Raw genomic sequence first — 40,421 nt, 5'->3', positions numbered from 1 at the left:
TAACCGAAAGTAATTTTTGTAAGTTTTTTAAAAAAGCAACAGGTAAAACGTATTCCGATTATTTGAATGAATTACGAATCAATGAAGCTTGCCGATTATTGGTTCAATCAGATAAATCAATTAACCAAATATCTTTTGAGTGTGGTTTTGAAACATTGAGTTATTTCAATAGGGTTTTTTTAAATAAAAAAGGAGTGACACCATCAAAATATAGAAACTCAAAAACAATTTAGTTTATTTATTCTACTTCAGGAAAATCTCTATACGCATAATAGTGTATTACTTCTTCTAAAGCCATTTGTAACGCTTTGTTTATGTGAACATATGTATTTCCAAGACGAAAATCTATTTGCGATAAATTCATATAATAATCTGTAAAAACAGGAACATATAATCCGTTATTTATGGCTTCGTTTGCTGCGTTATAATTATTAGTTTGTTCGTCTTTTATGATAGAACAAGTCGCCAAACGTAGTTGTGCAAATTTATTTCTGGTAGCTCCATATCCAAATAATCTGCAAACTAAACCTCGGTATTTATAAGTACTACAACTTCCTAAATGTAAATTTATTTCTGAAGTTTGATTATAATTATAACAAATAGGGTTGGAGTGATTGTTTAGTTTTTCAAGTGTGTTTTCTGCTTCACCAATTTTAAACAAATGAAATGCCCAAGGTAAAAATTCTAACGGAGAAGCTTCCATAGTAGGATTTGTACAGCATTTTCCACAACCGTTATTGCAAAATAATTGGGTTGTAGCTGTAAAATTGTTTAATTCGATTTCTAATGTATCGAACAACAATTCAATATCCTGCACCATTTTTTGAATTGACATTCTTTTTTTCGGCCAATTTAAGGTTTAAAAAAGAATTGTCAAATCAATTTATAGGAATAATGAAATGAATGCTAAGCAATATTTTTAAATCCATTCGGCAAAGGTCGATATGCATAATACTGCAATACTTCTTCAAGGGCATATTTTAATGCTTTATTAATTGGTAAAATAATATTTCCTAATTGGTAATCAATTTGAGATAAATTCATATAGTAATCCGTAAATATAGGCACAGGAAGACCATTCTGAATCAGATTGGAAGCATTTTTGAAATTCTCGACTTGTTCCGTTTTAATTATTTTACAAGTGGCTAATCTCAACTGTCCGTATTTGTCTTTGGTTGCTGCATAACCAAACAACCTACAAATTAATCCGCGATAGGAATAATTACTACAACTTCCGTTTACTTTGTCTAATAGGGTTAAAGGATTGTATATATGGCAAATTGTGGAAGTTTTTATTTCTAATTCGGCGAGAATTTTTTCTGCTTCACCATTTAAAAAAATATGAAACGCCCAAGGTAAAAATTCTAATGGAGAGGCTTCAATGTCTAATTTCGTGCAACATTTTCCACAACCCACATTACAATGTAACTTAGTTTCATTTTGAAAGGTGTTTATTTCAACATCTAATTGACTAAACAAATGTTCAACAGCAGCAACCTTTATTTCAATGGACATATTTTTTTACGAATGTACGCTTTAATATGACTAAACTTGATTTAAGTTGGGTTTATTTCAAAAAGAAAAAAATTCCTAACTACAAAGTAATTAGGGATTTGATATAAAAAATTTAAAACTAAATTAATTGACAATAATTTTTTTAGTCAGAATTCCTTTTTCAGCGTTAATTTGTAAAAAATAAAATCCTTGTGGTAAATCATTTATTTTGTATGTGTTTTGATTCAAAATAGGATTAACAATTTCTTTAATAATTTGACCATTAATACTTACTAAAGTTAATTTAGTAATTACTTCTTCTGTAGCAATTTCAATTTCATTAGAATTTGTCGGGTTTGGATAGACGCTTACTGCATTTTCTGCTAAAAAACTTTGAGATGATAAAAATATTGTTGGCCATCTGTTTTCAGCCGCAGGTCCTCCCCAAATAACAGTTGCTAAATAAGGATTATCAATAAATGGATTTCTATTTCCTTGTGCATACGTGTTTGAAGTATTTCCATGATATGTATTTCTATCATCTTCGTAAGCAGAAACTGGATCTTCTGCATTCCATTGTAAAAATAATTGAATCATATTTGTATCTGTTGAAACAGTTGCTCCAGTTCCAACGTTAATTGGTAAGCATTGTGTAGGATATCTTAAATACATATACATCATCATTCTTGCTACATCACCTTTCCACTCATTTCCAGGATACCAACCGCCTGTTACAGTTCCTGAATTACCAGAACCAGTTGCGAATTTTAAATTTCCTCTATTACCATTTCTATCTACATCACAAGATCTTAAATTATGTGCATCTTCACCTGCGTCACTTAAACCACTATCATCAAGTGCCGGAGTACCTAGTGCTTTTGCATAAACATGTTCTCGGTTCCATTCACAAGAATTCCCTCCACCATTTGAATTAACATCTCTTTTTCGATGATCATTGCCATCTGAAATACTAGTTGGACAAGTAGTAGTACTAAAACCATAAATTAGCAATACATTATTTGAATCTGAAGGATCTAGGTCTGTAGCTTGTGTGGCATTCCAAACATAAGGAAGCAGATTCGTGTGTTTGTTTATGGTTAGTGTTGATAAAGACGTTTTTAAAGGCATGCCTGTTTGCGTCCAATTCATTCCATTGTAATAAGGATTTGCAGGTGCTCCAGCTTGCCCAAAGCTTAACTGAGCAACTAAAAGTAAAAGTAGGTATTTCTTCATATTATGGGGTTTAATTGTTTCTTGTTAATAAAGCCATATAAAATCCGTCATATCCAGATTCGTGAGCTAATACTTTTTTATCTTGTACAAATGTAAAATTCTTACCTATTTCTGTAGTTAAGAATTTTTTTACTTGTTCTTGGTTTTCAGATGGTAACACACTACAAGTAGCATATACTAATTTTCCTCCAGGTTTTACAATAGGAGCGTAGCTTTCTAAAACTTCTGCTTGAACTTTACGAATGTTGTCTATAAACTCTGGTTTTAGTTTCCATTTTGCATCTGGATTTCTTTTTAATACGCCCAAGCCACTGCAAGGGGCATCTATTAGCACTCTATCGGCTTGACCGTGAAGTTTCTTTATCACTTTAGTAGTGTCAATTACGCGGTATTCAATATTATGAATTCCATTTCTTTTGGCACGAATTTTTAATTGCTTTAACTTACTTTCATACAAATCCATTGCAATAATTTGCCCTTTGTTTTGCATTAAACAAGCCATATGTAATGTTTTTCCACCGGCACCTGCGCAAGTATCAACCACACGCATTCCAGGTTGAATATCTAACATATGAGCCACCATTTGAGAAGAAGCATCTTGTACTTCGAACAAACCATTTTTAAAAATGTCTGTTATAAATACGTTTGCTCTTTCCTCTAATTCTAAAGCTTCAGGATAATCAGGAAGTACTTTTGTATGAATATCTAATTGAAGTAATTCTTGTTTTAAAGCTTCTTTTGTTGTTCTGATGGTATTGGTACGTAAAATAACTTTCGCAGGTTCATTTTGAGCAGTAATTTCTTTAGACCAAATTGTTTCGCCTAATTCTTTAACACCTATTTCGTCCATCCAATCAGGAATAGATTCTTTAAACTTTCTATCTTTAGATAATTCATCAAATTTTCCTTTGATTCTTCTTACTGGTGTACCTTCAAAATACTTCCAATCTGGTAATGTATATCCTTTTAAAGTAGCCCAAACTGCAAACATTCTCCAAATACTATCTCTATCAAATGGTTCTTTTTTAATTTCAGCTATTTCAGCATAAAGTCGTTTCCATCTTACTATATCGTAAATGGTTTCGGCTACGAATTTTCTGTCGCTGCTTCCCCATCTTTTATCTAATTTTAATGCTCTGGCAACCACTTTGTCGGCATATTCGCCTTCATTAAAAATTGCCATTAAGGCATCTATTACTGCAAAACTAATGTTTCTGTGAAATCTCATGTATTATATATAAAAATGCCTGCAAAGATAGTAATTAAAAACAAAAAAACCTTTGATTCACGCTATAAATAGCTCGTTTTAAACTAATAAAATTTTAAAAATATAGATATTTAAAGATTTTCATTTTTTGAATAATTGTATATTCGCCTAAAATAAGTAGTTTATGAAATATTTATCCTTGTTAGTGTTTTTTGTTTTTTTATCCTGTAAATCAACATTTAAAGTTTTAGAAAGAAAAGATATTATTTTAGATTCTCTTTCTATTCGAGCTATTTACCCTACGATTAACGGAGTTTGGTTTGGAGGTACAAATAGTAAAGCAGGATTTATAAGTTTCCAAAACGAAGCAGAAACTAAAATCGTAAAATTACAGAAAGAAATTACAGATTTTAGAAGTATTGCATTTGCAAATAATAATATATATGTTTTAAATGCAGGAACTCCAGCAAATATGTACGCATTAAATACTTTTGGAAATAGTTGTGCGTCAAATTTAATTTATACTGAAACTGGAGAAAAAGTATTTTATGACAGTATGTTTATAGATGCTAAAACAGGATTAGGAATAGTTATTGGAGATCCAACTGAAGATTGCTTATCAATTCTTTTGACTGAGAATTCAGGAAAAAATTGGAAGAAAATACCGTGTAATAAATTACCAAAAACAGTTGATGGAGAAGCGGCTTTTGCGGCAAGTGATACGAATGTAAAAATTGTTGATGGCGTTATTTATATTATTTCTGGAGGAACAAAATCTAGGTTATTTACAAGTGAAGACAAAGGAATTACTTGGCAGGTTTTTGAAACACCAATTATACAAGGTGAAGCAATGACAGGTGCTTTTTCTATGGATTTTTATAACAAAAGAAAAGGAATTATTGTGGGTGGAAATTACGAAAACCAAAAAGATAATTCTATCAATAAAGCGATAACTAAAGATGGCGGAAAAACTTGGGAAATAGTATCAAAAGATAAAGCTTTTGGATATGCATCTTGTGTGCAATTTATGCCAAAAAGTCGTGGTAAAGTGCTATATACTTGTGGCATTTCAGGTGTTTATTATTCTACTAATTTTGGAGAAAAGTGGACAAAAATTTTAGAAGATACCGATTTTTATACGCTACGTTTCAGTGGGGAAAATAATATATATTTAGCAGGTAAATACAAAGTAACTAAAATAAAAATAAGCCATTAAAAATGGCTTATTAATTATGAATCTATCGTCTTGGAGGAGGTGGTGGGTGATTGCCCTTACGTCCTTTTAGTTTTTCTAAAATTTTTCTATGAAATTCGTGCTCTAAACGCTCAAGTGCTACAACTTTTTCGGCTGTTATAATTGGAATTAATTCTGCGCGCATTTTCTTTTTCAATAGCATTACCTCAGATTCAATGGCTTCGGCTTCTTCAATTTTTTTTAATGCTTCTTCATCTGAACTATTTCTTTTACCAACTCGAAGTTTCATTTGCGCTTCTTTTAAAGCCATTATTTTTTCGTCATATTTGTTATAAACAGGCCAAAATTTTTCTGCTTCTTCTGAAGTAAGTGCTAATTTTTGAGAAATGAAAGCAATTTTTAATGATTTAATTTTATCCTTTTTTTCTTGTAGCATTTCTTTTCTATTGGCAATTAATTCTTCTCTTTTTTCAATTAATTGCGCTCTACGTTTTTCTATTTCTGCTTTTTTTTGCTCTGAATTTTCTTGTGCTTGATTGTTCAAACTAAAAATAAATGCAAGTAGTATTACTAATTTTTTCATTTCATTATTTAATTAATATTATTTAAATTATTGTAAATCAGTTCATTTTCTAATTCTATTATTTCTTTATCATCTAACATAGAACCTACTTCGTATACACTTAATTCGTTGGAATGTAATTCTAAATAACTCATTTCTACTAGTTCATTATTTTTTGTTTCTGTTGAAAGGTATAACATGGGAGAAACAATAGTTAGTAATAAAACTGCTGCAATTCCGCTTACTTTATAAATTGTAGATTTTAAATTAATTATTTTTGATTGATTTGATTGAATTGTTTTTAAAACTACAGCTTCATTTGTTTCAAAATAATCTTCAGGCACAATAAAACCTGTAGATTTAGGAAGCGATTGCGTAATTACTTCACCATTTATTATTTCGAATAATTCATTTGAAAATGTTTCGAAATAGTTAGATGGAATAGTAAATCCGTTAGTAATTTTATTATTTTCTAATTCTGTTTTCATTATTTATTTAGACTACTTTTATTATAAATGGTTTAATTGTTTTTTAAATATTCTTCAATTTTTTTTACAGCGTGATGATAGTTGGCTTTTAAGCCTCCTACAGAAGTATCTAAAATTTCACTAATATTTTCATATTTCATATCTTCAAAATACTTCATTTTAAAAACGAGCTGTTGTTTTTCAGGCAAATTAGCAATAGCTTTTTGAAGTTTTATTTGAATTTCATTTCCTTCAAAATATACATCTGATTCTAAATTTAATATTGCCTTTTGCTGTAATTCTAAATTTGAAATTCCTTGTTTTTTTGCTCGCTGCTCAATAAAAGTAAGCGATTCATTTGTGGCAATTCGATACATCCAAGAATACAATTTACTTTCGCCTTTAAAATTACCAATATTTGAAAACACTTTTATGAACGTATTTTGAAGCACGTCATCCGCATCATCGTGATTTAAAACGATATTTCGAATATGATAATATAAAGGTTTTTGATAGCATTGCACCAATTCTTTAAACGCTTCGTTTTGCGTTTTGGTTTGAATTAATCGTGCTATAAAATTTTTTTCGTCTTGCAATGAAATCTAATTTAATATTTGACTAAAGTTACGCAAAAAGGTTTAATTACCATTTAATTTTTTAATTTCGCAAGAAAACAAAAAAGATGTTACAAACTGTGATTTTTGATATGGATGGTGTAATTGTGGATACAGAGCCCGTACATAATTATGCGTATTATGAGCATTTTAAGTTGTTAGGTATTGAGGTGTCTGCAGAAATGTATGCTTCTTTTACAGGAAATTCAACAAAAAATGTGTTTCAAAAAATTAAAGATCATTTTGAAGTAACTGAAGATATTCACACTTTAGTAGAAAAAAAACGAAGTTTATTTAATGATGCTTTCGATACCAAAGCAGACTTGTTTTTATTAGAAGGGGTGGAGGAATTAATTAAACAATTACATCAAAATGGTATTCAGTTAATTTTAGCATCTTCCTCATCTAAAGTAACAATAAATCGCGTTTTTAATCGTTTTAAATTACATTCCTATTTCTCGCACATTGTTTCTGGTGAAGATTTTCCTCAATCTAAACCCAATCCAGCAATTTTTTTAGAAGCCGTTAGACTATCGCAATCAAAAAAAGAAAATTGTATTGTAATTGAAGACAGTACTAACGGAATAAAAGCCGCTTATGCAGCTGGAATTTTTTGTGTAGGATATAGAAGTGTAAATTCCAAAAAACAAGATTACAGCTTGGCTAATTTAGTTATTGATCGATTTGAAGAATTAGATTTCAACACCATTTTGAAATAAATTACCCAACGGCTTCCTTATACACGCGTAAGCATTTTTCTCTTGCTTCTTTATGATCAACAATTGGATTTGGATATTGAAGCGTTTCCAAATCAGGAACCCATTTTTTGATATATTTTAGTTCTTTATCAAATTTTTTAATTTGCTCGGTTGGATTAAATATTCTAAAATACGGTGCGGCATCAACTCCTGAACCTGCTGCCCATTGCCAATTCCCAACATTACTGGCTTGTTCATAATCTAATAATTTAGAAGCAAAATAGGTTTCGCCCCAACGCCAATCAATTAATAAATGTTTGCATAAAAAACTAGCTACCACCATTCGTACGCGATTGTGCATATGCCCAGTAGCATTTAACTCTCTCATACCTGCATCCACCATTGGATAACCGGTTTGTCCATCACACCACTTTTTAAATAATTTCTCATCATTTACCCATTTTATTTCATCGTATTTGGGTTTGAAACTTTTGGTTTGAGTATGAGGAAAATGCCATAAAATTTGCATAAAAAATTCGCGCCAAATTAATTCTTTTAAAAACGTCTCATTTTCAAATTTTAAAGCGTGTTGCACTAATTTTCTAATGCTAATAGTTCCAAATCTTAAATGAATACCGACTAATGAAGTTCCGTTTTTTAAAGCTGGGAAATTTCTTGTAGCTTCATATTCAGAAATTAATTTTTCAGAAATTGTATACTCGGGAAGTGCAATTTTAGTTGTCTCAAAACCAATATCTGCTAAGGATAAAAAAGGGTAGGAATGCGAAGTAATATTTTTTATTAACGTTTCTGAAGGATAATTTACAAGTTTAGTTTCCTTTAATTTTGCTTTCCACTTATTTGAAAACGGAGTATACACTACATACGGCAAACCATCATCCTTGGTGATTTCAGACTTTTCGAAAATTACTTGATCTTTACAGGTTTTAAATTCAATTTTATTTTCTTTGAATACTTCATTTAATGCGACGTCTCTTTTTCGAGCATATGGCTCATAATCGTGATTGGTATAAACCGATTTTATTTGGTTTTCTTTAATAAGTTTTTCAAATACATCAATTGGTTTTCCATAAAAAACAGCAAGTGACTTGTTAATCTTTCCAAGTTCTATATTTATTTTTTCCAGCTGATTATGAATGAAAGTTACACGCGCATCATTTTTTTCAAGATGTTGCAAAATGGTTTCGTCAAAAATAAAAATAGGCAAAACGGTTTCATTGTCTTGTAAAGCATAAAACAATGCGGTATTGTCTTCTAAACGTAAATCTCTTCTAAACCAAAAAAGTGTCATATTATTTAAATTCGCCAAAAAGTTCAATTAATTTTTTTCTTCTGTATTCAAAAATCTCATCTAATTTAGGTTTTACAATAAAAGGATGTACCAATTGCCCAAGAATTCCCATTGGAACTTTATAATCGATAATGTCTTCCATTTCCACGCCACCTGGTATTTCTTTAATAAAATGTTTATGATGCCATAGAGCATAAGGTCCAAATCTTTGCTCATCTACAAAATATTCTCCTTCAACTACATGTGTAATTTCGGTAACCCAAGTCGTTTTAATTCCTAATAAAGGCGTAACAATATATTGAATGATTTGTCCAGCAAACATCGGTCTATCTGCACCGCTCAAAATATCAAAACTCATATATTCTGGTGTGATTGTTTTTAAATTCTTTGGGCTTGATAAAAATTCCCAAGCTTCTTTTTTAGAAATTGGTAAGTTTTGTTTTGATGCTAATCTGTATATTTTCATTTTTTAGAATTTAATTATGCAAATATACATTTGTTTAACATTATAAATAAAATATTGAACAAAATATTTAGATTTATTATTTCATTAACTTTGAAAGACAAAATAAAATAGTATTTTAGCAAAAAAATATTTGAATTATGAAAAAATATATCTTATTTAGTTTATTCCTTATTTCAGGAGTAATAAGTGCACAGATTGCAACACCACAAGCAAGTCCAGTATCTAAAGTTGACCAAACTGTTGGTTTGACACAAATTAGTGTGGAATATCATAGACCAAGTGCAAAAGGAAGAGCTGTATATGGCGAATTAGTACCTTACGGAAAAAATTGGCGAACTGGAGCAAATAAAAACACAACTATTACTTTTTCGCAAGATGTTACAATTAATGGGAAGTCTTTATCAAAAGGAACATATGCATTATTTACTACGCCAAAAGCAGATTCTTGGGATATTATATTTTACAAAGATACCGATAATTGGGGTTTACCAGAAGAATGGATGGATGATAAAGTTGCGTTAAAAACATCAGCGAAACCAGAAAGTTTAAACCGACTTGTAGAAACATTTACTATTTCTTTTAACAATGTAACAACTGATGCAGCTAATTTGGAATTGTCTTGGGAAAAAACTTTAGTATCAGTAAAAATTGAAGTGCCTACTCAAAAAACCGTTTTAAAATCTATTGAAGACGTTATGAATGGTCCTTCTGCAAAAGACTATTATGCAAGTGCACAATACTATTATCAATCTAATACTGATTTAAATAAAGCATTACTTTGGATGAATCAAGCAATTTCTTTATCAGGTGAGAAAGTTCCGTTTTGGTATTACAGATTAAAATCGTTAATTCAATTTAAATTAGGCGATAAAAAAGGTGCTATTGAAACTGCAAAATTATCATTAGCAGGTGCTACAGCAGAAAAAAACGAAGATTATATTAAACAAAATAAAGACAGTATTGAATTGTGGTCTAAATAAATTCCACATTACTTAAGCATAAAAAAGCCATTCAATTTGAATGGCTTTTTTTTATATGGTTTTTAGAATTTCAATTAAAAGATCAATTTCTTCTTTTGTGTTATAATGACTAAATGATATTCGTAAAGAAGGCTTTTTAATATCATCTGAGGATAAAAATTCAGCCAAAACGTGTGAGGGTTTTACGCTACCACTTTGGCAAGCACTTCCTCTGGAAACCGCAATGCCTTTCATATCTAAATTGAATAAAATTAGCGCGGTTTTTTCTTCTGAAAAAGGCAATAATACATTTAAAATATTATAAAATGTATTTTCTCCATTAATTATGATTTCTTCAAAATTAGATTGTAATTTAGAAATACAATATGATTTTAAATCTGAAATTGATTTGGTTTCTTCAGTCATATGTTCGTTAGCCAACTCAAATGCTTTTGCCAAACCCGCAATTTGATGTACAGCCTCTGTACCAGCGCGTAATCCTTTTTCTTGCTCACCACCATAAAACATAGGTTGCATAGATTGGTTTTTTCTAATAAAAGTAAAACCAATTCCTTTTGGTCCGTGAAATTTATGTGCACTTGCTACTAAAAAATCTAAAGGCGTCTTTTGTAAATCTATTGTTGTTTTGCCTATTGATTGTACGGTATCACAATGAAAAACAGCTTTATATTTTTGACAAATAGAAGAAACAGTATCAATGTTTAGTTGCGTTCCTATTTCATTATTTACGTGCATTAAGGTAACTAAAGTTGGAATTTCTTCGTTTAATTTGCGTTCAAAATCAAACAAATCTAAATTTCCATTTGGTAATACTTTAATATATTCCACTTCAATTCCAAATTCCTTTTGTAAATTTAAAACGGTATATAATGTGGCGTGATGTTCAATTTTACTAGTAATAATTTTTTTGACACCATTATTTTTTACCATTTCTCTTAAAATCCAATTTGTAGCTTCTGTAGCACTTGAAGTAAAAATAATTTCTTGAGCAGAACAGTTTAAATATTTCGCAATTGTTTTTCTTGAGGTTTCAATTATTGATTTCGAGCTTCTACCAAAACTATGCGTAGAAGATGGGTTTCCAAAATCGTTTTGCAAAACATCCATCATCGTTTGAATTACTTCTAGTCTTAAAGGCGTTGTAGCGGCGTTATCTAAATATATTTTCTTCATTAAATTAATTTTGCTTAATGTAAACTTCCATAGCACCCAATCCGTATTTTCCATAATTGGCTTCTTGAATTACTATGTTTTCATATCTTCTTAATAAATATTCTAACTCACTTTTTAAAACGCCATCACCAACTCCGTGGATCAAAACTACACGATTGTATCGTTTAGAAATTGCAAAATCCATAGCTCGCTTAGCTTCTTCAAGTTGAATGTTTAATTTATCGAAGTTAGTTAAATTTTGGTTTTTTCCCGTAATTATTTTTTCTAAATGCAAATCCACTTCAAAAACCATTGGATCTTTTTTGCTCAATTTGGTTAAAACCGAACCTGGTTTTTTAGGAATTTCTTTTTCTGCTAATACTTTAGAAAGGTTGCCCTCAAAATTAATTTTAGGCGCATCACTTGCGATTTTTATAACTTCTTTTTTATTGTATATAAGCTCAAAACCGTCTTTAGTTTCAATAACAATTGAATTATCCGTTTGAAATCGTAAAATCACACCTTCTAAATTATCATCTAAAACCTGAACAACATCACCAATTTTCATTGCGCTTTCCATAAAAAAATTATATTTTTACAAAAGTAAAATAATAACTTTAAAAAACATTCAAATTTGAAAATAGTTGTCATAGATAATTACGATAGTTTTACCTACAATTTAGTCCACTATTTAGAAGATTTAGGAGCAACAGTTACTGTTTTTAGAAATGATGAATTTGAATTAAAAGAGTTAGAAGTTTTTGATAAAATAGTTTTGTCGCCAGGACCTGGAATTCCTAGCGAAGCGGGTTTGTTAAAAGAAGTCATACAAACGTATGCCAAAACAAAAAGTATATTGGGGATTTGTTTGGGTTTACAAGCTATAGGTGAAGTTTTCGGTGGAACGTTAATCAATTTAGAAAAGGTGTATCACGGCGTAGCTTCAAAAATTACGATTATTGAAAACGATGCTATTTTTACTAATTTGCCTAATGAAATTGAAGTAGGTCGATATCATTCTTGGGTAATTTCAAATGACAATTTTCCACAAAATTTGATTATAACTTCACTTGACGAAAATAAGCAAATTATGTCAGTAAAACATAGCGTTTACGATGTTCGAGGCGTGCAATTTCATCCAGAAAGTATCTTGACTCCTGATGGAAAAAAGATATTAGAAAATTGGTTGAATAATTAATTATCGTGTAAAAACCAATTTATTTCCTTCTGATAAATTACTATCAAATGCATACCCTTCATAGTTGAAACCTTTTAAATCATCAACAGTTTCTGCATTTGTATCTATAATGTATCGTACCATTAAACCTCTGGCTTTTTTTGCGAAAAACGAAATCATTTTAAGTTTTCCGTCTTTATAATCTTTAAATTCTGGAGTGATTACAGCTACTTTTAATTTTTTAGCATCAACAGCAGAAAAATATTCGTTACTGGCTAAATTCACAAATAACTCCTCTTTATTTAATTCTGAATTTAAATAATCTGTCACTGATTTTTTCCAAAATTCGTATAGATTTTTTTTAGTACCAATTTGTATCGAAGTACCCATTTCTAAACGGTAGGCTTGCATTAAATCTAAAGGTTTCAAAACGCCATATAATCCAGATAAAATACGCAATTTATCTTGTAAAACGGTAACTTTCTCAACAGGTAACGAATATACATCTAAACCTGTGTACACTTCGCCATCAAAGGTGTAAATTGCTGGTCGTGCATTTTCTAGCGTAAAAGGAAGTTGCCAATCTTGATTTCTTTGCCAATTTAATTCTGCTAATTTTTCAGAAATATCCATTAATTCCATTAATTGTTTTGGCTTTTTCTTTTTTAAGGTTTTCTGAATGGTTTCAGCTTGTTTTAAAAACGATCCTTCAGAAACTAATGAAGTAGGAAGTTCTTTATCTAAATTTAAAGATTTTGCTGGAGAAATAACAATTTTCATTTTACAGATTTTTTTCAAAATTAGTCATTACCATTATTTTTTACAACACAGATTTGAGAAATTATATTAATTTTTTAAAATCCGTACCAAACTAAGTTTTAATTATATTGACTATTTGCAATCAGATTTTAAAATTATAATAATCCGTAAAATTTCTTAAATCTGTGTTTTTAAAAAATTGAAATTTGATATTGTTATTGCGATTGTTTATCTTCGCAACATGATAAAAGTAATTCTTTTAGGTTCAGGAAACGTGACTACTCATTTATTTCAAGCTTTTTCGAAAGTTGATGAAATAGAAGTAGTTCAGGTTTTTTCAAGAACAATATCAAAAGATTTTCCTGAAACACTTCAAACATCTGATTTTTCAAAAATTACTGAAGCGGATGTTTATATTATTTGTGTTTCAGATAGCGCTATTTCAAGTGTTTCATCTCAATTACTTTTTGAAAATAGGTTAGTGGTTCATACTTCGGGAAGTTCTGATTTAAATCTACTTGATAGTAAAAATAATAAAGGTGTTTTTTATCCGTTACAAACCTTTACAAAAAACAAAGCAGTTGATTTTTCTGAAATTCCAATTTGTTTAGAAGCAGAAAATGTTTCAGATTATAACTTTTTAGAAAAAGTTGCGAAATCTATATCAAAAAATGTATACGCTATATCAAGTGAGCAACGTAAAGCACTTCACGTTTCTGCCGTTTTTGTTTGTAATTTCACAAATCATTTGTACACTATTGGCAATACCATTTGTATTGAAAACAACATTCCGTTTGAAATTTTACATCCTTTAATTAAAGAAACGGCTGAAAAGATAAAATCACTCTCACCAAGTGAAGCACAAACGGGACCCGCTGTAAGAAATGACCAAAAAACCATTGAAAAACATATCGATTTTCTTACGAACGAAAATCAAAAAGAAATATATAAAATTTTGACAAAATCTATTCAAAATGGCGAAAAGTTATAAAGAAATAATGAATGATATTAAAGCGTTTATCTTTGATATCGATGGCGTATTAACTGATGGCACAGTTCATATTTCAGAAGACGGACAATTGCTTCGTCAAATGAATATTAAAGATGGCTATGCTATGAAAGCTGCTATTGACAAAGGATATCCTGTTTGTATTATCTCAGGTGGAAGTAACGAAGGTGTTCGTGTTAGATTGCAAAATTTAGGAATAAAAGATATCTATTTGGCAGCACCAAATAAAGTTGAAAAGTTCTACGAAATTTGCGATGCCTATCAATTGAAACCTGAAGAAATTCTATATATGGGCGATGATATTCCTGATTATTTAGTGATGCAAAAAGTAGGTTTACCCACGTGTCCACAAGATGCCGTTCAAGAAATAAAAGGCGTAAGCAAATATATTTCTCACGCAAATGGCGGAAAAGGCGCAGTGCGAGATGTAATTGAACAGGTAATGAAAGTTCAAGGAAAATGGATGGACGATTTTGATGCTAAGTTTTTTTAGATTTATTATGAAACATTTTTTTAAATTAATTAGATTAGAAAATTTAGTACTGTTTGCTTTTATGCAACTGGTAATTAAATACGGATTTTTGAATCACATTCATTTTAAAGATGCCTTGGGCGCACCACAATCGTTAGTGCTTTGGCAATCGTTATCTAATTTTCAGTATGTGTTATTAATTTTTGCAACGCTATTAATTTTAGCAGGTGGTTATATAATTAATGCCATATTTGATTTAGATACAGACAACATCAATAAACCAAACGAAGTAGTTATAGGTACTCATATTTCTGAAAAAACAGCCTATAATTTGTATTTTATTTTTACTTGTTTGGGTGTTGGAATTGGATTTTATTTAAGTCGTGTTATCAATAAACCGGCTTTTGCTACGATATTTGTCATTTGCGCGGCTTTATTATATATTTATTCGAATGGATTAAAGCAAATTCCAATTTTAGGAAATGCAATTGTGGCATTTGTAGCCGCATTATCTATTGTTATCATTAGTTTTTTCAATATTTTTCCTGCTATTTATGCGGGTAATGAATTTTTCATGAAAACGTTAGTTTCTATTCTTACAGATTATGCGATTTTTATTTTCCTATTACAATTTGCTATAGAAATTATCAAAACAATTACAAATGAAAAAGGCGATGCTACCTTTGGAATTTCAACTGTTGCGACATCTTTCGGAATTAAAAATGCAAAAATTATAGGTACGGCTTCGTTAGTCCTTTTTATTAGTTATCTAACTTATTATTTGGTTGAAAATTTAGCACATAATCTGTATGCTGTAGGATATTTAATACTATTTATTATTGCGCCTTTGTTATTTGTTGCAATCAAATTATTTCAATACGAATTAAACAAAGAGTACCTTTTGGTAATTAGAATTTTGAGAATGGTTCAAATTACTACTATGTTGTCTTTGCTAATCATCTTAATTTCTATGCAATATGCTTAACGATAAATTTAAAAATCATAAAATTATTTTAGCATCAGGTTCGCCAAGAAGACAACAATTTTTAAAAGAATTAGAGATTGATTTTGAAATAAGGTTAAAAGAAATTGAAGAGATTTACCCCGATCATTTAAAAGCCGAAGAAATAACTAATTTTTTAGCCAAATTGAAAGCCAGTGCTTTTGAAAATGAATTACAAGATAACGAAGTTTTAATTACTTCAGATACTATTGTTTGGTTGGATAATAAGGCATTAGGAAAACCTAGCGACGCTACGCATGCATTAAGAATGTTAACAGAAATGTCTGGTAAAACACATAAAGTGATTACTTCTGTATGCATAAAATCGACTAAAAAAGAAGTGGTTTTTCACGACGAAACCTTGGTTACTTTTACGGATTTATCTCTTGATGAAATTGAATTTTATTTAAAAAATTACAAACCCTTTGATAAAGCAGGTTCTTATGGCATTCAAGAATGGATTGGATTGGTAGCCATTGAGAAAATTGAAGGAAGTTATGCCAATGTAGTGGGCTTGCCAACTCACAAATTGTATAAAGAATTAATGAAATTTTAATTTTTGAACTAGATTTTATTTTTAAAACACAGATTGTGGAAATTATATAAATTTTTAAAATCCGTGTTTAAAAAAAATGATTTTTTGCATTTGCTTTTGATTAAGAATTAATGAAATTTTAAGTAATCAAATAGATTTAACTTTTAAAACACAGATTTAAATAATTATATAAATATTTAAAATTTCTTAAATCCGTGTTTAAAAACAATGATTTTTGGAATTGATTTTGATAATGTAATTGAAATATCTTACATTTGTAGCCACAACACACACAATATGAGTCAAAAAACATTGCTCAATTCAAAAGAAGTCAACATTATACTACATCGATTGGCCTGTCAATTAATCGAAAAACACCTTGATTTCACTACTACTATTCTTATTGGAATTCAGCCCAGAGGTTCATTTTTAGCCAAAAGATTATCACAAATTTTAAAAGACGACTATCAAATATCTGATTTAAAATTAGGGTTTTTAGACATTACTTTCTTTAGAGATGATTTTCGTAGAAATGAAAAACCATTTGAAGCCAATCAAACGCAAATTGATTTTTTAGTGGAAGATAAAAATGTCGTTTTTATAGATGATGTATTATATACCGGTAGAAGTATTCGTGCAGCTTTGACTGCAATACAATCTTTCGGAAGACCAAAATCAATAGAACTTTTAACCCTTATAGATAGACGATTTAGTCGTGATTTACCCATTCAACCCGATTATAGAGGACGACAAGTAGATGCTATTAATAACGAGAAAGTGTTAGTTAAGTGGGCTGAAAATGATGGTGAAGACGCCGTTTTTATTGAGGTAAAAAATTAATAATTAAGTGACTTCGAGATCCTCAGTCACAATTGCTTGAGGCTCTCGAAAGCAACACAAAATATAGTTTAAAACAACACATTTAAAATGAAAGAATTAAGCGTCAATCATTTATTAGGAATAAAGTACATCAATACCAATGATATTAATTTAATTCTTGAAACCGCTGATCAGTTTAAAGAAGTAATCAATCGTCCTATAAAAAAAGTACCTTCTTTACAAGACATTACTATTGCTAACATCTTTTTCGAAAACAGTACACGAACTAAATTATCTTTCGAATTAGCTCAAAAACGACTTTCAGCTGATGTAGTGAGTTTTTCTTCAGGACAATCTTCAGTTAAAAAAGGAGAAACGCTAATTGATACCGTAAATAATATTTTAGCTATGAAAGTGGATATGGTGGTTATGCGTCATAGTTCGCCAGGAGCGGCACATTTTTTAGCACAACACGTGAAAGCAAGTATTGTAAATGCTGGTGATGGCGCACACGAACACCCCACACAAGCTTTATTAGATAGTTATACCATTCGTGAAAAATTAGGCGAAGTAGCTGGTAAAAAAATAGTTATTGTTGGTGATATATTACACAGTAGAGTAGCGCTTTCCAATATTTTTGCCTTACAAATGCAAGGGGCTGAAGTAAAAGTATGCGGACCCAAAACATTGATTCCTCAATATATCAATTCTTTAGGAGTTACTTACGAACCCAATTTAATAAAAGCCTTAGAATGGTGCGATGTAGCGAATATGTTACGTGTACAGAATGAAAGACTGGATGTAAGTTATTTTCCAAATACACGAGAATATACACAGCAATTTGGACTAACAAATGAAATATTAAATAACCTGAATAAAGAAATTGTAGTTATGCATCCAGGACCTATAAACCGTGGGGTAGAAATTACTTCTGATGTAGCTGATGGAAATCATTCCGTTATTTTAGATCAAGTAGAAAATGGGGTAGCGGTGCGAATGGCAGTTATTTATTTATTAGCGAGTAAGATTAAAAATTAATTTAAAGTTGGGAGTAGGGAGATTGAAGTAGGAAGAATCAAATTCACACAAAACCTTTTAACCTTTTAACCATTTAAACTCATAAACTTTTCAAATATGAAAGTAGAACAGAAAGGTCATACTACCATAATTAAAGATACTGAAAGTAGTTTTGAAGTGTTTTTAAAAAAATTAACTACACAATACAACTCGTTTATATCAGTTAATTTAATAATTGATATCACACACGATAAGTCATTTGAAATAAGCAACTTAAAGCAATTTTTAGATTTAGCAAAAGCACATAAAAAAAACAAAAAATCTTTTGTAGTTGTTGCTACAGATATTGATTTTAATAAAGTTCCAACTTCAATTACTACAGTTCCATCGTTACTTGAAGCGCACGATATTATTGAAATGGAAGAAATTGAACGCGACTTAGGATTCTAAAAAACAGTTTAAATGTTTAAGAGGTTAAATGTTTAAAAGATTTTGAAGCAATAAAAAACGCTTTAAGAGTAAAAAATATATATTATGAAACTTTCCAATCAAACTAAAATATACATTTTAACGGGCTTATTGTTTGGATTTACCTTTATGAGCGCAATGCTTATATTTTCTGGATTAAAAACCAATGAATATAATCTTTTGGCAATTTCTGCAAATGTATTATTAGCATTTAGTATGATTCTGCAAATCATCAAATTAAGTAAAATAGAAAACAATAAATAATGACAACTAGAGCCAAATTTAATTTGTTTTTTCTACTATTAGCCATTATTTTATTGGTGTTAAATATTATTATTTCTTACCAAGAAAATAAAGTAGAATGGTTTAGATTAATTTCAAATGTACTTTTGATTTTTCTTTTTTCTATGAATATTTACAACGAAAACAAAAAACAAAAACAACACTAATTTCGTTTTGAAAATAAAAATATTGGGCTGTTATGCCGCAACTCCAAGAACTATAACCAATCCTACATCGCAAGTTTTAGAGATTAAAAACCATATGTTCTTAATAGATTGCGGTGAAGGCACACAAGTACAATTGCGTAAACACAAAATTAAGTTTTCGCAAATTGAACATATTTTCATTTCCCATTTACATGGCGACCATTTTTTTGGTTTAATCGGCTTAATTTCTACTTTTATGTTATTGGGTAGAGAAAAAGAGTTGCACATTTATGGTCCAAAAGGTATTAAAGAGGCTATTTTATTGCTGTTGAAATTAGGTAACGCTTACACTTCCTATAATTTATTTTTTCACGAATTAACTTCCAAAGAAAGTGAAGTTATTTACGAAGATGAAAAAGTAAAAGTCACTACAATACCTCTAAAACATAGAGTGTACACCAATGGTTATTTATTTGAAGAAAAAAATACAGAGCGAAAATTGAATATTGATGCCATCTTAAATTACAATGTTGAAAAATTATATTACAATAAAATAAAATTAGGCGGTGATATTACTTTAGATGATGGAAGAATTATACCCAATTCAGAATTATCTTTTGATCCTGAAGAAGCTAAAAGTTATGCGTTTTGTTCAGATACTTTGTATAATGAAGATCTAATTCCGTTAATTAAAAATACAACGGTTTTGTATCACGAAAGTACGTTTTTAGAAAGCGAATCTCATTTAGCTGAAAAAACTATGCATACTACTGCGAAACAAGCTGCAAAAATTGCTAAATTAGCAGACGTAAAACATTTATTACTAGGACATTATTCAACTCGATATGGAAATATTGAATTATTCAGAACAGAAGCTAATGAAATTTTTGAAAACGTATTACTTGCAGATGATGGATTGGAATTTGAATTTTAAGATATATTACACAGAGATTCACAAAAATTGACAGAGAAACACAAAAATTAAAACAAAAGTGTTGTATTAAGAATATTTAACCCAAAACAATAAACAATAAACAATAAACAATAAACAATAAACAATAAACAATAAACAATAAACAATAAACAATAAACAATAAACCATTAACCTAAAACCCTTCACCTTTTACCTATAAAAAATGAAAGATTTATCCGATTATAGAAAATCATACGAAAAGAGCGAGTTATTAGAAAACACCATTCCTGATGATGCGATTCAATTGTTTCATAACTGGTTTTATGAAGCGGAAGAACAAGAAAATGGAGAAGTTAATGCGATGACGGTTTCTTCTATAGGTGTGGATGGTTTTCCAAAAAGTAGGGTAGTACTACTAAAAAAATTCAATGAAGAAGGTTTTATATTTTACACCAATTATAATTCAGAAAAAGGAAAAGCCATTTTACAACATCCAAATGTTTGTATTTCTTTCTTTTGGCCGATATTAGAACGCCAAGTAATCATTAAAGGAATAGCTGAAAAAACAACGGCACAAGTTTCAGATACTTATTTTGATTCTCGTCCAGAAGGCAGTAAGTTGGGAGCAATTGTTTCGAATCAAAGTGAAGTAATTCCATCAAGAACTTTTTTAGATGAAAAATTAAAAAACTTAGAAACAGAAGTTTCAGGTTCTGAAATAAAACGACCAGAAAATTGGGGTGGATTTTTAGTAAAACCTGTAGAAGTAGAATTTTGGCAAGGAAGAGCCAATCGTTTACACGATAGAATTCGTTATAAATTAGAAGCTGATTTCAGTTGGAAAATAGATCGTTTATCGCCTTAATAATACTTATTCGGATTCGTCATTTTCGTCATCTTCAGTAACTGCGTCCAATTCGTCTTCGTCACTTACCAATTCAAAAAAGCTAAAAGTGGTTCCTCCATAGGTTCTTGCAAACGAAAAATTATCCAAATGTTCTAATTTCGCATCTTTAGAATGTTCAATAATTAGCATGCCTTCTTCGTCTAAAATATCATTTTCAAAAATCAAAACGGGAATTTTTTCAAAATCTTTTTGATCTATATGGTAAGGTGGGTCTGCAAAAATAATGTCGTAACTTCCTTTGTGTTTTTGTAAAAATGCAAAAACATCACTTTTAATAGGCGTGATATCAAAGTCAAATTCAGTAGCGATTTTTCGTATGTAATTTACACAACCCATATCTGCATCTACTGCTACAAGCGGCGTGGCACCACGAGAAGCAAATTCATAAGCAATATTACCTGTGCCAGAAAACAAGTCCAATATTTTTAATTCTCCAAAATTAAAATGGTTATTTAAAATATTAAATAAAGCTTCTTTGGCCATATCGGTAGTAGGACGAACGGGCAAATTCTTTGGTGCTTGTAATCGTCTACCTTTATATTTTCCTGATATTATTCTCATGAGTGAAATAAAATAAAATGCTTTAATAGGTCGCTTTCAGGAACATCTAAAACGGATTTTAAATGAGAAACATCTAATAAACTACAGTTTCTTATATATTTATATGCAATTTTAAACGCATCACTTTCTTCTGAAATATCGCCTAAAAACTGAACAGGAATTGTTTCAGGATTTAGTTGTAATTGCTCGTAAGTGAACAATAAAAAATAAATAAAATCTTCTAACGAGTTATAAGTAAAGGTATTAAACAATAACAAATTTGTGTTTTTGGTTACCGTAATTTCAAATCTATCGTGTTGAAAATGTACCCAAACTTGTTTAGTATCCTTGTTTTTAGAAAAATCTAATGCTTTTTTTACAAAAATGGAGTTGCAATTTTTATAATCAAACGTATCGTAATGGTCTAATAAATAATTGTTTATATTCGTGTACGGAATAAAAACATTATTTAAATCGTACGTATCTAAATAATCAAAAGCAAAATAATCGGTTTCAAAAACTTTCGAATTGTATTGTAAATAACTTCCTAAATAATTGGGGTCAAACAAAGAAGAAGGTACCAAGGTGTTTAAATTAGAATTGTGCAACACCACAACATCATCATATTTATCATCTAAAATAGGATTCTCTACAAATATTTTCCACAATTCTTCTTCTAAAACATTGTTTTTGTTAATAGAATACGATTTGTAAGTAACTATTTTATTCGAAATCAAATCAATAACACAAAAAGAAAGGTCACTATATGACACCTCAAAGCAAAGCTTTTTATATGTTTTTTGAGTAATATCCTGATTCATATTTTTTATTTGAAATACAAATTTACATTTTTTACGAGAATTAAAAACCCTCAAATGAAATTATATTTAAAATCCTTGCTATATTTGAAGTTCGTAAACTAAAAATGAATGTCGCCAACGCAATTTTATAAAATTTTAATAGATCATTTTCCTTTTCAGCCCACTGCAAATCAGGATATTTTCTTCCAAAAAATGGCGGCGTTTGTGCTTCATTCTAATGATGCGCTTTTTGTTTTAAAAGGTTATGCCGGAACGGGTAAAACTACCGTGATTTCAACTTTAGTAAATCAATTACAAACAGCCAATAAAAAATCGGTGATGCTGGCGCCGACAGGTAGAGCGGCTAAAGTGATGTCAGCCTATTCTGAAAAACCCGCTTTTACCATTCATAAACGTATTTATTTTCCTAAAAAGAATAAAAATGGCGGTTTAGGTTTTGTGATGCAAGCCAATAAATTTAAAGATACGATATTTATTGTTGATGAAGCCTCAATGATTTCGGATCAATCAAACGAAACGAGTTTGTATGAAAATGGTTCTTTGTTAGACGATTTATTGTTTTATGTAGATGCAGGGCAAAATTGTAAGCTTATTTTAGTCGGTGATACGGCTCAGTTACCACCGGTGAATTCAGATATTAGTCCGGCTTTGGATATTCATTCTTTACAAGTGAATTACGATAAAGAAATTATCCATATTGAATTAGATGAAGTAATGCGTCAAGCCGAAAATTCAGGAATATTAAGCAATGCTACCGAATTACGAGCGCTTTTAAAATCGCATTTTATTGATGATTTCAAGTTTAATTTAAAGTCGTTTAAAGACATTATTCGATTGGATGATGGATTTGATATAGAAGACGCCATTCACCAATCGTATCGAAATTATAGTACGGAAGATACAGCATTCATCGTGCGTTCTAATAAACGTGCTAATCAGTACAACCAGCAAATTAGACAACGTATTTTAGATAAAGAAAGTGATTTATCGGCTGGCGATTTGTTAATGGTATTAAAAAACAACTATTTTTGGCTAAATGAAACTTCACAAGCTGGTTTTATTGCCAATGGCGATATTGTTGAAGTCTTAAAAATAAGAAATATTCAGGAATTATATGGTTTTAAATTTGCCAATGTTACCATCCGAATGATTGATTATCCGAATGAAGCACCATTTGAAACCGTATTGCTTTTAAATACCATTGAAAGTGAAGCGGCATCGCTAACGTATGAAGAATCGAATTTATTGTATCAAGAAGTTTCTAAAGATTATGAAGACGAAATTCACAAATACAAGAAACTTTTAAAAGTAAAAAGCAATCCGTATTTTAATGCTTTACAGGTAAAATTTTCCTATGCCATTACGTGTCATAAATCGCAAGGAGGGCAGTGGAGTAGTGTGTTTGTAGAAAAACCCTATTTGCCCAATGGTGTGGATAGAGATTATATTCGTTGGCTGTACACGGCAATAACAAGAGCTAAAGAAAAGTTGTATTTAATTGGGTTTAAAGATGAAAATTTTGAGTAATTTTGAAAACACATAGAAACATAGATAAATTTTTAAATATATATTTGGTGTTTAACGTTAATTTTAGAAATAAAACTAAACCTTTAACCCAAAACCTTTAACCCATTTACAATGAAAATAATTGCTGTCATCCCTGCGCGTTATGCTTCTACACGATTTCCTGCTAAATTAATGCAAGATTTAGGTGGAAAAACGGTTATTTTAAGAACATATGAAGCAGCTGTGGCTACTAATTTGTTTGACGATGTATTTGTGGTAACCGATTCAGATTTAATTTATAACGAAATTATTTCGCATAATGGAAAGGCAATAATGAGCATAAAAGAACACGAAAGTGGTAGCGACCGAATTGCTGAAGCTGTTGAATATATTGATGCAGACATTATTATAAATGTGCAAGGTGACGAACCATTTATCAATAAACCACCATTAGAACAAATTATTGAAGCCTTCAAACAAGATACAGCTAAGAAAATAGATTTAGCTTCGTTGATGTTTGAAATTAAAGATAAATCAGAAATTGAAAACCCAAATAATGTAAAGGTTATAACAGATCAAGACGGATTTGCTTTGTATTTTTCGCGTTCGGTAATTCCGTTTCCACGTGAGGAAAATGTGGGTGTACGATATATGAAGCATATTGGCATTTATGCATTTAGAAAACAAGCGTTATTAGACTTTGCTAAATTACCGATGTTGTCTTTAGAAGCCTCAGAAAAACTAGAACAATTACGTTATTTGGAATACGGAAAACGCATTAAAATGATTGAAACGTCTCACGGAAGTATAGGAATTGACACACCTGAAGATTTAGAAAAAGCGAGACGTTTAGTATAATATTCTGCCAGTTTCAAAAAAATTTCAACACAGATTACACAAATTACCACAAATTTAATCCGTGTTAATCCTAAAATCCGTGGCTAAGAATTTCAACACAGATTACACAAATTTTCACAAATTTATTCGTGCTAATTTGTGAAATTTGTGTCAAATAAATTAAATTATTTCACCACAATCTCAGCTTCCTTTTTAACAATAATTTCTGGTTTGCCTTTATACATTATTACGGTTCCCGTAATGCAAATGGTTTTTGAATCTAACGTCAGTGGATCGTAAGAAAATGCTTCTCTGTCTAATTTAAAAACTACTACAGAAAACGCATTGTCTGGAAAAGGTTTTCCAAAATTCAACAGTGCATTTCCGCCTTTTGTTTCATAAACACTGGTTACCTTTTCGCAAATTGTTATTGTTTTTCCTTCAAAAGAAGCTATATTTTCTAAAGTAGGTGTGCTTTCTTGAGCAGCAACCAATAGCGTTCCGAATAAAAATAAAACTAAAAATACTTTTTTCATATCTATAAATTAATTGCTTTTAGTAGCTAATTTATAATTTTCACTTACTTCGTTCCAGTTAATCACGTTCCAAATAGAGGTTAAATAATCGGCACGCTTGTTTTGGTATTTTAAATAATACGCGTGTTCCCAAACATCAATTCCTAAAATAGGTGTGCCTTTGGTTTCTGCAACATCCATTAACGGATTGTCTTGATTAGGCGTAGAAGACACCACCAATTTATTGTTTTTATCAACAGAAAGCCAAGCCCATCCTGAACCAAAACGAGAAGTAGCAGCTGCATTAATTTTTTCTTTTAAAGCATCTAAACTTCCAAACGTGTCAGTAATAGCTTTTTCTAATTCTGTAGATGGTTTCGTGTTTTTTATTGGTGTTAGTAGTGACCAAAATAATTCGTGATTATAATGTCCGCCTGCATTGTTTCTAATGGCAGGACTCAACTTTGATACATTCGAGAAAATCTCTGTGATTGACATTTTAGCGGCTCCAGTACCTATAATAGCAGCATTTAAATTTTTTACATACGCCGCGTGGTGCTTGCTGTAATGAATTTCCATAGTTTGCGCATCTATGAAAGGTTCTAAATCCGTATAAGCAAACGGTAACGGTTTTTGAGAAAACTGCGCCGAAACAGAAATAGTAAGCAAAAGTAAAACGGATAAAATTTGATATTTTTTCATAATTATGATTTTTGAGTTGTAAAACTTGTTGTAGCAAAGTTAGTTGTTTTTTGTAAAGTATTTTAGAATTTAAATGGTTAGTTATTACATAATTATATGAATTAATAATACAATCTAAAATCTAATACTTTACAAAGGGCATAATTTTTTTCAAAAAGCGTTTCAACTACTTCGTCTATATTTTCGTTGTCTTGAAAGAGTTTAAAAAATTCTAAATCTAAGTTGTAGCTTTTTAAATTGGTGTATTTTGCACCATATCCAGAAATGGCTTTTGCACCTGTTACATCTAAGAAAAACTGAGCTTCATCGTTAGTTAATTCAAGCGTTTTGGTATTGGCAAAATGAATAATTTTTCCTTTCATTTTTCCTTCAAAAAGTTCGGCAATTTCATCTAAACTATAATAATAGTCGTATATGCAAATGGTATTGTCTTCGCCTTCCATTACCAAATAAATAATTTCATAATTCGTGAAATTATGGTCGTCGTAGAGTAGTGCCGACAAACTTTCTTCTAACCCTTCAATTGTATCGCAAGCTTTATAAATAGACGCTATTTCGTAATTCAAAGCCAAGCGTTCTAATTGGTACTGAATATCGGTAACAGTAACCTTTTCGATATCAGAAACGGCTTCTAAACAAAAAATAAATTGATTATCTTGCATATTAATTACTCTTCGTTATCAAAATACCCTTTATTTTTTACTTTGGCTGAAAAGAAGTTTAAAAACAATACCACAAACGATAAAAAGAACATAGCTTGAATACTAACTAAAGCTTTTGCATAAGGTGTTACGGGATAAAAATCGCCATATCCTACAGAGTTTGCCGTAATTATGCTAAAATAAACGGCATCAAACCAATGTGTAAAAGGTTTGTTCATATTATCTCCCAAAGTATACAATACAGCAAATGCAAAAACAATTTCTAAATAATTTAAAAACAACAATAACATCGAACGTTTATAGGACTTTGGACGCGAAAGCATATCTGAAGCGAAAATTAATGTAGGTATATATAAAATGGTTTCTAAAAGCAGGTATACCATTATATAAATTAAAATATTTTGATCTTGTAAGTTATTTTTTAAGATGTAAATTGGAAATAATAATTTTAAAATGATGTAAGTATCCATTGCAATATCCTGATACTCATAGTTTTTTCTAGAAAATAAATACTTAATGTACACACCAGGAAAAATTAGTTGTGAAATTGATAAAAACAATCTAAATATTTTTTCAATGCCGTTATCCTCTTGATGGTCATTATTCCAAATGGATTGGATATTTACTATGCGCTTTCGAATGGGATTTACTTTTAAAAGCGGCTTGTCTGTTTTGGTAATATTTCCCAATAATAGTTTTCTTAAAAAATGTTTCATATTGTATGGGTTGAAATTTTATATACTTTTAATTATAATTACATCATTATATTTTTCAATATTCTTTAGCACTTTTGTTTCGTATAAATCCGAATCAAAATGCGACAGATATGCTTCTGTTTTTGAAAGATTACTATTATTTAAATGCATCGTATTAAATAAGATATATCCTTTTTTATTAAGTAATTGTTTACAATTAGAAATAAAGCTTTCTTGAAATAAAAACTCAGGCATTTCGGTATCTTTAAAAATATCAATAATAATTAAATCGTATTGGTTTTTATCTGTTTGAACAAATTTTTCGGCATCAGCAATAACACATTTAAAGTTAGGAATTTCATCTAAATTAAAATACGAATTTGCGATTTGAATAATCTCTGCGTCAAGTTCTACACCTGTAATTTTTTTGGAAAACGAAAAATCAGTAACCAACGTTTGCACAACGCTTCCGCCAGCCACGCCTAAAATTAATACAGATTCCATTCTATTAATTTCAGCTGCACCAATATCTAAAAGTCCTTTTTTTAAAATTGCTTGTAAACTTCCGAAAGAATAATTCGTGTTTGTGGTGTTTAATAGCGTTTTTCCGTTGTATATAGTTACTTCAATTGATTTGCTAATCGTTGAAGTTTCCTTATAAATTGTGATAGGATAGAAGTAGCTAAGTATTTTTTTAAACATCATCATATAAATTACGTAAATATACTTTATTTTTGCTTTTTCTCAAAATGTAAAAGAATGAAACATTCTCTATATAGACTACTGTTTTTTAAAATAATGGGCTGGAAAGTCAAGGGTGATTTTGATGCCTCTATAAAAAAATGTGTACTAATTGTAGTACCTCACACCAGTTGGTTTGATTTTTTTATTGGTGTTTTTTTTAGAGGAACCTATCCTGTAGAAATTAATTTTTTAGCCAAACAAGAATTGTTTCGTTTTCCGTTAGGCGGCTATTTAAAATGGATGGGTGGCATTCCACTTAATAGAAATAAGACAGAAAATAAGGTAGAAGCCATTGCAAAAATATTCGACACAAAAGATATTTTGCGTTTGTCGTTGTCTCCAGAAGGCACCAGAAAAAAGGTAACACAATGGAAATCTGGTTATTATTATATCGCTCAAAAAGCAAATGTTCCGATAATTCCTATTGCATTTGATTATGAAAACAAACAAGTTGTTATTTTTGATGCGTTCACAATAACTAACGATTATGAAAAAGATTCATTTTACTTAGAATCTTTATATACCAATATTAAAGGAAAAGTACCAGCTTTTAGTTATACCCATTAAGGCGTGTAATTCTTAAACGTACCATCGGTATAAAACACTACAATTCGTTCTATTTTTGAATCCGAATGTATTGGTTTAACTTCGGTTTCAATTTTTGGCGTATTTGATTTTTTTTCAGGAAGAGTTTCAAATATGGAAGTTTTTTGAGAAAACAAATCGTTTACTTGTTCTGTTTTTTCTTCGGAAGAAACCGCTATTTTTTCATTAGAACCCATTTCTCCTTTTGGAAAACTTCCTTTTCCATTTAGCAACCACAATAATTCAACTTCAGGAAAATTTTCAATTACTTTTAATATAAAATCTAAACTCGGTTTGTTTCTACCAGAAAGTAGGTGAGAGATACTTGATCTTTGCACATTTATTTTATCTGCAAAAAGAGAGGCTGTTAAACCATAATATTCAAAAATGGTTTCTAATCGTTTTACGAAGTGGTCTGTATTTATCATCCGAATTAAAATAAAAAAATTGTTTACAAATGTAACATATTTTTATTAAAATATAGTGATATACCGTTAATTTAAGCATAAATAATGATTAATTATACAAATATATAGTTTATATAATATTATTTAAGTAACTGAAATTAAGTAATTTAGTTTAATGTTATAAAATATGTTTACACTTGTAAAATTTTACTCTATAATTGTCACTAATTTTGTTTCCATTTTATCATTTTCATTGTTTACAAATGTAAAATGAAATATATTTACATTTGTAATATGAAAGATAATTTACAATTAGCAACCAAATATCTGTACGAATCGATTCGAGGAAGATACGTTACAGCTAATCATTTAGATTCTTTTTTAGAAACCTTACCTTATGTATTTAAAATTTCAACCGTTGGGTTTTCTGTAAAACAGCAGCCAATAAAAGCAATTCAATTTGGAGAAGGAAAGCTTAAGATTTTGATTTGGTCGCAAATGCACGGTAATGAAAGTACTACAACAAAAGGTCTGATAGATTATTTAAACTTTTTACATCATAACGAAAATGAGTTTGAAAGCCTTTCAAAATTAGTTTCTTTTTATATTATACCTGTATTAAATCCAGACGGCGCAGCAGCTTATACAAGAGAAAACGCCAATAGCGTAGATTTAAACAGAGATGCTTTTGATTGCACACAACCAGAAAGTAAGGTATTGCGAACAGTTTTAGAAACTTTTACTCCTGATTATTGTTTTAATCTACACGACCAACGCACTATTTTTGGATTAGTTGAGAGTCAGAAACCTGCAACGATGTCGTTTCTAACGGCATCATTTAACGAAGCACGTACATTTAATTCGGTTCGAGAAGAAGCTGCCGCTGTAATTGTAGGTATAAATAACGAATTACAGAAATATATTCCCAATCAAGTAGGGCGATTTGATGATTCTTTTAATATCAATTGTACTGGAGATTATTTTACAAATAGGGGATATCCTACTATTTTATTTGAAGCTGGACATTATGCGAATGATTATAATAGAGACGAGGTAAGAAAATTTGTTTTTATCGCTTTAAAAGCAGCAATTTCATTTATTAACGAAAACGATATAGTTAGCAACGATTTGGGGAATTATTTGAATATTTATCAAAATAATAAATGTTTTTATGATTTTATTTTTAAAAATGTAAAAATTAATGATAATAATGTAGAAAAAAATATTAAATTTGCAGTTCAATATAAGGAAGTTTTAACGGAAGGAAAAATAGAATTTATTCCTGAAATTATTCAGATTGAAAATTTAGACACTTTTTTCGCACATCAAACCATTGATTTTGAAAATAAATTGTATGAATTTGAAAATCGAAACTTTCCTAAAATTGGCGACATTATAAAAGTTTAGTATATAAAAGATAAAAACAGATTGATTATGAGTAAGTTTAGATTAGATGAAGTAGATCACCAGATTTTAGATATGTTAATTGACAACACTAGAATCCCTTTTACAGATATTGCTAAAAAATTATTAATATCTGCTGGTACGGTGCACGTTAGAGTAAAAAAGATGGAAGATGCTGGAATTATTCAAGGTTCTTCATTAACTTTAGATTACGAGAAATTAGGGTATTCATTCATTGCTTATGTAGGTATCTTTTTAAATAGTACTTCGCAAACGAAATTTGTTTTAGAGCGTATTAATGAAATTCCGTTTGTAACAGTAGCTTCTGTAACTACTGGGAAATTCAATATTTTCTGTAAAATTAGAGCAAAAGATACTGCAAATGCAAAAGACATTATCTTCCAAATTGATGATATTGATGGGGTTTACAGAACTGAAACTATGATTTCATTAGAAGAAAGCATTAACGACAAAAAACGTTTGATGCATACGATTTTTAAAGAAATGTAATAGTTATAATTATAAAAAAAATCCCGTTTAATTACTAAACGGGATTTTTTTATGCTTTTATTTTCTATTCTTCATCGTCATCATCATCTGAATCTGATTTTATTTTATTTCCATCGGCATCTTCTTCATCATCTAATTCAATTTTTTCTTCCTCTTCCTCATCCTCGTCATCTTCAATACCTAAATCTTTAATTGCATCTATGCTTACTTCAGGCGTAATAAAATCTTCCTCTTCATCAAAATTTTCAATTCTGTCGGCTAATTTCATGCTAACTTTTACTAAATAAATAGTGTCTTCTGTTTTTACTTCAACAGCTTCAATAGTCTCATTTTTAGCATTTTTGAATCGAATAATATCCGAATCATCATATCCATCAGGAAATTTTTCAACCAATAGATTTAAAATCTCGTTTGTTAATTTTGCGTACTCTACAATTACTCTCTTCATTTCTTGTTTGCCTTAATCAATTTTAATTGTCAAATTTAGTATTCTAATTTTAAAATTTAAATTTTTTTAAAACTTTTTTTTTTCTTATTACCAACCTAAGATGTAAGCAAAGATTAGAGGTGTCACTATAGTTGCATCCGATTCTACAATAAATTTTGGTGTATCAACATCTAATTTACCCCAAGTGATTTTTTCATTTGGAACCGCTCCAGAATACGATCCATAACTTGTAGTTGAATCTGAAATCTGACAGAAATAACTCCAAAATGGCACATCATGCATTTCCATGTCTTGATATAACATTGGTACAACACAAATAGGGAAATCTCCTGCAATTCCTCCACCAACTTGGAAAAATCCAATTCCTTTACCTGCGCAATTTTTTGGATACCAATCTGCCAACCACATCATGTATTCGATACCGCTTTTAGTAGTTGATGCTTTAAATTCCCCTTTGATGCAGTAAGATGCGAAAATGTTACCCATAGTACTATCTTCCCAACCTGGAACCACAATAGGTAAGTTCTTTTCTGCAGCGGCAACCATCCAAGAATCTTTAGGATCGATTTCGTAATATTGCTCTAATACTCCGGAATTAATCATTTGGTACATAAATTCGTGCGGAAAATATCTTTCGTTGTTTTTATCTGCTTTGTTCCAAATATCAAATAAATGTTGTTGCAAACGACGAAATGCTTCTTCTTCAGGAATACATGTATCTGTAACTCTGTTGAAATGATTGTCTAATAACTCTCTTTCTTCTTCTGGAGATAAATCTCTATAATTTGGTACTCTTTTGTATGAATTGTGTGCCACTAAATTCATAATATCTTCTTCTAAATTGGCACCTGTACAAGAAATAATATGAATTTTATCTTGACGAATCATTTCTGCTAATGATTTTCCTAGCTCAGCGGTACTCATTGCCCCAGCTAACGTTACCATCATTTTTCCATTGTCTAACAAATGGGTTTCATATCCTTTAGCTGCATCTACTAAAGCAGCCGCATTAAAATGTAAATAATGTTTTTCTACAAACTGACTAATTGGTCCTTTACTCATGGGGTTTATTTATTATCGTTTTTGTTTTTGTTGTATCCTAAAATTTCCAAGACTTGTTCGGCATTTTGTTGTTCAGAAAATACTTCAGTAGCAAAAATTCCGTTTTTGTCTTTATCAATTAATATGTGTTTGGGTTGTGGTAAAATACAATGACTTAAACCGCCATAACCGCCAATGCTTTCTTGGTAAGCACCTGTATTGAAAAAGCCAATATATAAAGGTTTTTCTTTATTATACTTTGGTAAATACACGGCATTCATATGTTGTTCTGAATTGTAATAATCGTCTCCATCGCACGTTAATCCACCTAAAAGCACCCTTTCATAAATGTCATTCCAGCGATTTACAGCTAGCATGACAAATCGTTTGTTAATTGCCCATGTATCGGGTAGGGTAGTAATAAATGAAGAATCAATCATGTTCCAGTTTTCTCTATCATTTTGTTTCTTTTGATATAAAACTTGATATAAAGCACCACCTGCTTCACCAACTGTAAATGAACCAAATTCTGTAAAAATATGTGGTACATCAACTTCTGCATCATCACATGCTATTTTTATTTGGTTCAATATTTCATCAACCATATATTGATAATCATATTCAAAAGCTAATGAATTTTTAATAGGAAAACCACCACCAATATTTAAACTATCCAAAGATGGACATTCTTTTTTTAGTGCAATATAAACTTTCAAACACTTTACCAATTCGTTCCAGTAATAAGCCGTGTCATTAATACCGGCATTAATGAAAAAGTGAAGCATTTTAAGTTCTACTTTTTTATTTTCAGCAATTTGTTTTCTATAAAAAGGTAAAATGTCTTTATATCCGATACCTAAACGTGACGTATAAAATTCGAATTTAGGTTCTTCCTCGGCTGCAATTCTAATTCCAATTTTAAATTTTCCATCAATTTGGTCTTGAAGTAAATCTAATTCCTCAAAATTATCAATGACAGGGATAGTATTTTTATGTCCATTATTAATTAAACGAGCAATATTAGTTACATATTGATCACGTTTAAAACCATTACAAACGATAAATGAATTTTTATTGATTTTGCCTTGTTCCATAAGGTTTTCTACAATATTTATATCAAAAGCGGAAGACGTTTCAATATGAATATTGTTTTTTAGAGCTTCATTTAAAATAAATTCAAAATGAGAACTTTTTGTACAATAGCAATAAAAATATTTGGCTTCATAGCCATGCTTTTCCATAGCATTTCTGAACCACATTTTAGCTCTATTAATGTTTTGCGAGATTTTTGGTAAATAGGTAAATTTCAATGGCGTACCATATTGTTCTACTAATTTCATCAAATCAATACCGTGAAAATGCAAATTATCTTTATTCAAAGTAAATTCTTCCTGTGGAAAATAGAAAGTTTGATTGATAAGGTCGGAATATTTTGTATTCATTTGACTATTACTAATTTAATTAATTGAAATACGTGCCATTTTTGTTGAGCAAAAGTAAAAATAATATTACTAAAAACAGAAGTAAAGTAAAAAAAAATTAATTCTTCAAATAATCTTCAAATGCCAGTAAAATCAATGATTCATCAACTTTTTGATTGATTTTACTTTCTCCAATTTTGTTTAATAATGTAAATTGTATGTTTCCAAACTCATTTTTTTTGTCGAAAATCAATAAATCTAATATATTTTGGATGTCAGAATCATTAAAAGATATTTTTTCAAAAACATCAGTAATAATATATTTTATCTCAGCATAACTATCTTTAGATATAAATTCTAACTTGTAGGACAAGTAACTTTCTAATATCATACCAATAGCAATAGCTTCGCCATGAAGCAATTGTTTTTTATCTTCGGATTCTAAGAAATAACTTTCAATAGCATGCCCTAATGTGTGCCCAAAATTTAATGCTTTTCTAATGCCGTTTTCTTTTAAATCCTGAGAAACAATTTTGTTTTTTATTTCAATTGATTGTTTTATTAAAATATCTAAATCATCTGTATTTAAGTTATTTAGATGTTTTAATTTGTCCCAATACGTTTTGTCATAAATTAATCCGTGTTTTAGCATTTCAGCCAATCCTGAACGCATTTGATTTGTTGGTAAAGTTTCTAAAAATTTAGAAATAACAATAACCGATTTAGGTTCGTTAATTACCCCAATTTGATTTTTTAAACTGCCTAAATCCACACCCGTTTTTCCGCCAATAGAAGCATCGACCATAGCTAAAAGAGTAGTTGGAATATTAATAAAATCAATACATCTTTTATATGTACTTGCTACAAAACCGCCAATATCTGTAATAACCCCTCCGCCTAAATTAATCATAATGCTTTTTCTATCCGCATCTAATTCAATTAAAGTATGCCATAAATCAATACACGTGTATATGTTTTTGTTTTCTTCACCAGGTTCAATTTCAATGATTTCAATTTCAATTTCGGTTGGTAAATTCGCAAGAAAATAAGGTAAACAATGTTCATTCGTATTTTCGTCTACTAACACAAAAATTTTAGAATAGGTTTCTATTTTTAGTAAATTTTCTAAATACACAAAACTTGCATCATTAAAATAAATAGTGTAATTATCAGATTGAATAGGTGTCATTGTACAGTTTATAAATTCTTCACAAAATAAATTAAAAAATATGAGAAATCATTCGTTCAATAAGTATATTTGCAATCCTTAATATGAATTCAATACTAATGGATAAAATATTTAACAATACAGAAAAAGCATTTTCGCTTAAATCTAACTCTGAATTAAACAGAGCGCACTTTTTATTTCAAATGATTGGGAAACCGGCATTAGTAAAAATAGGCACCTCATTAACAAATTTTGCTTTAAAATTTCATTTACCCGTTGAAGGTATTATACGAAAAACCGTATTTGATCATTTTTGTGGTGGCGTTAGCGAACAAGATTGTTTGCAAGTGGTGGCAAAAATGTACACGAAAGGCGTTTCTTCTGTATTAGATTATTCTGTAGAGGGTAAAGAAGAGGAAGCACAGTTTGACGCTTGTTTGAAAATGACGTTAAAAACAATTGATTTTGCGAAAGAAAACAAAGCCATTCCTTTTGCTGTTTTTAAACCAACCGGATTGGGAAGAATTGACTTGTATGAAAAAGTAGGAGAAAAAGCAACATTAAGTATTGCGGAGCAAGATGAATGGAATAGAGTAGTGGCACGATTTGAAAAAATTTGTCAATACGCCTATGATAGCGACGTTCAAATATTAATTGACGGTGAAGAAACCTGGATGCAAGATGCGGCAGATGAAGTAGTGGAGCGTATGATGAAAAAATTTAATACCAAAAAAGCTATTATTTTCAATACCTTACAATTATACAGATGGGATAGAGTGCCTTATTTAAAAGCCCTGCATTTAAGAGCGAAAGAAAAAGGTTTTCATATTGGTATGAAATTAGTTCGTGGTGCGTATATGGAAAAAGAAGCCAAACGTGCGGAAGAAAAAGGGTATAAAAACCCAATTTGCGAAACCAAACAAGCTACTGACATTAATTTTAATGATGGATTAAACTATATGTTAGATAATATTAATGAAATGGCAGTTTTTGCTGGAACACATAATGAAGAAAGTTCTTATTTACTAATGAATTTAATGCAGAAAAAAGGCATTTCAAATGACGATTCTCGCATTTGGTTTGGTCAATTATATGGCATGAGTGATAACATAAGTTATAATTTAGCAGCCAATAATTATAATGTTGCGAAGTACTTACCATTTGGACCTGTTAGAGACGTAATGCCTTATTTAATAAGGCGTGCACAAGAAAATACGTCTGTTGCAGGGCAAACGGGAAGGGAACTAACTTTGATAATTTCGGAACGAAATAGAAGAAAATTGAAATAAATAACGATTAGTTTTATTAACATGAATATGAAAAATACAAGAATTTGTAAATAGTCCACTGTAAAATAGTATTTTCATGATTTATTTTTATTTTTTTATATGTAAATAGGTAGATTAAAAAATAAATTTTTATATTTGTCAATTAATAAACCTTAAATAAATAATTATGATGAAAAAATTACTTTCTATTGGCGTTTTGTTTTCTACGTTAATTGGTACTTCTCAAACTTTATTAAGAGAAGATTTCGAAGGTTCAACTTTTCCTCCAACAGGATGGACAGTTGAAAATACACACCCTACTGCTGCATACAATTGGTCTAGAAGCGTAGGTTATCCTACTGCTACAGGAAATGGTTCTGCTATTGTAAACTGGGTTGCTGCAGCACAAAATGAAAAATTAATTTCACCATCTTTTAGTACTGTTGGTTTGACTAGTTGTTATGTAAATTTTACTGCTATTGTTGGTTATGAATATATGGTAACTATACCTGCCGGTGATTTAAGATGTCAAGTTTCTACTAATAATGGTGTGACTTGGACAACTATTTGGGTTGAAGAAAACGAAGGAGCTTACGAAGATTATGAACCAATTTACAAAAACATTCAATTAGGAGCGGCTTATCTTGGTCAGGCAAATGTAAAAATTAGATTTCAGTATGAAGCTAATGATGCGGATTTAGTTAGAATTGATGATGTAAGTGTAACAGCTTGCCCTGGTGTTGTTGGTGCAAATTCTAGTTTAATGACAGAAACTACTGGAACTTTATCTTGGACTAGTTCAGGTTCATCTTTTGATTTACAATATGGACCTCTTGGATTTACTTTAGGTTCTGGTACCATAGTTACTGGACTTACAACTTCAACTGCAAATATTACTGGACTTACTGCTGGTACTGCTTATTCATTCTATGTGAAATCTAAATGTGGAACTACTACAGCGAATGCATGGGATGGTCCTTATGTTTTTACATCGGTTACTACACAACCTGCAGCTCCAAATTACAACTATGGTTTTGAAAGTCTAAACTTACCACAAGCTGGTTGGTCTACATTTACAGCTACAACTGCTGCAAATACGGCAAGTGGTTCATGGGGAATCGCATCAAATGTTCCTGCTGGTTTTTCGGTTGATGGCGTAAACATTGCTTTAGCTTCTTCTAGCACAAATACAGCTTCAAATTCATGGTTGTTTTCCCGTGGTATTACATTAGCAGCCGGTCAACAGATTACAATTAAATATAGTCATAGACTTAATAGAAGTGCAGGTACTACTTCAGTTAATAATTTAGCCGTTAAAATTGGTTCTGCTGCTAATCCAACAGCTCAAACTACTTTCATTACACCTTCTTTTTCGGTAACAAGTAGTACGGCTTATGTAGAAAACACTCAAACTTATACAGCTTCAACTGCAGGTGTATATTATTTAGGTTTTAATCATACTTGTCCTCAACATTCAGCTACGCAAAGATCAAGCATTTTACTTGATAATGTTACAGTTACATCAGTTTTATCTGTAGATTCATTTTTAACATCAAATTTTAATATTTACCCAAATCCAGTATTTGATATTTTAAAAATTGAAAATACTAATAATTTAAAAATAAATAAAATTGTAATTACAGATATTAATGGAAGAGTTATTCAAGAAAATGTTTCTAATTTTGAAGCAATTGATTTAACTAAATTAACCGCTGGAATATATTTATTATCTCTTGAAACTGAAAACGGTAATTTTACCAAGAAAATATTTAAAGAATAAATTATAATTTTAAAATTAAAAATCCTGAAGAAATTCAGGATTTTTTTATGCAATAAATTTACTGACCACTTCTTCCGATGGCAACATACATTGCTCATTTTTTCCATACCATTTGTATCTGTTTTTGGCAATGATATCGTAAAATATATTTTTGATACTCGTAGGAATAAAATTTAAAAGTAATAATAATTTCACTGATGAAGACAAATGATTTATAATTCTAAAAACCGCTTCTGATTTAATAAAATAGGCATAACCCGGTTCGTATAGTATAATACTGTCTATAGTTTTTTCAATACCTAAATACGTAATTATTTTTTGTCCGGTTTCACTTTGTATGGCTACAAACCTGAATACATCATTTGTATCATTTTTAATAATAAAATTGACTTTATCATTACAATAATTACAAACGCCATCAAAAAGTATGATTTTTTTATCTTGAGGTAATTGGTTTATTTCCATCACTCGTTTGTAAGTAATTGTATTTGACTTCTATATCTTTCAATTAATAACGTCATCATTCGTTTATTTAAACTTGAGGAATTTTTAATATAAATTAAATACTCTTCCACTGAAAATAAGCCAATAATAATTCCCTTTAAAGCATTTCTGAATTTTATATCTTTTTGAATTACGTTTTCAATGTATTTCTCTTTTTTATCAGGTGAGAGTGTGAAAAATAATCCTTTTTGTTTGATGGCATAATTTATAAAGACCTGCAAAAGCAAATCGTTTTGAAACTTTAAAATTGGTCGTAAAGTGCTATTCTGAAACGCTTCTTCAGTTAATGTATCTAAAAAATCAATACCTAATTTTTCAGATTTAATTGCAGATAAAAGCTCATTTCTAGGTATCATAATACTTGTTTTTAAATTACTTATTAATCTATATCTAATAAATTTAATTTTTCTGCTTTAACGTGTTGTACTTCAAATAATTCTAAATCAAAATAAGGAACAGAAGCGATGATATGGTCAAAGATATCTGCCATAATATATTCGTAATTTTCCCATTTTTTATCTTTGCTAAAGCAATAAATCTCTAAAGGAATACCTTTTTCAGTGGGTTGTAAATGTCTGACCAACAAATGCATATCCTTGTTAATTCCAGGATGTGTTTCAATGTATTTTTGAATGTATTTTCGAAACAAACCTAAGTTTGTCATATTTCGACCATTTACGTTTAATGATTTGTCGATATTATTCGCCGTATTAAACTTATCAATATCCATTTTTTTCTTATCAATATAATTCGATACAAACTGAATACGTTTAAACGATTCCAATTCTTCATTCGTAACAAAACGAACCGTAGCACCTTTTATTAAAACGTGTCTTTTGATTCGTCTTCCGTCAGAATTAATCATACCGCGCCAATTTCTAAAACTGTCTGAAATTAAGCTATAAGTTGGAATAGTGGAGGTGGTATTGTCGAAATTTCTGACTTTAACCGTTGCTAAATTAATTTCTTCAACTTCGCCATCAGCGCCGAATTTATCGACAGTTATCCAATCTCCAATGCGAACCATATCGTTCACTGTAACTTGAATACTGGCTACAAAACCTAAAATTGTATCTCTAAAGACTAAAATTATTAACGCCGAAATGGAACCAAATGCGGTTAATAAAGCACTTTTTTTAGTATCAAAAAGCAATAAAATAATAGATAATAAGGCGTAAATCCATAATACAATCATAATTACTTGAATGTAGCTATCTATGGGTTTATCATTATATTTTGGTAATGTTTTTAAATAATCTTTTAAGGAATTAAAGACACTTCGGACAATGTAAAGCGATAAAATAATAATGAAAATTTTTACGCTTTTGCCAAATAAATTTTCCCAATACACAAAATCATCTAAAACAATTGGTATTTTTATACTTATATAATAAAGTGGTACTAAATGCGCAATATATTTAGCGGTTTTGTTGGCAACTAAGAAATCGTCAAATGTTGATTTTGTGTATGTTGCCACAATAGCTAAACCAATTATTAATATTTTTTTAGCCAAATAATCAATAGCATAAGCCAAAACCATTAGTACCAATAAATTAACGAACAAATTTCCGTATAAGGTAAAATCTGCACCGAAATCAAGCTTTTTTAGTACTGGTTCAATTAGATCGAAAACTTTCATATTTGAAAAAAATTATTTTTAATTTTGGAATATGCGAATTTTAAGCACTTTGATTTAAATATTTTTTATCTACCCAAAAAGTACCAAACGGAATAAAAGACGCTAATATAATAATGCTAAAATCTTTTAAATTCCATTTTTTTTCATCTTTCAATAAAAAAGCTAATATTATGTACAAGATAAATAAAACACCGTGAAGCATTCCGAATGGTTTTAGAATTAATTTGTATGTATCAAAATAATTTGGTTTTAGAACCAACATATTAAATATTAAAACTAAAAAAGAAATTCCTTCAAGTATTGCTATTTTTTTAAACCAGTTTAACATAGTGCTATA

50 protein-coding genes are annotated in these 40,421 nt (G+C 29.9%); 22 read left to right on the top strand and 28 right to left on the bottom strand.

Annotated features, from left to right (window positions below; genetic code table 11):
* Positions 1-233: helix-turn-helix domain-containing protein (locus ACIQ16_RS08030; RefSeq protein WP_396150371.1), on the top strand; the 233-nt coding region annotated here is incomplete at its 5' end.
* Between the two features lie 5 nt (positions 234-238).
* Here the strand turns inward: ACIQ16_RS08030 and ACIQ16_RS08025 are convergent.
* From ACIQ16_RS08025 to ACIQ16_RS08010, 4 genes are all read right to left on the bottom strand, one after another.
* Entirely contained in the window at positions 239-835 is a 597-nt protein-coding gene (locus ACIQ16_RS08025; RefSeq protein WP_396150369.1) for a YkgJ family cysteine cluster protein, read from the bottom strand.
* Positions 836-906: 71 nt separating this feature from the next.
* The gene (locus ACIQ16_RS08020) at positions 907-1,515 is read right to left on the bottom strand and encodes a YkgJ family cysteine cluster protein (protein WP_396150367.1); all 609 of its coding nucleotides are present in this window, start codon (positions 1,513-1,515) and stop codon (positions 907-909) included.
* Positions 1,516-1,638: 123 nt separating this feature from the next.
* Positions 1,639-2,727 carry an endonuclease gene (locus ACIQ16_RS08015; RefSeq protein ID WP_396150365.1) on the bottom strand — a complete coding sequence of 363 codons (1,089 nt, stop codon included), beginning with the start codon at positions 2,725-2,727 and terminating at the stop codon, positions 1,639-1,641.
* A gap of 10 nt (positions 2,728-2,737) precedes the next feature.
* Complete coding sequence (locus ACIQ16_RS08010) at positions 2,738-3,955, bottom strand: RsmB/NOP family class I SAM-dependent RNA methyltransferase (protein WP_396150363.1); 1,218 nt, start codon at positions 3,953-3,955, stop codon at positions 2,738-2,740.
* Between the two features lie 163 nt (positions 3,956-4,118).
* Between ACIQ16_RS08010 and ACIQ16_RS08005 the strand changes: the two genes are divergently transcribed.
* Complete coding sequence (locus ACIQ16_RS08005; RefSeq protein WP_396150361.1) at positions 4,119-5,150, top strand: oxidoreductase; 1,032 nt, start codon at positions 4,119-4,121, stop codon at positions 5,148-5,150.
* Between the two features lie 22 nt (positions 5,151-5,172).
* On the opposite strand, the gene ACIQ16_RS08000 is transcribed toward ACIQ16_RS08005, so the two are convergent.
* The 3 genes from ACIQ16_RS08000 to ACIQ16_RS07990 are packed head-to-tail and all read right to left on the bottom strand — an operon-like array spanning position 5,173 to position 6,754.
* A complete protein-coding gene (locus tag ACIQ16_RS08000; protein WP_396150359.1) occupies positions 5,173-5,712 on the bottom strand; it encodes a hypothetical protein in 540 nt (179 codons plus the stop codon).
* 8 nt (positions 5,713-5,720) lie between these two features.
* Positions 5,721-6,179: a hypothetical protein gene (locus ACIQ16_RS07995; RefSeq protein WP_396150357.1), complete on the bottom strand. Its 459-nt coding sequence runs from the start codon at positions 6,177-6,179 to the stop codon at positions 5,721-5,723.
* A 32-nt stretch (positions 6,180-6,211) separates the two neighbouring features.
* The gene (locus tag ACIQ16_RS07990; protein ID WP_396150355.1) at positions 6,212-6,754 is read right to left on the bottom strand and encodes an RNA polymerase sigma factor; all 543 of its coding nucleotides are present in this window, start codon (positions 6,752-6,754) and stop codon (positions 6,212-6,214) included.
* 86 nt (positions 6,755-6,840) lie between these two features.
* On the opposite strand from ACIQ16_RS07990, the gene ACIQ16_RS07985 reads away from it, so the two are divergent.
* A complete protein-coding gene (locus ACIQ16_RS07985) occupies positions 6,841-7,491 on the top strand; it encodes an HAD family hydrolase (protein WP_396150353.1) in 651 nt (216 codons plus the stop codon).
* Position 7,492: 1 nt separating this feature from the next.
* Here the strand turns inward: ACIQ16_RS07985 and ACIQ16_RS07980 are convergent, their stop codons facing one another.
* Entirely contained in the window at positions 7,493-8,782 is a 1,290-nt protein-coding gene (locus ACIQ16_RS07980; protein ID WP_396150351.1) for a cryptochrome/photolyase family protein, read from the bottom strand.
* Position 8,783: 1 nt separating this feature from the next.
* Positions 8,784-9,248, bottom strand: coding sequence for a cell division inhibitor (locus ACIQ16_RS07975; RefSeq protein WP_396150349.1), 465 nt, complete (start codon positions 9,246-9,248; stop codon positions 8,784-8,786).
* Positions 9,249-9,385: 137 nt separating this feature from the next.
* Between ACIQ16_RS07975 and ACIQ16_RS07970 the strand changes: the two genes are divergently transcribed.
* Complete coding sequence (locus ACIQ16_RS07970; RefSeq protein ID WP_396150347.1) at positions 9,386-10,228, top strand: DUF2911 domain-containing protein; 843 nt, start codon at positions 9,386-9,388, stop codon at positions 10,226-10,228.
* A 51-nt stretch (positions 10,229-10,279) separates the two neighbouring features.
* Here the strand turns inward: ACIQ16_RS07970 and ACIQ16_RS07965 are convergent, their stop codons facing one another.
* Together ACIQ16_RS07965 and ACIQ16_RS07960 are read right to left on the bottom strand one after the other, a co-directional pair.
* Positions 10,280-11,401, bottom strand: coding sequence for a cysteine desulfurase family protein (locus ACIQ16_RS07965; RefSeq protein WP_396150344.1), 1,122 nt, complete (start codon positions 11,399-11,401; stop codon positions 10,280-10,282).
* Positions 11,402-11,405: 4 nt separating this feature from the next.
* The gene (locus tag ACIQ16_RS07960; RefSeq protein ID WP_396150342.1) at positions 11,406-11,960 is read right to left on the bottom strand and encodes a Smr/MutS family protein; all 555 of its coding nucleotides are present in this window, start codon (positions 11,958-11,960) and stop codon (positions 11,406-11,408) included.
* A gap of 54 nt (positions 11,961-12,014) precedes the next feature.
* Between ACIQ16_RS07960 and ACIQ16_RS07955 the strand changes: the two genes are divergently transcribed.
* On the top strand, positions 12,015-12,578 hold the full coding sequence (locus ACIQ16_RS07955) for an anthranilate synthase component II (protein WP_396150340.1): 564 nt from the start codon (positions 12,015-12,017) through the stop codon (positions 12,576-12,578).
* Here the strand turns inward: ACIQ16_RS07955 and yaaA are convergent, their stop codons facing one another.
* Positions 12,579-13,337, bottom strand: a complete 759-nt coding sequence (yaaA, locus tag ACIQ16_RS07950) for a peroxide stress protein YaaA (RefSeq protein WP_396150338.1) — start codon at positions 13,335-13,337, stop codon at positions 12,579-12,581.
* A 220-nt stretch (positions 13,338-13,557) separates the two neighbouring features.
* Between yaaA and ACIQ16_RS07945 the strand changes: the two genes are divergently transcribed.
* The 10 genes from ACIQ16_RS07945 (at position 13,558) to pdxH (ending at position 20,845) form a co-directional block, all read left to right on the top strand.
* Positions 13,558-14,307 carry a Rossmann-like and DUF2520 domain-containing protein gene (locus tag ACIQ16_RS07945; protein WP_396150336.1) on the top strand — a complete coding sequence of 250 codons (750 nt, stop codon included), beginning with the start codon at positions 13,558-13,560 and terminating at the stop codon, positions 14,305-14,307.
* A complete protein-coding gene (locus tag ACIQ16_RS07940; protein WP_396150334.1) occupies positions 14,291-14,818 on the top strand; it encodes a KdsC family phosphatase in 528 nt (175 codons plus the stop codon). Before ACIQ16_RS07945 ends, ACIQ16_RS07940 begins: the two co-directional genes overlap by 17 nt.
* Positions 14,819-14,825: 7 nt before the next feature.
* A complete protein-coding gene (locus tag ACIQ16_RS07935) occupies positions 14,826-15,782 on the top strand; it encodes a geranylgeranylglycerol-phosphate geranylgeranyltransferase (RefSeq protein ID WP_396150331.1) in 957 nt (318 codons plus the stop codon).
* Positions 15,775-16,356, top strand: a complete 582-nt coding sequence (locus tag ACIQ16_RS07930) for a Maf-like protein (protein WP_396150329.1) — start codon at positions 15,775-15,777, stop codon at positions 16,354-16,356. The genes ACIQ16_RS07935 and ACIQ16_RS07930 overlap by 8 nt, the downstream gene beginning before the upstream one ends.
* A gap of 276 nt (positions 16,357-16,632) precedes the next feature.
* A complete protein-coding gene (gene pyrR / locus ACIQ16_RS07925) occupies positions 16,633-17,175 on the top strand; it encodes a bifunctional pyr operon transcriptional regulator/uracil phosphoribosyltransferase PyrR (RefSeq protein WP_396150377.1) in 543 nt (180 codons plus the stop codon).
* Between the two features lie 87 nt (positions 17,176-17,262).
* Positions 17,263-18,192: an aspartate carbamoyltransferase catalytic subunit gene (locus ACIQ16_RS07920; RefSeq protein WP_396150327.1), complete on the top strand. Its 930-nt coding sequence runs from the start codon at positions 17,263-17,265 to the stop codon at positions 18,190-18,192.
* Positions 18,193-18,288: 96 nt separating this feature from the next.
* Positions 18,289-18,621, top strand: a complete 333-nt coding sequence (locus tag ACIQ16_RS07915) for a ribonuclease Z (RefSeq protein WP_396150325.1) — start codon at positions 18,289-18,291, stop codon at positions 18,619-18,621.
* 84 nt (positions 18,622-18,705) lie between these two features.
* Complete coding sequence (locus ACIQ16_RS07910) at positions 18,706-18,903, top strand: hypothetical protein (protein WP_396150323.1); 198 nt, start codon at positions 18,706-18,708, stop codon at positions 18,901-18,903.
* Between the two features lie 192 nt (positions 18,904-19,095).
* Positions 19,096-20,001, top strand: a complete 906-nt coding sequence (locus tag ACIQ16_RS07905; RefSeq protein ID WP_396150321.1) for a ribonuclease Z — start codon at positions 19,096-19,098, stop codon at positions 19,999-20,001.
* Positions 20,002-20,203: 202 nt separating this feature from the next.
* Positions 20,204-20,845 carry a pyridoxamine 5'-phosphate oxidase gene (gene pdxH, locus ACIQ16_RS07900; protein ID WP_396150319.1) on the top strand — a complete coding sequence of 214 codons (642 nt, stop codon included), beginning with the start codon at positions 20,204-20,206 and terminating at the stop codon, positions 20,843-20,845.
* 6 nt (positions 20,846-20,851) lie between these two features.
* Here the strand turns inward: pdxH and rsmD are convergent, their stop codons facing one another.
* Positions 20,852-21,448 carry a 16S rRNA (guanine(966)-N(2))-methyltransferase RsmD gene (gene rsmD / locus ACIQ16_RS07895; protein WP_396150317.1) on the bottom strand — a complete coding sequence of 199 codons (597 nt, stop codon included), beginning with the start codon at positions 21,446-21,448 and terminating at the stop codon, positions 20,852-20,854.
* The gene (locus tag ACIQ16_RS07890; protein WP_396150315.1) at positions 21,445-22,248 is read right to left on the bottom strand and encodes a DUF3822 family protein; all 804 of its coding nucleotides are present in this window, start codon (positions 22,246-22,248) and stop codon (positions 21,445-21,447) included. The genes rsmD and ACIQ16_RS07890 overlap by 4 nt, the downstream gene beginning before the upstream one ends.
* Positions 22,249-22,356: 108 nt before the next feature.
* Between ACIQ16_RS07890 and ACIQ16_RS07885 the strand changes: the two genes are divergently transcribed.
* The gene (locus ACIQ16_RS07885) at positions 22,357-23,775 is read left to right on the top strand and encodes an ATP-dependent RecD-like DNA helicase (RefSeq protein WP_396150313.1); all 1,419 of its coding nucleotides are present in this window, start codon (positions 22,357-22,359) and stop codon (positions 23,773-23,775) included.
* Positions 23,776-23,886: 111 nt separating this feature from the next.
* Positions 23,887-24,612, top strand: coding sequence for a 3-deoxy-manno-octulosonate cytidylyltransferase (gene kdsB / locus ACIQ16_RS07880; protein WP_396150311.1), 726 nt, complete (start codon positions 23,887-23,889; stop codon positions 24,610-24,612).
* A gap of 164 nt (positions 24,613-24,776) precedes the next feature.
* On the opposite strand, the gene ACIQ16_RS07875 is transcribed toward kdsB, so the two are convergent.
* The 5 genes from ACIQ16_RS07875 to ACIQ16_RS07855 all read right to left on the bottom strand — a co-directional run bounded on the left by ACIQ16_RS07875 (position 24,777) and on the right by ACIQ16_RS07855 (position 27,873).
* Positions 24,777-25,127: a hypothetical protein gene (locus ACIQ16_RS07875; RefSeq protein WP_396150309.1), complete on the bottom strand. Its 351-nt coding sequence runs from the start codon at positions 25,125-25,127 to the stop codon at positions 24,777-24,779.
* 9 nt (positions 25,128-25,136) lie between these two features.
* Positions 25,137-25,808 (bottom strand): superoxide dismutase, encoded by a 672-nt coding sequence (locus ACIQ16_RS07870; protein ID WP_396150307.1) that lies wholly within the window; start codon positions 25,806-25,808, stop codon positions 25,137-25,139.
* Between the two features lie 101 nt (positions 25,809-25,909).
* On the bottom strand, positions 25,910-26,470 hold the full coding sequence (locus tag ACIQ16_RS07865; RefSeq protein ID WP_396150305.1) for a DUF6642 family protein: 561 nt from the start codon (positions 26,468-26,470) through the stop codon (positions 25,910-25,912).
* Positions 26,471-26,475: 5 nt separating this feature from the next.
* On the bottom strand, positions 26,476-27,186 hold the full coding sequence (locus ACIQ16_RS07860; RefSeq protein ID WP_396150303.1) for a potassium channel family protein: 711 nt from the start codon (positions 27,184-27,186) through the stop codon (positions 26,476-26,478).
* 18 nt (positions 27,187-27,204) lie between these two features.
* Positions 27,205-27,873 carry a spermidine synthase gene (locus tag ACIQ16_RS07855; protein WP_396150301.1) on the bottom strand — a complete coding sequence of 223 codons (669 nt, stop codon included), beginning with the start codon at positions 27,871-27,873 and terminating at the stop codon, positions 27,205-27,207.
* 51 nt (positions 27,874-27,924) lie between these two features.
* Here ACIQ16_RS07855 and ACIQ16_RS07850 point away from each other — a divergent pair, with 51 nt between their 5' ends.
* Entirely contained in the window at positions 27,925-28,476 is a 552-nt protein-coding gene (locus ACIQ16_RS07850; protein WP_396150299.1) for a 1-acyl-sn-glycerol-3-phosphate acyltransferase, read from the top strand.
* Here ACIQ16_RS07850 and ACIQ16_RS07845 read toward each other — a convergent pair.
* Complete coding sequence (locus tag ACIQ16_RS07845; RefSeq protein WP_396150297.1) at positions 28,473-28,922, bottom strand: helix-turn-helix domain-containing protein; 450 nt, start codon at positions 28,920-28,922, stop codon at positions 28,473-28,475. The two genes, ACIQ16_RS07850 and ACIQ16_RS07845, sit on opposite strands and share 4 nt — an antisense overlap.
* 273 nt (positions 28,923-29,195) lie before the next feature.
* Here ACIQ16_RS07845 and ACIQ16_RS07840 point away from each other — a divergent pair, with 273 nt between their 5' ends.
* Positions 29,196-30,308 (top strand): M14 family zinc carboxypeptidase, encoded by a 1,113-nt coding sequence (locus ACIQ16_RS07840; RefSeq protein WP_396150295.1) that lies wholly within the window; start codon positions 29,196-29,198, stop codon positions 30,306-30,308.
* A 27-nt stretch (positions 30,309-30,335) separates the two neighbouring features.
* Positions 30,336-30,815: a winged helix-turn-helix transcriptional regulator gene (locus tag ACIQ16_RS07835; RefSeq protein ID WP_353079535.1), complete on the top strand. Its 480-nt coding sequence runs from the start codon at positions 30,336-30,338 to the stop codon at positions 30,813-30,815.
* A gap of 64 nt (positions 30,816-30,879) precedes the next feature.
* Here the strand turns inward: ACIQ16_RS07835 and ACIQ16_RS07830 are convergent, their stop codons facing one another.
* The 4 genes from ACIQ16_RS07830 to aroB all read right to left on the bottom strand — a co-directional run bounded on the left by ACIQ16_RS07830 (position 30,880) and on the right by aroB (position 34,914).
* Entirely contained in the window at positions 30,880-31,263 is a 384-nt protein-coding gene (locus ACIQ16_RS07830) for a DNA primase (protein ID WP_353079534.1), read from the bottom strand.
* 87 nt (positions 31,264-31,350) lie between these two features.
* Positions 31,351-32,325 (bottom strand): deoxyhypusine synthase family protein, encoded by a 975-nt coding sequence (locus tag ACIQ16_RS07825; protein WP_396150292.1) that lies wholly within the window; start codon positions 32,323-32,325, stop codon positions 31,351-31,353.
* A gap of 5 nt (positions 32,326-32,330) precedes the next feature.
* Positions 32,331-33,746 carry an arginine decarboxylase gene (locus tag ACIQ16_RS07820; protein ID WP_396150291.1) on the bottom strand — a complete coding sequence of 472 codons (1,416 nt, stop codon included), beginning with the start codon at positions 33,744-33,746 and terminating at the stop codon, positions 32,331-32,333.
* 97 nt (positions 33,747-33,843) lie between these two features.
* On the bottom strand, positions 33,844-34,914 hold the full coding sequence (aroB, locus tag ACIQ16_RS07815) for a 3-dehydroquinate synthase (RefSeq protein WP_396150289.1): 1,071 nt from the start codon (positions 34,912-34,914) through the stop codon (positions 33,844-33,846).
* Positions 34,915-35,012: 98 nt separating this feature from the next.
* On the opposite strand from aroB, the gene ACIQ16_RS07810 reads away from it, so the two are divergent.
* Together ACIQ16_RS07810 and ACIQ16_RS07805 are read left to right on the top strand one after the other, a co-directional pair.
* Entirely contained in the window at positions 35,013-36,182 is a 1,170-nt protein-coding gene (locus tag ACIQ16_RS07810) for a proline dehydrogenase family protein (protein ID WP_396150375.1), read from the top strand.
* Positions 36,183-36,348: 166 nt separating this feature from the next.
* Entirely contained in the window at positions 36,349-37,941 is a 1,593-nt protein-coding gene (locus ACIQ16_RS07805) for a choice-of-anchor J domain-containing protein (RefSeq protein WP_396150287.1), read from the top strand.
* A 45-nt stretch (positions 37,942-37,986) separates the two neighbouring features.
* Here ACIQ16_RS07805 and ACIQ16_RS07800 read toward each other — a convergent pair whose 3' ends face one another.
* The 4 genes from ACIQ16_RS07800 to ACIQ16_RS07785 all read right to left on the bottom strand — a co-directional run.
* Positions 37,987-38,400 carry a thiol-disulfide oxidoreductase DCC family protein gene (locus tag ACIQ16_RS07800; RefSeq protein ID WP_396150373.1) on the bottom strand — a complete coding sequence of 138 codons (414 nt, stop codon included), beginning with the start codon at positions 38,398-38,400 and terminating at the stop codon, positions 37,987-37,989.
* A 5-nt stretch (positions 38,401-38,405) separates the two neighbouring features.
* Positions 38,406-38,801 (bottom strand): glyoxalase, encoded by a 396-nt coding sequence (locus ACIQ16_RS07795; RefSeq protein WP_396150285.1) that lies wholly within the window; start codon positions 38,799-38,801, stop codon positions 38,406-38,408.
* Between the two features lie 23 nt (positions 38,802-38,824).
* Positions 38,825-40,084 carry a mechanosensitive ion channel family protein gene (locus ACIQ16_RS07790; RefSeq protein ID WP_396150283.1) on the bottom strand — a complete coding sequence of 420 codons (1,260 nt, stop codon included), beginning with the start codon at positions 40,082-40,084 and terminating at the stop codon, positions 38,825-38,827.
* 40 nt (positions 40,085-40,124) lie between these two features.
* Positions 40,125-40,421 (bottom strand): DUF3817 domain-containing protein (locus ACIQ16_RS07785; protein WP_396150281.1); only part of this gene is annotated, 297 nt, incomplete at its 5' end.

This window comes from Flavobacterium sp., assembly GCF_044360715.1.
GTDB lineage: Bacteria > Bacteroidota > Bacteroidia > Flavobacteriales > Flavobacteriaceae > Flavobacterium.
The sequence above is the reverse complement of the archived record's forward strand: the minus strand, read 5'-3'. Positions and strand labels throughout refer to the sequence as shown.

Bases quoted from the DNA above. Each gene is read 5' to 3' on its own strand.
- ACIQ16_RS07985 (WP_396150353.1), top strand. From the start codon at position 6,841: ATGTTACAAACTGTGATTTTTGATATGGATGGTGTAATTGTGGATACA.
- ACIQ16_RS07860 (WP_396150303.1), bottom strand. From the start codon at position 27,186: ATGAAACATTTTTTAAGAAAACTATTATTGGGAAATATTACCAAAACA.
- aroB (WP_396150289.1), bottom strand. From the start codon at position 34,914: ATGACACCTATTCAATCTGATAATTACACTATTTATTTTAATGATGCA.
- ACIQ16_RS07850 (WP_396150299.1), top strand. From the start codon at position 27,925: ATGAAACATTCTCTATATAGACTACTGTTTTTTAAAATAATGGGCTGG.
- ACIQ16_RS08005 (WP_396150361.1), top strand. From the start codon at position 4,119: ATGAAATATTTATCCTTGTTAGTGTTTTTTGTTTTTTTATCCTGTAAA.
- ACIQ16_RS07810 (WP_396150375.1), top strand. From the start codon at position 35,013: ATGGATAAAATATTTAACAATACAGAAAAAGCATTTTCGCTTAAATCT.
- ACIQ16_RS07790 (WP_396150283.1), bottom strand. From the start codon at position 40,084: ATGAAAGTTTTCGATCTAATTGAACCAGTACTAAAAAAGCTTGATTTC.
- ACIQ16_RS07825 (WP_396150292.1), bottom strand. From the start codon at position 32,325: ATGAGTAAAGGACCAATTAGTCAGTTTGTAGAAAAACATTATTTACAT.
- ACIQ16_RS07855 (WP_396150301.1), bottom strand. From the start codon at position 27,873: ATGATGATGTTTAAAAAAATACTTAGCTACTTCTATCCTATCACAATT.
- ACIQ16_RS07975 (WP_396150349.1), bottom strand. From the start codon at position 9,248: ATGAAAATATACAGATTAGCATCAAAACAAAACTTACCAATTTCTAAA.
- ACIQ16_RS07890 (WP_396150315.1), bottom strand. From the start codon at position 22,248: ATGAATCAGGATATTACTCAAAAAACATATAAAAAGCTTTGCTTTGAG.
- ACIQ16_RS07805 (WP_396150287.1), top strand. From the start codon at position 36,349: ATGATGAAAAAATTACTTTCTATTGGCGTTTTGTTTTCTACGTTAATT.
- ACIQ16_RS07915 (WP_396150325.1), top strand. From the start codon at position 18,289: ATGAAAGTAGAACAGAAAGGTCATACTACCATAATTAAAGATACTGAA.
- pyrR (WP_396150377.1), top strand. From the start codon at position 16,633: ATGAGTCAAAAAACATTGCTCAATTCAAAAGAAGTCAACATTATACTA.
- ACIQ16_RS08015 (WP_396150365.1), bottom strand. From the start codon at position 2,727: ATGAAGAAATACCTACTTTTACTTTTAGTTGCTCAGTTAAGCTTTGGG.
- ACIQ16_RS07840 (WP_396150295.1), top strand. From the start codon at position 29,196: ATGAAAGATAATTTACAATTAGCAACCAAATATCTGTACGAATCGATT.
- ACIQ16_RS07820 (WP_396150291.1), bottom strand. From the start codon at position 33,746: ATGAATACAAAATATTCCGACCTTATCAATCAAACTTTCTATTTTCCA.
- ACIQ16_RS08000 (WP_396150359.1), bottom strand. From the start codon at position 5,712: ATGAAAAAATTAGTAATACTACTTGCATTTATTTTTAGTTTGAACAAT.
- ACIQ16_RS07870 (WP_396150307.1), bottom strand. From the start codon at position 25,808: ATGAAAAAATATCAAATTTTATCCGTTTTACTTTTGCTTACTATTTCT.
- ACIQ16_RS07980 (WP_396150351.1), bottom strand. From the start codon at position 8,782: ATGACACTTTTTTGGTTTAGAAGAGATTTACGTTTAGAAGACAATACC.
- ACIQ16_RS07935 (WP_396150331.1), top strand. From the start codon at position 14,826: ATGAAACATTTTTTTAAATTAATTAGATTAGAAAATTTAGTACTGTTT.
- ACIQ16_RS08025 (WP_396150369.1), bottom strand. From the start codon at position 835: ATGTCAATTCAAAAAATGGTGCAGGATATTGAATTGTTGTTCGATACA.
- pdxH (WP_396150319.1), top strand. From the start codon at position 20,204: ATGAAAGATTTATCCGATTATAGAAAATCATACGAAAAGAGCGAGTTA.
- ACIQ16_RS07885 (WP_396150313.1), top strand. From the start codon at position 22,357: ATGTCGCCAACGCAATTTTATAAAATTTTAATAGATCATTTTCCTTTT.
- ACIQ16_RS07865 (WP_396150305.1), bottom strand. From the start codon at position 26,470: ATGCAAGATAATCAATTTATTTTTTGTTTAGAAGCCGTTTCTGATATC.
- ACIQ16_RS07995 (WP_396150357.1), bottom strand. From the start codon at position 6,179: ATGAAAACAGAATTAGAAAATAATAAAATTACTAACGGATTTACTATT.
- ACIQ16_RS07960 (WP_396150342.1), bottom strand. From the start codon at position 11,960: ATGGAAAGCGCAATGAAAATTGGTGATGTTGTTCAGGTTTTAGATGAT.
- ACIQ16_RS07830 (WP_353079534.1), bottom strand. From the start codon at position 31,263: ATGAAGAGAGTAATTGTAGAGTACGCAAAATTAACAAACGAGATTTTA.
- ACIQ16_RS07875 (WP_396150309.1), bottom strand. From the start codon at position 25,127: ATGAAAAAAGTATTTTTAGTTTTATTTTTATTCGGAACGCTATTGGTT.
- ACIQ16_RS08010 (WP_396150363.1), bottom strand. From the start codon at position 3,955: ATGAGATTTCACAGAAACATTAGTTTTGCAGTAATAGATGCCTTAATG.
- ACIQ16_RS07795 (WP_396150285.1), bottom strand. From the start codon at position 38,801: ATGATACCTAGAAATGAGCTTTTATCTGCAATTAAATCTGAAAAATTA.
- yaaA (WP_396150338.1), bottom strand. From the start codon at position 13,337: ATGAAAATTGTTATTTCTCCAGCAAAATCTTTAAATTTAGATAAAGAA.
- ACIQ16_RS07940 (WP_396150334.1), top strand. From the start codon at position 14,291: ATGGCGAAAAGTTATAAAGAAATAATGAATGATATTAAAGCGTTTATC.
- ACIQ16_RS07965 (WP_396150344.1), bottom strand. From the start codon at position 11,401: ATGAAGAAAATATATTTAGATAACGCCGCTACAACGCCTTTAAGACTA.
- ACIQ16_RS07910 (WP_396150323.1), top strand. From the start codon at position 18,706: ATGAAACTTTCCAATCAAACTAAAATATACATTTTAACGGGCTTATTG.
- ACIQ16_RS07945 (WP_396150336.1), top strand. From the start codon at position 13,558: ATGATAAAAGTAATTCTTTTAGGTTCAGGAAACGTGACTACTCATTTA.
- ACIQ16_RS07845 (WP_396150297.1), bottom strand. From the start codon at position 28,922: ATGATAAATACAGACCACTTCGTAAAACGATTAGAAACCATTTTTGAA.
- rsmD (WP_396150317.1), bottom strand. From the start codon at position 21,448: ATGAGAATAATATCAGGAAAATATAAAGGTAGACGATTACAAGCACCA.
- kdsB (WP_396150311.1), top strand. From the start codon at position 23,887: ATGAAAATAATTGCTGTCATCCCTGCGCGTTATGCTTCTACACGATTT.
- ACIQ16_RS07835 (WP_353079535.1), top strand. From the start codon at position 30,336: ATGAGTAAGTTTAGATTAGATGAAGTAGATCACCAGATTTTAGATATG.
- ACIQ16_RS07930 (WP_396150329.1), top strand. From the start codon at position 15,775: ATGCTTAACGATAAATTTAAAAATCATAAAATTATTTTAGCATCAGGT.
- ACIQ16_RS08020 (WP_396150367.1), bottom strand. From the start codon at position 1,515: ATGTCCATTGAAATAAAGGTTGCTGCTGTTGAACATTTGTTTAGTCAA.
- ACIQ16_RS07970 (WP_396150347.1), top strand. From the start codon at position 9,386: ATGAAAAAATATATCTTATTTAGTTTATTCCTTATTTCAGGAGTAATA.
- ACIQ16_RS07920 (WP_396150327.1), top strand. From the start codon at position 17,263: ATGAAAGAATTAAGCGTCAATCATTTATTAGGAATAAAGTACATCAAT.